Raw genomic sequence first — 57,671 nt, forward strand, 5'->3', positions numbered from 1 at the left:
CTTAAAGAGCCTGGTGTACAGGTTGGCGTGCATACACTAGCTGACTCTTCAGTTAACTTTGTCGTGCGTCCTTGGGTTAAAACTGCCGACTACTGGAATGTCTACTTCGATTTGATGCAAGCGATCAAAGAAGGCTTAGATAAAGAAGGTATCGAGATTCCATTCCCACAAATGGATGTTCATATGAACAAAGTGGACGCATAATCTCTAAGCGTAGATTGAACAAAGCGAGGCAAACTGCCTCGCTTTTTACATTTCTAGCACTTTATTTTCTAGCGAGCTTAAGACGGTTTTTAGTTGGTTGGCTGGGATGCCAAAGGTCACCTCTGGTTTACCCGGTGTATATAAGATTTCATTGTGTTGATACAGTTTGCTATCGACAATAATTTCTACTTCAGTAGGCAGACCGAAAGGGCACACCGCTCCCGGTACGCAACCAATCTGCTCAATCATTTCCTCATTACTGACTATCGAAGGTCGCTTCCCGGTTAGGGCTTTAATCCCCTTAGTGTCTAAGCGGCTATCTTTGTCGGTGAGAAGCAACACATAGCCAGAGCCTTTTAGCTTGAGAAATAGGCTTTTACTATGAGTGCCCGTCCAACCTAATTGCTCTGCTACCTTCTCGTCGGTGGCAAAATCTAATATAGGTTCGTGTTGCCACTCTTGATAATCAACATTTAACTGCTCTAACAGCTGTTTGTTGAACTGATAAATAGCATCCAGCTTGTTCATACATCACCTACATTAACTGATTGAATAACTCTTTTGCCAATAAGGCGGCAATCACGTACATCATAATCGCAACCACAACATCAATACCTTGCTTAACTCGCGGTTGTGACAAAGTGGGACCGAGTTTGGCCGCACCAATTGAAAGAGAGAAGAACCACACTAGCGAAGCCATCATGGTGCCGATGGCAAACGCAATACGATCTTGGCCTTCAAATTGGCCGCCAATTGAACCGAGAATCACCACTGTATCCAGATAAAGGTGAGGGTTCAGTACCGTCACGGCTAAAGCGCCTAGAATGACAGCGCGCTTACCTCTTAGTGTCTGGTTGAGCTGAGTCTCTTCCGCTTGTGGTGTAAAAGCGCTTTTGAGTGATAGTGAGCCATACACCGCAAGAAAAGCAATACCACCGAGAGTGACCAACATGAGCAAGGTTTCATTTTGTGATAGCAGAGCACCGCCACCGAAGATTCCGAGCGAAATAAACACAATATCAAGCACACTGCAGATCGTCGCGGTTGTAAGGTGGTGATGGCGCTTAATGCCTTGATTAAGTACGTAAGCGTTTTGCGCACCAATAGGGATGATCATGCTTGCGCCTAGGCCGAAGCCTTGTAGTAGTAGCCAAAAGTTCACGGCTTTCTCTCCAACAAATTAACTGATATGGCGAGAAGATAAGTAAACTGTCAAAATAAGTATATTTAATAATTTTTATACTATATAAGAGTAACTAATATAATGGATCGTTGTGAGAGGAATAAAGATGCGTGGCTTGGACTATCGATGGATAGAGGCTCTAGAGGCGGTGATCAGTAGTGGTAATTTTGAGCGTGCCGCTGAAGCATTGTTTGTCTCTCAATCGGCAGTTTCGCAACGATTAAAACAGCTAGAAAAGTACCTAGCTCAACCTGTTTTGGTGCGCGAGCAACCGCCAAGACCTACCCCGATAGGGCAAAAGCTTCTCGCGCTCTACCAACAAGTCCAATTGCTAGAGTCCGAGTTGATTCCAGAGCTAGATAACGAAACGGCTGAGCGTCTACAAACCGCGGCCATTGCGACTAACGCAGACAGCTTAGCGACATGGCTGCTGCCTGCTTTAGCACCAATTATGAAGTCACGCCGGGTTCAGTTTGAACTTGAGGTTTATGGGGAAGCGAGAACGTTAGACAAATTAAAAAATGGCGAAGTCTTGGGCGCGTTAAGCATGGAGCCCAAAGCTATGGTCGGCTGTGAGGCGAAATACATTGGTCGGATGGATTATGTATGTGTGGCGAGCCCAGAGTTTGCGAAGGAGTATTTCCCAACTGGAGTGACGCGAGAGGCGTTAAAACAAGCACCGGCTGTCTCTTACGATCAACATGATGAACTGCATTGTGATTTTCTCAAGCAGCATTTTAATATTTCTCCCGATTCTGTGCCGCATCATCATGTCGCAAGTTCTGAGGCTTTCGTCAACTTGGCTTTGATGGGGTGTGCTTATTGCTTGATCCCTAAGCTACAAATAGAACAGGAACTTGCCTCTGGGAAGTTAGTGGATTTGATGCCGGGCTTTTTTATGAGCTTTCGTATTTACTGGCATCATTGGCAACTTGAAACGGGTTTACTTAAGCAGGTGACACAGGCCATTGTTGAATATACAGAGGATTTACTGCCGAAATAGCGAGTATGTAGCCGCGTAAGTGCTCAGTTAATTCTCTGTCAGAACTGATGGCTAGATCTTGGTGTCGATTTATTCCATGCCTATGATGTATTGAGTTAATGGCATATGGTAATTGAGTATGAAAGCTATCCCTACAGTTGTTGCAGCTTTGTCGCTGTCTTTAAGCAGTTTTGGCGTGTTGGCCAATAGTCCCGATTTTCCACATTTATCGACCACAGGTTATGGTGAAGTGATCGCCAAACCCGATATGGCTGAGTTCTCGGTTAAGGTTGTAGAGTCAACCATGACGGCAGAGCAAGCAAAGCTGTCGGTTGATAAAGTTGTCCGTACCTTCCTTGATGCTCTAAATAAAGAGGGCGTAGAGAAGCAGGACGTGACTAGCTCAAACCTCTACATTACCCCTCAATACCATTACCCTAAAGACGGTAAACCAGAGCTAGTAGGCTACCGAGCTTCACGCAGTGTTACGGTGACGGTCGAAGATTTGGCTGACTTAAACCAATACTTGGATCTGGCGCTAAACTCAGGCATCAATCAAGTTGATAACATTCAGCTAAAAGTCAAAGACCAAGCTAAGTATCAACAGCAGGCACGAATGGCGGCGATCAAAGATGCCAACAGCAAGGCCGAGTCGCTCGCAGAGGGCTTTGGTAAAGATCTCAACGGTGTTTGGCGTATTGATTATAAAATGTCTGGTCACCAACCTGTTTTGATGCGCTCAATGGCTATGGATGCGCGTTCAGAATCGAACAGTTACCAAGACTCTACCATCGTTATCCGCGATAGCGTTGATGTGATTTATAAGATCGATTGAGCAATTCAGTGATTTTATTGCTAGTAAAGTCGCCCCTATTCTACTTCTTCCGGTAGGGGCTTTAATCCTATTTCGATTAAATGATATACTGCTCGGCCTTATCGACACGAGCCTTCTTCACCTAATGCAGCGTAAATCCGTATTTTCATATCTCGCTATTACTACGCTGGTCTTTTTTTCTCTCGTTTCTTTTTACTATTTCAAGAAACATCAACAGCTTGAAAAAGACATCATTGTTCAAAATGCTGAGTTGGCGATTCACCAGCTTGCGTACAGTGAGCGTGAATACCAAAGCGTTCGTAGCCAGTTTATCTCGATTATTGAGTTGCTTTCTCATAGTCGCAACCTCTATGAGTATGTACTAGAGCCGACAAAGGCCAATAAAGGCGTTGTTGAAGAGGTTTGGTCGTCAGTTGCAAGCAATCAAAAGTGGTACACCCAGATCCGTTTTTTAGATACTAACGGAATGGAGAAAATTCGCCTCAATTACAGCGACGGAGTTGCGGAGGTTGAGAGCGACAACAACCTGCAAGATAAATCACCGCGAAATTATTACCTGTACGCTCAAACTCTGAATGAGAATGATATTGGCGTATGGGGAATCGATCTAGAGCATGAACACGGCAAGCTTGTCGAGCCTTATCAGCCCGCGCTGCGCTTAATTACACCTGTCTATGTCGCTGGAAACCGCGCAGGTTATTTGGTCCTCAATATTGATGTCCGGTATCTTTCATCTCGTTTAAACTATTCGCCCGATGAGCGATTTAGCCCCGAGCTTATTGGTGAGCAGGGTTTTTACTTGGCTGGTTCAAGCCTCAACGAGCTATATGGTCACTTAGTCAAAGAGCGAAATGAGCACAACTTTGCACGCTCTTTCCCTGTTACTTGGCAGATGATGCAACACAATAAGTCGGGTTACCTGATGGAGAATGAGGGATTGATTGTCTTTAATCAGATTTACCTTTCTCCACAACAGCCCCTCTATCTGGTGATAGAACTTGATGGCAAAGAGTTAGACGCGATTGCCAAGCATGAGAGCGAGGCTTTAGTGCAAGAAGCAACTTTAGTGTTTGTTTTGATGCTAGCGTTCGTTATCCCAGGTACTTTACTCGTTGTTCACTACCGAAAACGCAGTATCGAAAGCCAATTAGCCCGCGCAGCCTTGAGTGGTATGTCTGCTGTGATTATTTCCGATCGCAACCACCGAGCGATCATGGTGAATGATCAATTTTGTGCGCTAACTGGACTCGCCCATCGTGATATTCAATCGCGCAATATCATTAAGCGCTTGCTAGGCGAAGAGCAAATTGAACTGTCGCTAGAGATTTTTGAGCAAGTGGCCCATCAGCAGCTATGGGAAGGTGAAATTAGTATTCAAAGAGCCGGTGATGAACGAACCGTCACTGCGCTACTGCGGGTACAAAGTGTGTTGGCCAAATCAGGTTGGGTGAGCTATTACATTACCTCGATTGTCGATATTAGTGATCGCAAGGAACTGGAAGAGCGCCTGCGTATCTTAAGTGAAAGGGATGAGCTCACTCAGTTGTGGAATCGTCGTAAGTTTGAGTTAGAGCTGCGCCGTAATGCCCGTCTTATGGAGCGTTATCCTGCCACCTCGAATGCTTGCTTAGCTTTGCTCGATATCGACTTTTTTAAACGCGTTAATGATGAGCTTGGTCACGACGAAGGAGACCGCGTCATTACTAATGTGGCTCAGATGCTTGAGTCCATCTTGCGTGAGACAGATTTTGTGGCTCGAATCGGTGGTGAGGAGTTTGCGATCATTATGCCTCATACCTCAATATTAGAGGCTGAACTAGCCTTAGAGCGCTTACGTATAGCGATTGATTTGGAAGCGAGCATCCCTGTTACGGTCAGTATCGGTGTGACCGATTTTATTGCAGATAGCACGCGTTGTTACAAGTGCGCGGATATTGCACTCTACGAGTCGAAGTCTTCTGGTCGTAACCGAGTTTCGGTCTGTTTTAGTTCCGAAGAGGTGGCATAAAAAAATCGAGCCTTTTGGCTCGATTCTTATCTCATATCGCTATGCAGCGACGGCTTGCTCATCAATGATGGCTTGAATTTGCTGTCTGTTATGCTCTAGGTGACTATCTAGTGTCTTGGCGGCTTTTTCTCCGTCTTTGGCTAATACTAGCTTCATAATTTGTTCGTAGTCATCTAAGCAAGAACTGCTATACTCTAAACCGTTAACGATTGCGTAGTAGCGATAACGTTTGATCTGGGTGATGAGATCACTGAAGAAGCCAAGCATGTTTTTCGAACGTGCCCCTTCGAGGAGTGAAATGTGGAACTGATGTTGACGCTCTTCCCACTCTTGCCAGTCAAAGCCTTCCTTTGCGTGTTGTACGCGCGATAACTTATGAAATGACGTCAGTACTTCTAGCTCCCAACCTTCATCACCAGCTTCAATCGCTTGCTTGAGGAGAATGGAAGAGATAAAGCGTAAGCTTTCATAGAGATCGTTCAGTTCATCAATAGAGACAGGCGCAACCCAACAACCTTTTTGCGGTTGTAAGCTGACATACTTGCTCCAAGAAAGTTGTACTAGGGCTTCTCTGATAGGAGAGGCACCGACATCGTATCTCTGTTTAAGCTCAGCAACGACCAGCTTTTCGTCTGGTTGAAGTTGCCCATTCAAAATATCTTGCACAATCATTTTAGCGACTTTGTCTGTTAACGTCGGGCTAGACACGATGCATTCCTCACTACTTACACTGCTACTAAGACACCACTAATAATTATTAAACGGTATGTGGTACTGAATTTTGGTTGATAATACAGCGTACGGAATGGGTGGGCAAGAAAAATATATAAAAAAAGAGGGCCTAAGCCCTCTTTAATAGAATGTGCAATTGTATGCGTTTTATTATAGAACGTGTACAGATGCAGTGTTTGTTGTACCAGAAGCAACTAGTGCACCAGATACCATAACAACGATGTCGCCTTTGTTACCTAGGCCAGACTCTAGTGCAAGTTCTTTACCTGCTACGTAGAACGCGTCTGTGTTCTCGATAGAATCAACAACAACTGGAGTAACACCTTTAGTTAGAACTAGCTGTGCTGCTGTCTTAGTGTTAGTTGTAAGCGCTAGGATGTTAGCTGTTGGGAAGTACTTACGTACTGAACGTGCTGATTTACCACCTTCAGTTGCAACAACGATTAGAGGAGCTGCTAGTTTCTCAGCTGTATCAACTGCGCCTTTACATACTGCTTCAGTGATGCGTAGACGTGGGCTATCTAGGCGAGAACCAAGCTCAGCTTTTAGTGCTGAATCAGTGCGGTTCGCGATTTGAGCCATGATAGTTACCGCTTCAACAGGGTACTTACCTTTTGCAGTTTCGCCAGAAAGCATCACTGCGTCAGTACCGTCCATTACTGCGTTCGCAACGTCGCCTGCTTCCGCACGAGTAGGGCGTGGGTTGTTGATCATAGAATCAAGCATTTGAGTTGCAGTGATAACCATCTTACGTGCACGGTTACACTTCTCGATCATCATCTTCTGAGCGAAGATTACTTCTTCAGCTGGAATTTCAACACCTAGGTCACCACGAGCAACCATGATGCCGTCAGAAAGCTCTAGGATCTCGTCGAAGTTATCAACACCTTCTTGGTTTTCGATCTTAGAGATGATGTGGATGTTCTCGCCACCGTTTGCAGCAAGTACTTCACGGATTTCTTGAACATCAGAAGCTTTACGGATGAATGAAGCCGCAACGAAGTCAACGCCTTGCTCACAACCAAACTTAAGGTCGTTCTTATCTTTTTCAGATAGAGCTGGTAGGTTTACTGAAACGCCAGGTAGGTTAACACCTTTGTTTTCACCTAGTGCACCGTTGTTAAGAACTTTACACTTAACTTCAGTTTCAGAAGTCGCAAGTACTTCCATTTCGATTAGACCGTCGTCTACTAGGATAGTGTTACCAACGTTTAGGTCTGCTGCGAAACCAGCGTAAGTTACTGCTACTTTATCTTTGTTACCTACAACTGAGATATCAGTTGTGAAAGTGAACTCTTGACCAGCTACTAGATCAACGTCATCGCCGTTTTCTAGTTTGATAGTACGGATTTCTGGACCTTTAGTATCTAGAAGGATAGCAAGCTGCTTACCAGACTCTTCCATTACTTTGCGGAAGTTCGCGATACGAGTGCCGTGCTCTTCGTAGTCACCGTGAGAGAAGTTCAGGCGCATTACGTTCATGCCTGCGTTTACTAGTTCAGTTAGCTTCTCTACAGATTCAGTTTTAGGGCCAATCGTACATACGATTTTGGTCTTTTTCATGGAAGATACTCTCCGGTCGATAATAGTTACAATTTGAAAGTCGGTTATTGGTCTGAAACCAAGGCTGTCGAATAGGCATTTTGTGCCTGCCAACTCTTCATGACAGCATTACATCTAGTTGGCTCCAGAACTGAAAGTCTTTCACATAGTTTAGTCATTTTATGACCAACCTGATGCCGTTCAACGCCGTATTTTTGTGACAACACTAGGATATAGTGGCTAGGTTGCAAAAAAATAACGGTCAATTCTGTAATTTTTTTTCTTTTAGGGTGCGAATTCTACCACCTAATGATTTCAATATCACTGCTTAACAATTGTCTTAGGACAAGGTTTTTGCGCTAAATATTAATTTTTTGGATCGAAATAAATGGACATAAATGTTTCGACTTGACTATAATTTCTTTCAGTTCGAAATCTGAATGTATAAATTAAATGTCGAAACGAAACACTCAGCTAAGAAGACACGCTATTTCTAATCTAGTTAATGAGAAGGGAGAGGTCAGCGTTGAAGCACTTTCTGTTCAATTTGAAACCTCTGAAGTAACGATTAGAAAGGATCTCGCTTCGCTAGAAAAAAATGGTCAGCTTCTTCGTCGCTATGGTGGTGCGATTGCCCTACCGAAAGAAGTGGTAAGCGACGAAATGAATGAAAATGTTTCGATTCGAAAGAACGAATTGGCGGAGGCGGCGGTTAAGCTGATCCGTGAGCATAACCGTATCGTGATAGACAGTGGCAGTACAACTGGCGCTCTGATCAAAATGCTTGATGGTATGCGCGGTTTGGTGGTGATGACCAATTCTCTTAATGTCGCCAACGCGCTGAATGAGCTTGAGAGCGAGCCGACTCTATTGATGACCGGCGGAACTTGGGATGCTCACTCCGAGTCGTTTCAAGGTCAAGTTGCAGAATCTGTTCTACGCTCATATGACTTCGACCAGTTATTTATTGGCGCAGACGGTGTCGATCTTGAGCGCGGGACCACCACCTTCAATGAGCTCGTTGGCCTAAGTAAAGTGATGGCTGAGGTGTCACGCGAGGTCATCGTCATGGTCGAGTCGGAAAAGATCGGCAGAAAGATCCCTAACTTAGAGTTAGCTTGGGATGCCATCGATATCTTAATTACCAACAAAGACTTAGACCCAGAGTTAAAAACAAAAATTGAATCTCATGGCGTCAAAGTGCTTTGTGCATAACGTTAAACAAATTTTTTAATCTTACTTCTCCGAATCTGGCCTTTGCTTGCTGCCTATCGGAATCAACAAATTGGAGTTGAATATGTGTGGAATCGTCGGTGCTGTTGCACAACGAGATGTCGCTGAAATTTTAGTAGAAGGATTACGTCGCCTTGAATACCGTGGTTATGATTCTGCGGGTGTGGCGATTGTTGATGGTGAGTCAAACCTAACTCGCGTTCGTCGTCTGGGTAAAGTACAAGAGCTAGCAGACGCGGTAGAGTCGGCACAAGTTGTCGGCGGCACAGGTATTGCGCACACTCGCTGGGCAACTCATGGTGAACCTTCTGAAGCGAATGCCCACCCACATATGTCAGGCGACATTGCAGTGGTGCACAACGGTATTATTGAAAACCACGAAGAGCTACGTGAACTACTTAAGTCTCGCGGTTACGTATTTGAATCTCAAACAGATACTGAAGTGATCGCTCATATGGTTGAGTGGGAGTTGCGTAGTTCTGAAACACTGTTAGAAGCAGTACAAAAGACCGCGAAGCAACTTGAAGGTGCCTACGGCACAGTGGCCCTGGATCGTAAAGATCCTTCGCGTATTGTCGTTGCTCGTTCAGGCAGCCCAATCGTGATTGGTTTTGGTGTCGGTGAGAACTTCCTTGCTTCTGACCAACTTGCTCTGCTTAACGTGACTCGCCGCTTTATGTATCTAGAAGAAGGTGACGTTGCGGAAATCACTCGCCGTGAAGTAACGGTATTTGATGCTTCAGGTGAGCGTGTAGAACGTGAGATTACGGAATCTAACGCTGAGCATGATGCGGGTGACAAAGGCCAGTACCGTCACTTTATGCAAAAAGAGATTTATGAGCAGCCAACGGCACTGATCAACACCATGGAAGGCCGTATCACATCAGACTCTGTAGTAACCGAAGCCATTGGTGTTAATGCGGCAGAAATCCTAAGCAAAGTTGAGCATGTACAGATCGTTGCTTGTGGTACTTCTTACAATGCAGGTATGACCGCTCGTTACTGGTTCGAAGATCTCGCTGGCGTAAGCTGTGACGTAGAAATTGCTTCTGAGTTCCGTTACCGCAAATTTGTGACGCGTCCTAACAGCCTGTTAATCACGCTTTCTCAATCCGGTGAAACCGCTGATACTTTAGCAGCTCTGCGCCTAGCCAAAGAGAAAGGTTATATGGCTGCAATGACGATTTGTAACGTTGCTGGCTCTTCTCTAGTTCGTGAATCTGATTTCGCCTTTATGACACGTGCTGGTGTAGAAATTGGTGTAGCGTCAACCAAAGCCTTTACTACTCAGCTTTCTGCTTTGCTGATGTTAGTGACTGCGCTAGGTAAGCAACAAAATCGTATCAGCAAAGAAAAAGAGCAAGAGATTGTTGAAGCGCTGCATGCACTACCTAAGCAAATCAATGCTGCTCTATCTTTTGAGAAAGACATTGAAGAGTTAGCGACAGATTTTGCTGACAAGCACCATACACTGTTCTTAGGTCGTGGTGAGTTTTACCCGATTGCTATGGAAGCCTCTCTTAAACTAAAAGAGATCTCTTACATCCACGCTGAAGCATACGCAGCAGGCGAGCTAAAGCACGGGCCACTGGCTCTGATTGATGCCGACATGCCAGTTGTTGTGGTCGCGCCAAGTAACGAGTTGCTAGAGAAGCTAAAATCGAACGTTGAAGAAGTTCGTGCACGTGGCGGTTTATTATATGTATTCGCCGATGCAGATGCGGGCTTTGAAGCTGATGAGACAATGAAGATCATCACTATGCCGCACGTCAGCGAGATCACGGCACCGATTTACTACACCATCCCGATGCAGCTTCTGTCTTACTACGTTGCTTTGATTAAAGGAACGGATGTTGACCAACCACGTAACCTAGCGAAAGCGGTGACGGTTGAGTAACAGTCTAGCGAAGGCTAACAATTAGAAAATGGTGGCTGTTAGGCCACCATTTTTGTTTACATGCCTTGTTAGAAACTAGGTCAACCATTTGCAGGATAGAGGGTAATTGGGCCAAGAAACATAGACTGGTCGCTCGGAGCAAGAATCTGCGGTAAGCCATTCCCTTTCTCTAGGCTGCGAACATACGTGCAGTGTACTTCTAGTACTGGTACGTTAGCTGCACTAGGGTAGGCTGGTTTTTTGACAATTCTGTCTACCGTTAACTGCGCAGCAGGAGGCAATAAAAACTCGGCTTGGACTGCGATTGCCGATTCTTGGTCTTTGAATTCCATCAGTTTGGCGAGATTCTCATAGCCTTGCTTCATCTTATTTCTTCGGCGTCTTTCAAGGTAGAGCGTTTTGCTTTTCTCTATTACATCAGTGACGTATTTCTTTTCGTAATCAGGGATGCTTTTAATTGAATTGTCGTTTAGATTTAATAGTCTTACTGCTGTCTCATCTAATCGGTTAGCTAAGTTAGTACTGTTGTAACCGCTAAATGCACTGATATTGACCCCTTGGGCACGACGTATAACGAAGTTAAGGATACCTTCGGTGTTTTTGTAAACAGGGAAGCAGGCTCCCTCAATAAACCCTTTGTGGAAGCTGCATGATAAGTAGCGGCTACTTTTTATTGTCCCAACCGGACCTTTAGGATTGGCGCCATTGACTATTTCATTAGCGTACTTCCACCAAGCCGAGTTTTGCGGATTTGGCACGGTAATTTGGCGATAGACGGGTACATCAACGCGCGTAGTTGAGTTCTGTCCCCACTTTTTGTAAGCCCGCCAGACTTTAACTGCGTCATCTTTGAGCTGATTGCCTTTAGTGGTGTAGCCGGTCATCTCAGTATTGATGGTGTTAGAGTTGAAAGTATAAAAAGACAGAGCCGTCACCATCTCCATTTGTTCAATCAAAGCTTGTTGCTCGAGGTCAGTAATACGAGAGCTGATGCTGTCAGGCACAGACCAGCGATGTCTCATACTTTGTGCCACCTTGTATTGATTGACAAAGCCTCTCATCATGTCCATCCACTCAGTGGGACTATTGTTCTGGCAGTGTTGTCTATATGAGGTTTGTGTGAGATTTAGTGCCATCTGATGGAGTGCGTCTAAACACTCTTTTTCAGCCGCTTGATTGATTTTGAGGTATTTGAGCCTTTTTGTAAGGTTACCGACTCCCACAGATCTTAACTGCTCGTAACGATATTCATCGTAACCGCCTATTTCCATTTTATTTTCCTTATCCAACTGACTTTAGATTTGGAGCTCTAATTCTCATCTCAACTACGATTACTTTGCGTGAGGCGGAAATTGGCTCCATTTAAACTATCAACTTAGATGCAGTTGCATAGGCTGACAACGGAGCTTAGCCAAATTGATTTGGTGCTTTCGTTGTAATCCTACATGGGTCTAATAGTTGGAAGGATTTAACTTTCAATTTGTCATCAGGAATTGAGGTTAATTACTGATCTATCAGCATATTTAGATGCGGAATAACCTGTTCTAATGAAATTATAACAATAGCTTCTGTGTTTACTTCGTCTGATGGAGCAACGAGATCTGGCACCATGACCACAGGACACCCCGCTGCCAGTGCTGCTTTTACTCCGTTATTTGAGTCTTCTAAAACTAAGCATTCTTCAGCTTTAAAACCGAGACGAGTGTAAGCCATTTGGTAGCAGTCAGGGTAAGGTTTACCGCGCTCTACATCTTCTGCTGTGATGACTAAATCAAATTGAGGCAGGTAGTCGCTGGTGGTGAAATTGTATCTATTTAAGGCAAATCGCGTGGCAGAGTCTCCTCTGCCACAAAGTTGAGTTAGTTGGTATCTAGGTAAGCTTTAGAAGAGATATCAGTCCATGCACGTACTTTAGTTAAGTACTGTCTTTGTGACTCAATAATTTCTTTCGCTAATGCGTCGCTTCTAGCTTGCTGTTCAAGCAATTCGGTGGTTGCTGTTTGCATCGCTTTTAACACTTCTGGTGGGAAGTCCCTTACTTTTATATCTGGGTACTCAGCACTCATTGTCGCCCAACTATTTGCATTTGCATCGACTGCCTGAGTGTACATATCAAATGCTGCGACTCGGAATGCTGTTTCTAGTATGGTTTGTAGGTCTTTAGGTAGTGAATCCCACTTCTTTTTATTCACTAAAAACTGGGTTTCCGACCCCGGTTCATGCCACGCTGTGTAGTAATAAGGTGCGATTTTCTGAAAGCCCATTCTAAGATCAAATGCAGGGCCAACCCATTCTAGTGCGTCAATGGTTCCTCGTTCCAGTGAGGTATAGAGTTCACCCGGAGCGATGTTGGTTGGTTTTGCACCTACTTTTGCCATCACTTCACCAGCAAAGCCAGGAATGCGAATTTTAAGTCCTTTTAGATCTTCTACTGAGTTGATCTCCTTTTTAAACCAGCCGCCCATCTGAATGTCAGAGTTACCGCCGGGGAAAGAAAGAAGATTGTGTGGTGCATAGACTTTTTCCATTAACTCCATACCGCCACCGCGGTAAAACCAAGCATATTGCTCAGTAGAGATCATGCCAAATGGCATAGAGGAGAAGTATAACGTGTTGGGTACTTTGCCTTTCCAATAGTAGGAGCTTGAGTGGCCCAAGTCGTATTGACCTGACTTGACCATATCGAATATCCCTAATGGCGCTTTATGTTTATTGGCGGAATCAATACGAATTTTTAGGCGACCATTTGACATCTCTTCGGCAAGCTTGGCCATATTCTTGGTGGCATCACCTAAGATGGGAGTATTCGGTCCCCAAGTTTCGGCAAGTTTTAGGCGGTAGACTTTCTCTGCCGCAAGTGCAGAGAATGAACTAAGAGCAAGTGATAATGTTAGCGTTCCTGCTAACAGTGAGCGCAGTTTTAGCTTGGATGGCAACATAACTAAGCGACTTCCTTATTGTTGTGTTTTGTTATCTCACCTAGCTTTTATCTTGTTGTTTTTTTCGTCAATCTCATTTTTAACTGATCCTGAAAGTAATCTTGGTTTTAATCTCTATCACTATGTTTTGAACCAGTTTATTTCCCTGGATGTAAAGGTCTCTTCTATTGCAATCGAGCGATTAGCTAGGTGTTGTAAGCAGATAATCTGGATAACAAAAGTGCTGCCTTGGTCACGCAGCACTTAGGGGATAGGGAGGTGATGATTTTCTAGATCTCAATATGGTGGGATTTTAAGTAAGCCTCAGCCTGGTTAGCACCCATATATCTCGCTAAGGTTTTGAGTGGAACATCTCTAAGATCAACCATGATCAAGCCATCAAGTGCGTTATTAAAGGCAGGATCAACGTTAAAGGATACTAGCTTTCCATTTAGTCCAAGGTATTGCCTCAATAGAACAGGCACGCCTTTGCCATCATCGATTCTGGCAATGACTCGTGACAAGAGCTGCAGATCGGCAAGGGCTGTGAGCATGCTTGTATTCCAGCTCGGAGCGCAAGTTGATAATGGGTTAGAAGGGGTGACGTACTCGGCTTTTTCGGAGTCATAGTGATGAAGGGTCATGGTCTCTGCGAGTAATTGCCGTGTTTGTTCACTGTAATCATTGCTGATACTGACCGGACCAAACAGGTGAGTATATTCTGGGTTCCTATCTACATAGGCGGCAATGCCCTTCCAAAGCAGCAGTAGTGGCGCCATACTCTTCTGATACTTTTCATCGATTACAGAGCGCCCCATTTCTATTGATTGACTCATGGTATCGATAAAAGGCTGTTCAAAGTTAAACAAGGTTCTTGAGTAAAGCCCCTTAACTCCATGCTTACTAATGAGTTGATCTACCAGCCCTAGTCGATAAGCGCCGACGAGGCTTCGATGCTCTCTATCCCAAATAAAGAGATGTAAGTAATCACGATCAAACTCGTCGAGATCAAGGTCTAGACCTGTTCCTTCCCCAACTTGGCGAAAGTTGTGTTCTCTCAGGCGTCCGATCTCGTGCAGCATTGAAGGGATATGCTCGGCGGTTGTACAGTAGACGTCAAACTCCGCGCTCGAAAGCAACAAATGATCTTCGGGCATGGTGCTGAGATCCGCTTCGAGATCATCAATGGGGAGTTGAGTGGCGATAGGTAGAAATGAGCTAGATGATAAGTTTTGTTTTTGCTGCGTCAGTGTTTTGCTTTGTAATAAGTAGGTGTTTAAGCGCAGGTAGTTGACGATTTGAGTGTCTGTGAGTCCATTGACTTCCTTGTATTTGATCGCCGAGCCAATAGAGATTTGAATCTTCTGATGCGTTTTATTGAGCAACTCTCGGCCAAGCATCAAGGTGCGTAGTAGAGGATGTACTTTCCCCGCGAGATAAAAGCGCTGAGAGTTTTGGCCATCGATAAACACCGGAATGGTGGTTGCTCTTGATTTGCGAATCAAACTACTGACTGAGCGACTCCACTCTTTGTCTTCAAGGCGCTGCGCTTTTCTATCGACTAACTGTGAGACCTCTCCCGCAGGAAATAGCAGCAACAGACCACCTTGTTCTAAATGCTGGTGGGCTTTACGAAGTGCTTTTAGGTTGGACTTGTGAGCATTCTGTCCTTCGAATACATCCACGCCAATAAAGAGCTCATCAAGCTCAGGAACCGTTTTTAGGTATTGATTGGCGAGGATCTGAACATCACTTCTTATTTGAAGGAGTAGATCGGCAAGAATCACGCCTTCGACACAACCTAGAGGATGGTTGGCGACAATCACAGTAGAACCCGATTGAGGAATATGGCTGAGCGAACCTTTACACACCTGATAGTCAATACCGAGTACTTCAAGAGTGAAGCGAAGAAAGGCTTGAGTATCGCAGCCAGCAGGGCGCTGAGCATAAAATTTATCGAGCTTATTGAGACCAGTTGCCCACTCAGTAAAGCTCTCTCCTAAGCGAAATGGGGTCTTTTTCGGTAAACGAAACGGACTAGAAACTTCCATAGCATCCTCAAAATGGTAGTGGTTCGAAATGAGGATAGGTATGGGATGTTGCAGAAAGGCTTCAGCGAGATGAGAGTTAGATGATCACCTTATGACGTTTTGATGACCAAAGGCTATTTAGAGAAGGAATTTGCCAAAGCATGTAACAATGAATTATTTAGGTATTCTAAAAAAAATATTGCTCACAAAATGTACTAACGTCATGTTAAAGATCAACCTTTAGTGCTAGATTTTAATAGCGGGTGAGGTTATTCAAACTTTGGAGCGCGAAGACTCCATGCATAGTAACCAGTCAATTTGCCTTCGACTTGCTGAGCTGGAACTCTCTCTAATAAAGAGAGAAACGGGAACCTAAAGGTTCCCGTTGTTGTATACGCTGCTTATTGTCGCAAAAATTAGCTAGTGCGATGAACTGCCATGTGAGCAAGCGTGATGAGTGCTTGCTTATATTCAGACTCTTCTAATACCTTGAGCTCAGCAATGGCTTTATCTGCCTCTTGGTAAGCTTTTTGGCGTGTGTACTCTAAAGAACCGGTTTGTTCCATCGCTGCGAGAATATCGTTCAAGCGCTCCATGCCATTGGATTTTTCAATCGCTTCACGAATCATCTCCGTTTGTTCTGCACTACCGTTACGCATTGCATAAAGAAGAGGTAAGGTCGGTTTACCTTCAGCAAGGTCATCGCCAACATTCTTGCCCATCTCTTTACCATCAGAAGTGTAATCCATCACGTCATCAATTAGCTGGAATGCGGTTCCGAGGTATTTGCCGTAATTCTGTAAGGCAAGTTCTACCTCTTCAGGTGCTTCATTTAGGATGGCACCAATCTGGGTTGCCGCTTCAAACAAGCGAGCCGTCTTAGAGTAGATCACTTGCATGTAGCTTTCTTCGGTGGTGTCAGGGTCGTTACAGTTCATCAGTTGTTGAACTTCACCTTCTGCAATGACGTTTACCGCGTCACTCATTAGCTTCAGGATCTTTAATGATCCTAGCTCCGTCATCATTTGGAATGAGCGCGTGTATATAAAGTCGCCAACCAAAACGCTCGCGGCATTACCAAAGGCTGCATTAGCAGTGGCTTTACCACGTCGCATGTCTGATTCATCGACGACATCGTCATGCAGTAGAGTCGCGGTATGAATAAACTCAATAAAAGCGGCTGCGGTGGTATGAGCCTCTCCTTTATAGCCAAGTGCTTTAGCTGACAGAACAGCTAAAAGAGGACGTATACGCTTGCCACCACCGCTAACGATGTAGAAACCCAGTTGATTGATTAAAGAGACATCAGAGTTGAGTTGTGCGTGAATTGTTTCATTCACTTTTGCCATGTCATCGGCGGTGAGTGCTTGGATAGCTTTAAAATCCATTGTAATTCCGGCTGAAGTTAGAACTAGTAAGGTATTCTTATCTGTTTTAATTGCTGAATAATACACTAAAAAACGTTGATTAATACATGGTTAAAGGGCATCATCTGGGCACTTTTCATTGGCGATTAGCTTTTCGCCAATTTTTTCAAAATATGGCTTGTCATAGGTGCGACCTTTCTGTAGAATCTGCGCCCTATTGATGATTAGTTTAGCGCACACCCTTGATGCTCAAATAGCATACGGCTGTGCGGAAAAAGCGGAGTAAGATATGTACGCTGTTTTCCAATCTGGTGGTAAACAACACCGTGTAAGCGAAGGTCAAACTCTTCGTTTAGAGAAATTAGACGTTGAAACTGGTGCAACTGTTGAATTTGATAAAGTTCTTCTTGTTGCTAACGGTGAAGACATTAAAGTGGGTGCTCCTCTAGTAGAGGGCGGTAAAGTAGTTGCTGAAGTTGTACAACACGGTCGTGGCGATAAAGTTAAAATCGTTAAGTTCCGTCGTCGTAAGCACTCTCGTAAGCAACAAGGTCACCGTCAGTGGTTCACGGAAGTGAAAATCACTGGTATCAACGCTTAATCGATTAGGAGAGTTTAACAATGGCACACAAAAAAGCTGGTGGTTCTACTCGTAACGGCCGCGATTCAGAAAGCAAACGTCTAGGTGTTAAGCGTTTCGGTGGTGAGTCTGTTCTTGCAGGTAACATCATCGTTCGTCAACGTGGTACTAAGTTCCACGCTGGTACTAACGTTGGTATCGGTAAAGACCACACTCTATTCGCTCTTACTGAAGGTAAAGTGAAGTTCGAAGTGAAAGGTCCTAAAAACCGTAAATTCGTTAGCATCGAAGCTGAGTAATTTAAACCTAGTTTTAATTACTTATTAGCTTTCAAGCTGAATTCAAAAGCCCTGCCGATTCGGCGGGGTTTTTTATTTATGGTAGCTCAAGAGATGACTTCGAACCGTGGAATCTATACTAAGGCACTTTGAAAAAAGTCCCTCAATATGTATTCCTAGTTAGCAGAACGATCGAAGATCAAGGTGATCGATCTGAAAATGGAATCTGCTAGAATTTATATCATTCACTTCTCCCTAAGAGATTGGGTGTTTTGAGATGATATTTGCAACGCAGCTGCGATAAGTAGCACAAGGGCGGAGTAAGAGATGAAATTCGTTGATGAAGCGGTAGTAAAAGTTCAAGCCGGTGATGGCGGTAACGGTGTAGTGAGTTTCTGGCGTGAGAAATTCGTTGCGAAAGGTGGCCCTGATGGTGGCGACGGTGGTGACGGTGGTGATGTATACATCCAAGCTGATGAAAACCTTAACACGCTAATTGATTATCGCTTCCAGCGCTTCTATGAAGCTGAGCGTGGTGAAAATGGTCGTGGCGGTAACTGTACGGGTAAGCGTGGTAAAGACAAAGTGCTTCGCGTGCCTGTTGGTACTCGTGCTGTTGACATTCACACCAATGAAATCGTTGCTGAAGTTGCTGAACATGGCAAAAAAGTCATGGTGGCAAAAGGCGGTTGGCACGGTTTGGGTAACACCCGTTTTAAATCGTCAGTAAACCGAGCACCACGTCAAAAGACGTTAGGTACTAAAGGTGAAATTCGCGAAGTTCGTTTAGAGCTGTTGCTGCTTGCTGATGTGGGTATGCTTGGATTGCCGAATGCAGGTAAGTCGACATTTATTCGTTCAGTATCTGCAGCGAAGCCAAAAGTGGCGGACTACCCATTTACAACGCTTATCCCGAGTCTTGGTGTAGTGAGTGTTGTTCCAGAGAAGAGCTTTGTTGTTGCGGATATTCCAGGCTTGATTGAAGGTGCTGCTGATGGTGCTGGTCTTGGTATCCGTTTCTTGAAGCACTTAGAGCGTTGTCGCGTTCTGCTGCATATGATCGACATTATGCCGATCGATCAAAGCGATCCTGTGCAAAATGCCCTAACTATCATTGATGAACTAGAGCAATACAGCGAGAAGCTAGCAGACAAGCCGCGTTGGCTGATCTTCAACAAGGTTGATCTGATGCCTGAAGAAGAAGCGAACGAAGTAATTCAAAATATTATCGATGCTTTAGGCTGGGAAGAGGATTACTACAAGATCTCTGCAGTGAATAAACAGGGTACCAAAGAGCTTTGTTATAAACTGGCTGACTTTATGGAAAGCCTACCGCGCGAAGAGGAAGAAATCTCTGAAGAAGAGAAAGTCGACTTCATGTGGGATGATTACCATAAAGATGCAATCGCAGGTGACGATGTTATCACTGAAGATGATGACGACTGGGATGACTGGGACGATGAAGAAGATGACGGTCACGTTGTCTACGTCCGCGAATAACAGCGCATAAAATTCATAGCCGCAATATCTATTGCGGCTTTTTTGTGTCTAAATCAAATCACTACAGTAAATTTCTCTGCACAATAAAGAGATTCTAAAGGAGTAGGATAGAATCATGGCATCTAAACAACGAGCGGTGTCTCGTTTAATCGCCCAAGCTGGGCAAATGCTTTTGGCACATGGTGCTGAAAGTACCCTCGTTGGTGATCTTATGCGCCGCTTCGGTTTCGCCGCTGGCATGGATGAAGTCGAAGTTTCATTATCTGCAAGTTCATTGGTCGTCACTACGGTTTACCAAGAGCACTGTATTACCACCGCCCGTCGTTGCCCTGATCGCGGTATTAATATGCGAGCAATTACTCAGGTGCAACGAATCTGCATTATGCTCGAACGTGGGATTATTGATTACTCTTTAGCTCAGCAGCAGCTGGATAAGATTAGCCCTGAACGATATAACCGCTGGTTAGTTGTGTTTATGATCGGGTTGTCATGCGCTGCATTCAGTCATTTAGCAGGTGGTGACTGGGTTGTGTTTGCGATGACTTTTATTGCTTCATCGGTCGGCATGGTGGTAAGACAAGAAATTGGTCATCGCCATTTCAATCCATTGATGAACTTTACCGCGACGGCATTTGTCACCACTGTAGTTTCAGCGCAAGCGGTTATCTACGAGCTGGGTAACTCTCCCTCATTGGTCATGGCCTCTTCGGTTTTGATGCTCGTCCCCGGTTTCCCTCTAATTAACTCAGTCGCAGATATGCTCAAGGGCTATATCAACATGGGCATAGCGCGCTTTGTGATGGCGAGTTTACTGACTCTGGCAACAAGTCTCGGTATCGTTGCAGCGATGAGCTTAGTTGGTGTATGGGGGTGGGTAGCATGATTTCATTAGAGCTAACAATAGGCTTACTCAATGACATGTTGTTTGCTGCCATTCCTGCTGTCGGCTTTGCCTTGGTGTTTAATGTGCCGCAAAAGGCGTTAGTCTATTGTGCTTTAGGGGGAGCTATTGGTCATGGCTCGCGTTATTTGATGATGCATTTTGGTATCCCCATTGAATGGGCGACTTTCTTTGCGGCTATGATCGTCAGTATGGTTGGTATTCATTGGTCAGCGCGCTTTTTGGCTCACCCGAAAGTGTTTACTGTCGCAGCTCTGATTCCAATGGTGCCTGGTGTGTTTGCCTTTAAAGCCATGATTGCTTTGGTTGAGCTGAATCATCGAGGGTACAGTCCTGAGCTTGTGGCGATGTTGATGGAAAACTTCCTTAAAGCAATGTTCATTATCGCGGGATTAGCAGTTGGCTTAGCCATGCCTGGGTTGCTATTCTATCGCCGCAAACCTATCGTTTAGAATCCAAGGAGTTACTCAATGATCATCAGCATGATCGCCGCAATGGCCAATGATCGTATTATCGGCAAAGACAATCAGATGCCATGGTATTTACCGGCTGACTTCGCTTGGTTTAAGCGCTCAACAATGGGTAAACCGGTTGTGATGGGACGTAAAACCTATGACTCGATTGGTCGTCCGCTACCGGGTAGACAAAATATTGTGATTAGCCGTGATGCGTCTTTGGTGATTGAAGGCGTTGATACCGTAACTTCTATTGAAGAAGCACTGCAAGTGGCTGGAGATGTTGAGGAGGTGATGATCATTGGTGGTGGTACTATCTATGAGGCTTGTCTGCCTAAAGCCAATAAATTATATGTCACTCATATTGAAGCAGATATTCAAGGCGATACTCAGTTCCCATCATGGGGTGATGAGTTTAAAGAAACTTACTCCGAGTCTTATTCTGCCGATGAGAAGAACGCTCACGATATGCGTTTTGTCGTGCTTGAGAGAAATTGATAGGAACGGGCTACGCCCTGCGAGATGCGAGAACGCTTTGCTCCTAGATCGGGCTTCGCCCTTCGAGAGGGAGTTGTGGTAAGTGAGTCGAAAGTTTGCAGGTGGTGCAGGCCGTAACTTGATCTTAATTAGCTGAATTTATAAAAAGGTTGGTAACGTACGGTGTGCCAACCCTTCAAGGATTAATCGTTACTCGCTAACGATTTTTGGGAGAAAAACTGCTTATCTTCCCATCGTAGCATAGTCAGATGACCGCCCCAGACGCAGCCAGTATCTAAGCCAATCACCTCTTCTCCGGAATACCCATCAAGTGCTGCCCAGTGACCAAATAGTACAGGTTTTTCGAGCGGCACTCTGTCTTTCACCTTGAACCAAGGAATGAGATTGTCGTTGTTAATTTCGTTCGGCGGCAGTTTGCAGTCCATATCTAGTCGACTATCTGCTGAGCAAAAACGCATCCGGGTAAAGGCATTGATGATGTAGCGGTAGCGCTCGATACCTTGTAAAGAGTCTTGCCAAAGATCAGGTTGATTGGAGTACATATTTTCAATCAGCCAAGGCCATCTTGCGCTGCGCAATATGGTTTCCACTTCTTTTGCCGCTTGTCGTGCTTGCTCCAAAGACCACTGAGGGGAGATGCCAGCATGACACATAACGAACTCATCATGCTCGGCTAACAAAGGTTGCACTCTTAACCAATCAAGCAGTTGCTGTTTGTCATCGGCAGCAAGAATAGGAGCCGTTTTGTCTTTGTTTTTAACTTTGAACAACCCTAGCGAGACCGCAAGAAGATGCAAATCATGATTGCCCAATATGACTTTGGCAGATGAACCTAGAGAACGAACAAAGCGCAGTACCTCAAGAGACTTTGGCCCTCTGGCAACGAGATCGCCAGCAATCCACAGCGTGTCTCGCTTCGAGTCGAAGGCGACTTTATCTAACAGTAATAAAAGCTCATCAAGACAACCTTGTAGGTCACCGACAATGTATGTAGCCACGGATGTACCTTAGTTAAGAATATTGGGGATGGCGAGCCTAAATGGTTCAATCTCAGCGATGAACTCATTGCCATCTTGGTCATGCATAATGTATTGCCCTTGCATCACGCCAACAGGAGTCTCGATCACCGTACCACTGTTATAAGTGTACTCGTCACTAGCAGAGATGACGGGTTGCTGGCCAACCACGCCTTCCCCTTCAACGGTCATTTGCTTGCCGTTGGCATCAGTAATCAGCCAGCGTCGACTGATTAGTTGTACGGTTTGTTGGCTAAGATTTTTGATCGTAATGATGTAGGCAAAAACGTAGCGTTTTGCATCGGGTTGAGATTGGTCAGGAATGTATTTGGTATGGACTTGGACTTTAATACAAGGGGTAGCTTCCATGTAAACTCCTATGCAAAGCCAAAAAAGGGTGATAAATCTGCGATTTATCACCCTTAATATATAGCGCTTATTTGTGGTTGGCGTCTAGCCAGTTTGCCATATCGACAAATTGTTCTAGGGTGAGATTCTCTGGACGCATACTTGGGTTAACTCCGAGTTGCTCAAGAATCTCAGCACTGAGTAGTGCTTTATAACAGTTGCGAACTGTTTTACGGCGTTGGTTAAAGCCTTCACGACACACGCGATCAAGCCATTTTAAGCTTGTCACAGGGTGAGGGATCTCCTCGTAAGGAACAAGGCGTACCACAGCAGAATCCACTTTTGGTGGCGGAACGAATGCAGTAGGTGGAACTTCTAGTACAGGAACAACCTTACAGAAGTATTGAGCCATTACGGTTAAACGGCCGTAAGCTTTAGTTCCTGGGCCTGCTGCTAAACGGTTAACTACCTCTTTTTGCAGCATAAAGTGCATGTCTTGCACATCTTTATGAAACTCAAATAGGTGGAACATCAATGGCGTAGAGATGTTGTACGGTAGGTTACCAAAAATACGCAGCTTGTTGTTTGGCTTTACTAGCTGAGTGAAGTCGAAGCGCATTGCATCGCCTTCATGAATAGTCAGCTTATCACCTAATTCAGGGTGGTTGCGCAGACGCTCTGCCAGATCGCGGTCAAGCTCAATAACTGTAAACTTATCGACTTCTTTACCTACTGGTTCAGTAATCGCACCTAGACCAGGACCGATCTCAACCAAGTTTTGACCAGGTTTTGGGTTAATTGCAGAGACAATTCCATCAATGATGTAAGGATCATTTAGGAAGTTTTGACCAAAGCGTTTTCTTGCTTTGTGCCCTAAGTGGACATCGTTTCTCATAGTATTCTCAAGTTAATTCGATTTTTTATCGACTAGCTCAATCGCATGAGCCAAAGCCGTTCTAAAGCTTCCTGTATCCGCATTGCCAGTCCCTGCAAGGTCAAGTGCGGTGCCGTGATCAACGGAGGTCCTTATAAACGGCAAGCCTAAGGTGATGTTCACCGAGCGGCCAAAGCCTTTATATTTTAATACAGGAAGTACCTGATCGTGATACATCCCGAGCACTGCATCGGCATCTTGCAAATATTTTTCATTGAAGATGGTATCTGCAGGTAATGGGCCAATTAGGTTGATACCTTTCTCTTGGCGCAGTCTGTTTAGAGTTGGAGTGATAGTTTCAATCTCTTCCATGCCGAGCACACCATCTTCTCCTGCATGCGGGTTTAAGCCACATACGTAGATTTTAGGCGAAGATATCGCGAATTTTTCCACCAAATCCTTGTTTAGGATGTTGATGATCTTCTCTAGCCTTTCTTCTGTTACTGCCTGCGATACATAAGCGAGTGGGATGTGAGTGGTGACCAAGGCTACTCTAAGTCCTTCGGTCGCTAACATCATTACCACAAGTGGTGTGTTGGATTTCTCAGCGAAGAACTCTGTATGACCGCTAAATGCCACACCAGCACGGTTTATCACCCCCTTATGCACAGGGCCGGTGACAATAGCATCAAATTCATTATTCATACAGCCCAATGCGGCTCTTTCTAATGTTTTTAATACATATTGACCATTAGTTTCATCGAGCTGACCTGCAACGGCAGGATTAGTTAAAGGGATATGGTCAACCACTAGTGTTCCAGCTCTTTGAGCGACCACTTCACTATCGGCTTGATAGTCAATCAGTTCGACACAAATACCAAGCTGAGCAGCACGCTCAGCTAGCATCTGTTTGTCTGCGCAGACCACGATTTGATGGCTCCAATTCTCTTTAGAAAGAGCAAGAACCAAGTCAGGGCCAATGCCTGCAGGTTCACCTGCAGTCACAATTATGCGCTTAACGGTCATCTTGGTCCTCTTTCTCAACCACTTCGACGAAGGCACTGGCACGGATTTCTTGTAGCCAAGCACTCGCTTCTTCATTGAACTTTCGGTTAAACAGAATTCGGTAGGCTTTGTTCTTTAGTGCTGAGTCAGTGCGGTCAACTTCACGGCGATCGATAACTTCAACAATGTGCCAACCGTGAACCGTCTTAAATGGTTCACTAATCTGGCCGACAGGTAAAGTATCAACTTGGTGCTTAAACTCAGGGACGTAAAGATCAGAAGTTTGGTAACCTAGCTCACCATCTTGAGCTGCTGAACCAGGATCTTGGCTGTATTGCTGTGCCATTTCACCAAAGGTTGTTTCACCAGCTTTAATGCGACGAATGATCTCGTTGAGATCGTTTTGTACACCCTCATCACTAAGAATGACGGTTGGCTTAATAAGAATATGGCGCGCATTGACTTCGGTAACCGCGACAGTTTCTAGACCTTTAACGTCTTCGATCTTGATGATATGGAAACCAACGCCGCTGCGGAATGGGCCAATAATGCTACCTTTGTTTTGTAGATTAATTTGATCAGCAAAGATGGTTGGCATCTCTTCTTTACGCATCCAGCCCCAATCACCACCTTGTAGCGCTTTAGGACCTTTTGAGTAGGTGTAAGCCATAGTGCTGAAATCGGCGCCGTTTTTTAACTCTTTAACTAGTTGGTTGGCTTCTGCTTCAATCGCTGATTTATCATCGCCATCATCTACGCGTAGCTGAATATGGCCGATCTTGTATTGAACTGTTGCATTGGTTTCTTGAGCAAGAATATTGGCTAGATTGTCTACTTCCGCTGGTAAGATATTTATGCGACGTCGTACCAGTGCATTGCGTGCTTCACTAGCTGCAATTTCTTTGCGAATTTGTTCCCTGAATTCCGCGTAGCTTAAGCCCTCTTCTGCAATCGAAGCGCTTAGCTGTTCAACTGTTTGGTTGTTGTTCTTGGCTATCTCAGTGATCGCTTCATTGAGGCGGTTGTCATCGATGCGTACACCAATACGTTCCGCTTCCTGTTGTTGAATCGTATCTACGATAAGCTTCTCGGTAACTTGCTCGATCAACACATCTTCATCAGGTAGCTGTTGGCCGTTCTTCTTTGCATTGGCTTTAAGCGTTTTAATTGAGACATCGATATCACTTTGCAGTACCACGCCTTCATTAACGATCACTGCCACTTTATCTAGAGGCACTGGCTCGGCTTGAACTGGGCTGATTGCACTCGCCGTTAGCAAGGTAAGTAAAGCGTGTTTCCAAAATTTCATTGAAAATCCTATAAAAATAAATAGCTCGCTACGATTAGACAGCGAGCTAAGCAATTAGTTACTTAAAGAGAATGGGCGACCATAACCTAAAGAGTTACCAGCATCATCAAGACCAGCTAAACCTGAACCTGCGCCAATTCTGGTGCCAAAACCAATAATACCAAAGTTTAAGCTAAAGTTGTTTTCATATAGTGGCTCAGGAGGATTTGATAACAGTCCACTTTGAAGCTTATTGCTATAGGTAAAACCGATATACCAGCAGTCTGAGGTATAGTTAATTTGCCCAAGCCATTCAAGGGAGTTCTGAGTGGTTAGATCGTAAAAATACTGAGCGCTAGCATTCCACTTGCGAGTAATCTGATAACCAGCTAAAAGCCCTGCCTGTGAAATCCCTTCTTTGGTAATACTATCGAGGTTGCCAATGCTATCCCCTAGCGTCGCTTCGATGTAATCTCGTGTTACGTAGCGGTAGTTACCTTGGATATAACCGCCACTAAAGCGATATTCTAAGGTGCTGTTACCAAGCTGAAGTTCACTAGATTCAATATCATATTGAACACCACCATGGTAGAAAAGGTAGTCGTCATAGTTAAAGTCCATTTCTACTGCCCAAGCAGAGAAGTTAGATTTTGAACCAGGGGCTTTGTTGTCTCGGTCTAAATAGAAAATTTGGCCAAAGGAGATATTTAATCGCTCTTTATACGCATCATCAAAGAAGCGCGTTGAGGCACCGTAACTAAATTGATTGGCATCTTTGATTTCATCAACACCACTGTACTTACGACTACGGAACAAACCGTAGTAATCGGTTTGTAACAAGGTCGTATCGTATTTACCAATGCTGGTTTGATCCTTCTCAGGCACATACAAGTATTGCACTTGTGGTTCAAGCGTCTGAGTATAGTTATCAAAAATAACCGTATCTCTTTCTAGCACGACCCCTGCATGAGTTCGAAACTCAGGAATTACGCGCGAAGCAGTTTCCTCAAGTCCGTAATAGGGATTTGTTGTTTTGTTGCCAGAAGTGGTGTCCACCCCGTCTAAATCTTGCTGGTAGTATGTTCCTAACAGGCGAGCCTCTGTCGTCCACGTGCCCCAGGTTGTTCCGACAGGAATGGTAAAGCCTGGTTCAACATGCACGCGAGTTGCAGAAGGTTGACCCTTAGCATCAGTATCAAAGCGTGAAATATGACTGATCATATCGAAGTCTAAATAACGCATCAGCTCTGGAGCATAGTAATTGAAGCTCAGCTGAGGTAACAAGCGATAAGGCGTAGCACCCGGTGTTAGCGCTTGAAAGTCTCGTGCCAATAGCGATGCATCCCAGTTTTCCGAACGGTAAGATGCACGCCCTTCTTGGATCAGTTGACCATCTTCTTGCTTACCAATACTGGAGTCCATGTCAGCAAAATAGCTGATATCACTAACTTTTGAGTAGTCAACTTCAAACTTCCAGTTTTGCTGGAAAATGCCTGAGTGTTGCCATTGGAAACCCCAACGGTCGCCTAATTCTGGTTTTTTCTTATCATCAACCAGGTATTCAGACTTAATCGTGCTGTAGCCCAAATCTGACAAATAGCGGAACTCACTATCTAACTGGTTACCGCGATTTTGCATATGCTTGAAGGTGGTTTTCAAATCGTAGTTAGGTGCTAGGTTCCAGTAGACAGGCACCTCCATCTCAAAGCCGTCTTTTGAACCGTAGGAGACTTTCGGGTACAAGAAGCCCGTTTTACGCGTATCACCAATTGGTACGGTTAAGAAGGGCAGATAGAACACTGGAACATTGACGATTTCAAATCTCGGATTGTAGAAAATCGCTTGCTCTTCGTTTTGGTCGATATCGATGCTTGTTGCACGCATGCGCCATGAACTATCCCCCTCAGGACAAGAGGTGATAGTGCCGTCTTCGATTTCGTATACTGCCTTGCCTGTTTTGGCAACGTATACAGCTTCACCACGCCCCGGTTCACACAGGAACTTATAGTTGGTATTTTCTAGCGTGACCTCTTCGGTATTGAGATTATTGGTGGCTTTGTCTGAAATGGTTTTTAGTTCACCATCACTAAAGGTTACGTTCCCTTCTGCAACAACAATGTTTTCTTGTTGATGCATAGTGACATTATCAGCCAACATACGTTTTTTGCCTTGAACGACAACCACATTACCACGATAGGTCGCTTTGTCGCCGTTAATGGCTTCTAAGCTGTCTGCTTCAACATTAACAGGCAGTTGATTTGGATTTTCTGCTTCAGGTTCATTGATCAGACATTGATCTATAGTGGGCAATTCCTGCACACTATCGTCTGACATAGTTTCTGCTTGAGTCTGAGGCACTACGAAAGCAGCACTGATTGAAGCGGCTAGCAAGGTGCGGGGAAAACGTAACATCGAGTTTTACTATCCTGTTGAACTTGATATATCCGGTGAATAGGGACCGAACGTAAAATAAATCGGTCCTTATAATAAAGTAATTTACAGCTTACGGCACTATCAGACCGCGACGCGAAGAAAAAATTCAGAGATTGAGAGCACATAATGCATATTTTTGGCAAAATTCTCGGCACATTCTTTGGTTTCCTATTTGGAGGCCCATTTGGTGCTGTATTCGGTTTATTTATAGGCCACCAATTCGATAAAGCGCGCCGTCTACGTCAAGCGGGTTTTAATTCCAGCTTTGGCAGTGGGCCAAGTCAGGCTGAGCGACAGGAAGAGTTTTTTAAAGCTGCATTTGCAGTGATGGGGCATGTTGCAAAAGCTAAGGGCCAAGTGACGCGAGAGGAAATTGAGCTTGCGACTACCATGATGGAGCGTATGAACCTTCATGGTCGACAGCGAAAAGCTGCGCAAGATGCTTTCAGAGAAGGTAAAGAGAGCGACTTCCCACTTGAAACTGTATTAGAAAGAGTGCGAATTTCATCTGCTGGTCGATTTGACCTGATGCAATTCTTCTTAGAGCTACAAATTTCTGCAGCCTTTGCCGATGGCGACATTCACCCTAGTGAACGTAACGTACTGCATAAAATTGCTCGCGGGCTTGGTTTCTCATCTGATCAGCTTGAGCAACGTTTACGTATGCAAGAAGCCGCATTTCGATTCCAACAAGGTGGATTTGGTGGTCAATCGGGTGGTGGACACTCTCATCAGTCAGGGGGAAGCTGGCAACAAGCGTCTACTGCGGATCAACTCAGTGATGCTTATAAGCTGTTAGGCGTCGACGGCAGCGCAGATTCGAAAACAGTCAAACGAGCCTATCGCAAGCTAATGAATGAACATCACCCAGATAAGCTGATGGCCAAAGGTTTACCGCCTGAAATGATGAATGTTGCTAAAGAGAAAGCACAAGAGATTCAGAACGCTTATGACTTGATCAAGAAAGCGAAAGGATTTTAATCTCATCGGCTAGTAAATGTAGTAGAAAAATCTGCTACATATTTGCTACACAGCAGCTAGAAAAGCAAAAGGCCTGAGAAGCGGAATCGCTCTCAGGCCTTTCTGTATATGGTGGCCCCTCGCAGACTTGAACTGCGGACCAATCGATTAAAAGTTTAAAAAGCGGTTTGTTAACCGAAGAGAAGCAGTTACCAAACCTATCAGGTTCTGAAGAAAGAATTATCACGAATCCGATAGAGCAGATCATGGTGCGTATTCTCAAGGATAAAGGAAAGAACTTGTCGTCAGATCAAGTATGGAGATGTTTGAGGGTTGATATTAAAAACGAGGATGAGCGGATTTACGACACCGACTTTGTTATCGAGTGCATGGACCAAAATGAGATTGTGCGGCGCTCCTTAGATGGAGAGAGTACTGTTACAACTGGACGCCGTCGTTTTAGAAACCTACTTGTAGAAGTTAAGAAAAACATTAAGTTACACAATTCTTGAAAACTTTGCAGAGAGCTTACTTAAGAACATTATTGCCACATGATAATTCGAGTCGTTATTTTGGTTAGAGTTCATTGCTCTTTTTTTGTACTAGGTAAAGGTATGTTTCAATCAATTCTTAAAATAGGCGTAGTTACTTTTCTTGCGGTAGTTCTTAATGCTTGCGCGTCTGGGTCAGCCATAGTAACTGGTTCCGCAAAAGCTCCGATAGATGCCAATCAAGTACGTGTATATATAGAAGCTCCGGAGCACTATGAAGTAATCGGTTTGGTTAAAGCATCTAGTGATGCAGGGATAACGCAACAAAGCAGTCAAGATTACGCTTTAGAAGAGCTGAAGAAACAAGCTGCAAAAATTGGTGCTAATGGAGTAATTTTAGTAGGGGCAGGGGAGCAGACTACTTCAGTTTTATCGACCAATGCAGATGGCAGCTTTTACTCTATCCCTGTATCTGCACAAACACTATCTGGCAAAGCAGTATTCGTCCGAGAGTAAACCCTAATACAACCACAGCCTAGATTTGCGTATCTCGTCAAATTTGGGCTTGGCTCCAACCTCCACTTAGAAACATGGACCTTAGACCTTTAAGGTGCACATTATTAAACTTTAATGAACCCCGATGATTAATTAGGTATTAATTAAGGGATTTACATGCCCATCCCATTTGTAATGTTCTCTGAATTTTGCACGTCTGCAAAATGGTCCTCCTTTTTTATTCAAACAATACGGTTGATCTAAGTTGTACAACTCAGTAGCTAAATAATAGGAAGCTATTGATATGAGTGAACATTTACTGTCGACATCAAAGTCGCTCGCGGTTTGTGTAACTGCAAGCGCTCTATGTTTATCAAGCGAAGGAAATGCCTCTGAACCTAAACCCATTAGCCTGACAGGTGACTATTATGTATTTGGCTTGGCATCTAATGAGACATTCTCAAATAAAGATAATAGTGCAGCTTCTGGAATTGCTAGAGTGACTGTTGATTGGTTAGCCTATCAAAACGAGTCTGACTCTGACACTGGATCTCTTCGGTTGAGAGTCGATCACAAACATTCTTATACGGATGATTCTCCATCTAAATTTATGATGGCAAATGTAGGTGGTTTTGGCTTAATACAGCCCGCCTTTAGTGATATAGGCTTAAGGCTTACCAACTTATATTGGAAGCAGGAATTTAATACGCAAGATACTGAAATGATGGTCGGATTTTTAGATAGCACTGACTACATTGATACTTACGCTCTTGGTAACCCCTATTCTGGCTTTTCTAATATTCAGTTCAGTACGGGATCAGGCTCCATTGCTATTCCAGATGAATCGACTTTGGGTGTCTCTTTGCGTCATATGATGTCTAAGAATTATTATGCCTATTTAAGCTTCTCTGACGCAAAAGCTGACTCGACCGAACCGTTTGATGGTTTAGAAAACTTCTTTAGAGATAACCAGTATTTTAAGTCGTTAGAAATAGGTTGGGTTCCTTCTAAAGAATCATTCTATATGCAGAACTCCCATTTGACAGTGTGGCATAGCGACGGGGCTAAAGCTCAACCTAGCGAGAATTACGGTGCTAACTGGTCAACGATTTATAACACGGGGAGTTGGGTACCTTTCTTTAGAGCTGGTGTAGCAAAAGGGCCGGAAGCTCTATATAAATCATCCGTTGTAGCTGGTACAGGATATCTGGGGTTAGGTTCTGGAACACTTGGTTTTGCGTTGGGGTGGGCTAAACCAAACGCTCCATTTGATGATACGTACAACTCTGAGCTTTACTATCGAATGAAATTTGGTCCAATCTCAGTGACACCTAACATTCAGTATCTCAACTCTCTTCCTTTTAAAACACAGTCAGATAGCGCTTGGGTGTTTGGTATCCGAGGAAACATAAAAATGAGTATTTAGGCGCTAGTTTTTAGCTTTCAAGTAACTCAAAGAAAATAATGTCACGCTGAGGGTCACGCTCAGCGTCACGTGACGTTTTTAATGTTCTAAGGTGTCTTTCGTAGTCAAACGGAGGACACATTATGACAACTATCAACTTAGATAAGCGTGTATTAAACGAAGAAGAAACTTCGGAATATATTGGCATGAGCCGTTCCTATCTGCGCCAAGCAAGAATGGAAGGTATTAGGAAAAATCGTAAGATTGCCCCACCATTTATAAAGATAGGACGAGCAGTCCGATATCTGCGTGAAGACCTTGACCAATGGTTAAGTGAGCAGGTTAAGTTGCAGCACCTCCCATGCAATGGAGGTGACTATGCTTAGTCCTAAACAGCAAGCCATCTTGATTTGGCTTCAAAAGGGAAACTATTTTGAAGTCTGTAGTGAGCATTGCAGTCATTGGGGAAAACTTTATTGTTCTTCTCCACCGCCTCATCGAATCTTTGAAAAGACACGATGCAAACTCATCAAGGAAGGTTTTGCAGAATACACCACTCAAAGAAAGCACGGCATAAGGTGGGATAGGTTTTCTCTGACAGAAAGGGGGAGAACATGGAACAAGTAGCAAACCTATTAGCTCAAGTAGATTGGGATGATCAAGGGTTTGTTCGAGACATGATCAATCCATTTCCCCAAGAATTGAGACGCTTGTTACTCAAAGAGTATCTTTCGATATCTAATAAGGTTGAACGTAATTGTCATTTGCGAGAAACCGTTCGAGCTATTGAAGATAAGCTGGCCCTGCCTTTGAAAGAACTGTCACTGGATTGGTCAGAAGAAGAGCTGCGAAAAGAAGCAAAAAGGTGTGTGGATACATGCCTTTCTCTTCGACGTTTATACTCTGACGGTAGTGACTTGTTACTTCAGGGAATCAAGGCCCTTCTTCGCAAAAAGGGAATTCCTGCGAAAAAGTTGGAAAGCTTTTCCCATAGAGGTCAGATAGGAAGGCTATCTGATGAGCAATGGTGGTTAAGACAGATTCGACGAACTCAGAGAAGGCACGTTGAAACGGTTTTCCATCACATGAACCAAATTAGTCGGATTAAAGGGCTATATTGCTCGCGGCATACACTTCGTGCTCGAATTAGACAAAAGGAGTTCCAAAAAGAATTTTTAGGGGCCTCTTATGTTACTAACCAGTTCGGGCAAACTTTCTCCTTGCTCGAACTATCTCAAAAGAATGTCTCCAATCCTAGATTACGTAAAGCAGAGCTTATGGTAAGAGCGCGAGGCTTTGAAGAATTAGCTAAAGAGCTCGGACACATGGCGACGTTTTTAACTATTACATGCCCGTCCAAGTACCATCGGTGTTATTCAGCAAGTGGTGATATGAACCCTTCATGGGACGGTATGTCTCCACTAGATGGGCAAAATTACCTAAATACGCTTTGGCAGCAAATACGTGCGAAGTTAGATCGGCTTAAAGTTCGATTTTATGGCTTTCGTGTCGCCGAACCACAACATGACGGTACGCCTCACTGGCATTTGTTACTTTTCGTTGAGCAAGAAAACTATCAAAAGCTAGTGAGAGTTATCCGGCATTACTCATTGCGCGAAGACCGCGAAGAATTAGGTGCTAATGAGCATCGATTCAAGGAAGTGAAAATAGATCCAGACAAGGGCTCGGCTACAGGTTATATCGCTAAATATATCTCGAAGAATATTGATGGTGAAGGGTTAGATTTTGGAGTGTATGGAGAGGATCCAACCGATGCTGCGGCTAGAGTTGACGCTTGGGCTTCGTGTTGGGGAATAAGGCAGTTCCAGCAACTAGGTGGTTGTTCAGTGACTGTCTGGCGAGAGCTACGAAGACTCAGAGAATTGATGCAGTTACCAGATCTAGCTCGTACGGTGGTTGAGGCCGCTGATAAAGGTAACTGGTGCGAATATACCAAAGGCATGGGCGGAGTATTTTGCCTTCGAAAACAGCAGCTCATCCAACCCTACTATGAGTTTGTGAATGATGCACGTACTGGGCTAATTAGAGTTTCTCGCTACTGCTCTCAAGAGTTAATAAGGTCATTGAAAGGTGTCATTCTTGATGGCCAAGAGTTTAGTACCCGAGTTTTTGAGTGGAGGCCATTTAGCTCCTCTAAAGCCATTTAAAAACACTGAATTAGGCTCATTATTTATTAGCTCCATACTCCTTTTTAAAACATTGCTTTACACCATTGGTTTTGAATTTATGACTAAATAATGATTATTTATCAATGATTTGTGTCTGAACCTGAAGTTGTGTGAGCTCTTAAAATATATTATCCGCATTGCCCAGATAGCTTCTTGCTGGGGAATGGGGGATATATTATGAGATTTAGAAACTTCGTAAGTGTTGATTCACGTTATACCGTGTTACTCCTTCTTGGAGCAGTTAGTGGATGCGGTGGGGATGAAAGCCCGCATACAATTTCAGTCGAGGCATATCAACGAGAAGTTCCAGTTGGAGCTTATACAGAATTAAGAGCTTTCAGCTTAGATACTGTAAGTAATACCCACACTGAGGTATCAGACAGAGTAACGTTTGTTGTGAATGATCCTTATATGGCTTCAATTGAAGAAGGCCGCATGTTAAGGGGAGAGTCTGTTGGAACGGTTGAAGTAGTTGCGCAACTCAGTGGAGTAGAAAGCCCACCGCTAGAAATTGTTGTTAAAGCACCATTAGAACCATGCTTTGATAAAAGTCCAAACAAGGCTTGCCTTAAGGTTATTGAAGGCACATCGGGAGACATCGCCGGTAAGGTTGTCACGTCTAGCCCAAGTATAAGCTTCTTAGAGGAACTGGGGTATGTGGAAGATAACTCTTCGCAAAACCAAGGGAGGAGTTATGCAGCTGTTTATAATACGCAGATGCAGATTGTACCAACAGTGAGCTCTACACAGTGGTCTCCAGATGGCACTTATGGGCTATTTCGCCAAGATGGACTTAATTGGGATAGCGATCAAACAAGTGCTAGTTATGGTTTAAATGGGCAGGTGGCAAGGTACTGTAAGGATTTAGCTAGCATCGGGTTTTATGACAGACACGATTGGAGGCGCATTACGCAAGCAGAGATTAGAGCGCTTTATACTGAATACCCCAACGGAGCTCTTTTTAAAAATCATAGTTGGCCTATAAGCTGGGTTTACTGGACATCTACGAAAGGCAATTCTCCAGAGACTTTTATCCGGGCAGGGTTTGTTGATGGAACCATGGTCTCAACAAAGGCTGAAATTGCTATTTTTGCTGCGTGTGTTTCAGAAGAGTAGATCTCTTTGTTTGCGTCTAGATCTTGCAACGAAGTAGTCAAGGTAGGCCAGTTCCAAGATCGGTATAAGTAAGATAAATAATATTTACTTATTAGTTTTATATGCACCGTGGCTCATAAATGGTTTGGTCAAAGGTTTAGTATTTCATCGTTTATGTAATGTAGGAACGGTGAAAAGTTATGACTGTAGCAAAGAGAGCCTCAGTGCGGGTCGCTTTTAGTGCGCAATACCTACCACTTGCTTGGTTTGTTCTTCTCGTTGTCTTCCACTAACTAGGATTGGTAAGGCGCTAGTTGTAAATATAAACGCCCCCTCATCTGAGATGAGGGGGCGTTTTACTTGGAGTTCTGTGAATAAGTGTACGTAGTATAATTTTGTCAGGTTTCGCTTTACCGTTTTACTAGCTTTTGAGAATCTCGGTCGTAGCGATATAAATGTATTGTCAGGTCTTGTATAAGCGTAACTGCATCATCAATAGCTTGAATTGGAACGTTAAACCACTCTTTGGCTTTGTATACTTTTCCATCATTACCAACAACATCAATATCCAAACGGACTCGCCCAAATAGTGCGTGTAATGCGCTTTCTACAGAGTTGAGGTTTAGCCCCTTTAGGGGGATAACTTTGACCTGTTCTGCACTATACATCAAAAATGCTGGATCTTTTGCAGCCTCTTTAAATCGGGTGCTAACATCTCGTTTAGTTAAACCTATTTTGTACAAGTGTTTGTATTTTTCTCTTAAATCAGGCTTGTTAGTTTTTGCAATGTATATGTAACCAGTAGATTTCGACTGAGAGTATATCTGCATTCGAGGATCTGACTCTTCCGCAGATTTTACTCGTTTTGCGTTAAACACCGAGCCATCAGTATTTAAGATACGTTTTGCGCCTTCATCTTCTCGTATCCTTTTGGTTAAGGATCTGAGAAGCATTGTAGATTGAGTGCCATTCTCAAAAATAATGAGCAATCGTCTATCGTCTCGATCAGTACCACGAAATATTTCACTCATATGATCAATGAATAACAACATTCCTTTTAGCAGATAGAAGTTTCCTTCTTGGAACTCAAATACAGACAATTCTGATTCTGCGATAGTTCCTAAGCCTTTCGTCTCAGACGTTAGCCCTTTGTGAACATCCTTGAAAAGCGGATCGAAAACGTCAAAGTTTGGACAAGGCATTGTTTGCCCAACCTGTTCCGCCTTTTTGCGCTCTCGAATACGTTCAGGGTCCGTCACATTTTTAATCTCAAAAATGCTTGCTGAAACAGAACTAGATGGAGAAAGTTGCTCTAGTAGTTTTGAGTTCAATATATCTTCGAAAGTATCAAACTCCTCTACTTCCTGAACTAGCACTTGCTCAGAGCTATCACTTTCACCTAACAAGTGGAACTCATCGTATTCTTTTAAGGATTCGTGGCTAGCGAGATCGCCTCTGATTTTTTCGAGTTTTATGCTTAGTTTAAACTCGATCGTATCCCCTGATTCGTTCGGCTCTCTTTGGTTTTCACGATAAAACTCGATGATTTCTAGAAAACTATCCAACTCGGTAGATTTAACTGCTTTTGTTTTCTCTTTAGGCTTAGATATCCAGCCATACTTGTCTGCATTTAACACAGCATCGAGAAATGATAAATCATCCATCTCTTATCTCCCGTGTTGCTGGCGCATTTGTTCAACAAAAACAATTGCTTCTGCAAGCCTTCTTTCCAGAGGATCATTTGACTCTAAAGAAGGTTTGCGTTGATGGGTAGCCATAAACTTTTCAATTTTGTGTTCTTTGAAGAGGATAAGAACTTCTTCTTTAGTAATGGTTATTTTCTGTGAGTCGATTTCGTTTTTGATTGCTTTAAGAACAGGAGCATCAACAGATTTTGACAACACATCAAAAGCGTTCTCGTAGATGTTACAAGAATCAATGAGGTCAACACTTAAATTATCTAAGTCGAATTGCTTATTCGCCATTTCAATAAATCGAGAAGTTGTACCGTCACCATTTTGTTTTTCTTTGATACGAGAGGGTTTTATAAGTGCCTCAGCAACGAAGTGCTGACGGATCTCTTCGACCTCTTGATCAGACAAACCCATACCTTTGAACTTCTCTTCAATTATTCGAGGAAGATGAACTCGGTTCGCAACTTCAGCGTCAATACTACCAGCCATTGCTTTCTGCATTACATTATCTTGCAATACAGCAGCTTGAAGCTCAGTCATATCTTCTTGAATGATCTGCTTAACTTTTTCTGTAGATGGTTCTGCAAATCCTTTAATTTCAACTGTCCCTGATTTTTTCTGCTCATTTAATTTCTTGAGTGCTTCTTGCTCTTTTTTATAGTCGTTATCGAACTTGTCTTTGTTTATGCTATCGTCAGAGTTTTCTTTAGACTGTGGAGAGCGGAAATTAAGCCTTGGCTCTAAGATTTGCTCCATAAGCAAAGAGCAAGTGATTGCCTTTAGCATATTGTTTACGGAATCTTTGATCAGAGTGTCACTAACATCGGGATTTATAATGAGGTTGGTAAACTGAGCGTGAGTCTTGTTTTCTGAGTCACGGGTACATCGCCCGATAATCTGAATAATTTCAGTCAGCGAGCCTCTGTATCCGATAGTTAGCGAGTGTTCACAATACGCCCAGTCAAAACCTTCTTTAGCAGTACCAAGCGCAATGATGAGATCCATATCATCGACACTTGATATATCACGGAGAAAACCTTGGATTTTTTCACGTTCTTTAGGGTTGTCATTAACCAAGTCAGCTACACGAATAATTTTCCCGTCAGTTTTTCGCTCAACAAAAATCACACCTGCGTCATAAGCTATTGGATCAATGCTTCGGTCATCAACAATCTCACCAATTGAGTCAATGATATGATCGACTTCTTGATACTTATTGCCTGTAGATTCCATCGAGTTAACGTTAGGAATATGAAGGATGGTTTTTTTATCAGTATCAAGAACTTGTTCGATTTCCGAGAGGTAAGAACCTTGATAGAAATGGTAGCCAATGCCTAATGATTTTAGATGCTTATAGCCGTTTAACTGCTCGTAGTAGTTGTAAGTCACCTTATCAAAACGATTCTCATACTCTGGAAGTAAAACAGGCTCAGCATCACCTCGGAAGTAAGAACCTGTCATTGCCACAATATGGGCGTTAGAGGAGTTCATTAAAGCTTGCAGAACACCACCTAGAATGTTGTCGTCATTTGCAGACAGGTGATGGAACTCATCAATAGCAATTAAACAGCCATTGAAGTCCGAGGGTTCAAGAGATTTAAACGAATTACGTAACGTGGAGTGTGTACAAACTAGAACGTTGTCATCTGACTGCATAAACCTTTTGAATGAGCCTGATGTATCGCTAGCGTCTATACATAGATTGTTGGTTTCTTTTACTGTCCAGTCAGCGAAAAAGCCGTAAGTTGATAGGTCGGTATCTGAGAACGATCCACCAATGGACTTTTCAGGAACGGCAATGATCGTCTTCTTGATGTTTTGGTTCTGCATTTTATCAAGAGCGATAAACATCAACGCACGAGACTTACCAGATGCTGGCGGTGATTTCAGCAATAGGTATTGTGATTGACGAGCTTCATAAGCTCGTGCTTGCATCTCCCTCATACCCATAGTGTTTGTATTTACGCTATCGGAGCTTGTTTGATATGTAACTTCAACAAAGTTTGTAGTCATTACTGTTGCTCCTTCATTTCAGCGTACATTTTGAATAGCACTTCGAGACGTTCAGCATCAGTAGCGATGGGTTTAGAGCGGTTTACCGCTTTTTGATATAAGGAATCAACAAATACATCAAGTTCTTGGTGAGCAGCTAGTAGACTTTCTGGCATTTTTTTAGGGTCATAAAGCTCCGCTAAAGATCCGCCATTCATAATTCTTGCTCGAATTATTTTATTTGTATAACTCTCAAGGCTCTCTTTTTCGTGACTGGAGAGTGTTGGAACAGGGAATGTGTTATAGCATAGTGTATTGGAATAGCTTAAACGAGTTTCTAGCCTCCCACATACCATTCGAACCCAATCAATATGTGCTTTGGATGTTAATAGCGCAAAGAAATATTTAGGACAATCATAAATCACATAAGCCTTATTACTAGGCACTGTGTTTTCATCGAAATAGTCCATCGGTATGTATAAGCGATTTTCTGATGAGACTTCGGGAATTAACAAACAAGGTTTGCGTTGATAGCTAGAGAACTCAAACTTATGAGGGTACTCAGAAAGCTTTTGAGTTGCTATTTTTGAGCTAGCCAATCTTGAGTTTGTTACACTCTCAAGTCTTTTTGAGATTGGTTTTATAGACTTAGCTAACTCAAGGTTCTCTTCTGTGATCCATAAACACCATCTTAACTTGTTTTTGATGATCTCATCAGAACCAATATATTTTTTTATAAATACATCAGATTCAGGGTGATTTACGAGCAATTCATCTTTTTCTTCAGTAGACAAGATAAGATGCCCTCCATCAGTAGGCTTGTTGCCATACTCGATATCTGGTAAACCATTTATTGGACTCCAAGAACCAGTCACGACAATATCAGAAGCATCAACAAGGTAAGGGTTGATATTGTTTACTTGTGATTTGAAGTCGAGGTTGTAGATGTATTTAACGTCTTTTGAGGTATTTCTTAAACCAACAATGATGCACGTAACACCTGCGCTATTCTTAGCATTGTTTGACCACTTAAAAGATGTTACTGCGAAATCAATTTCGATTGCATCAAGTATATGTGGCCAGAAAGTAGCCACTTGGCTACCTTGACAAATTGAGTTTGTGGCTACAAAAGCACTTTTTGCAAGAGAGTTTTTGATATATCTGCTAGCTAATAAAAACCAGCAAGTTACATAGTCTAGTTTCTTATACTTTTTGAAGTCAGAAAAAACAGCTTTCATATCCTCTTTCTGTTCCTTGGTTTGCCAAGTTGAACCTAAGAAAGGTGGATTACCGACAACATACACTTCTCCATCATTAGGCATCACAGCATTCCAATCGATACGCAGAGCATTTCCGTGAATGATGTTATTGAACGACTTTAGAGGTAGGGTCGCTTCACTAGCTCCAAATTCTTCGTTGAACTGTTGGTTCATTTGATGCTCAACAAGCCAAAGAGAGAGTATTGCAATACTACAAGCGAAATCATCATACTCGATGCCATAGAACTGACCGAGGGATATTCCACACTGTGGAGCACCGAACATTAGGTTCATTTGGTCGTCAGCACCTTCAAGGTGGCGAATCGCTTTTAGGATTTTCATCTCTAGCTGACGTATCTCTTTATATGCAATGATCAGGAAGTTACCTGAACCACAAGCCATATCTCCGACTTTTATTTTCGAGAGCCTTGTACAAAGAGCTTTTAGGTTTTTGACCTTGGTTTCATCTTTAACCTCAGTATCTAGGATTTTTAGATACTCTTCGGTTAGCTTGTCCAAAAAGAGAGGGCTTAACACCTTCATAATATTTTGAACAGATGTGTAGTGCATCCCCATCTCTGAACGTTTTTTTACGTCCATTACGGCTTGGATCATTGAACCAAAAATATCTGGGTTGATTGCAGACCAGTCTAACGAGCCACACTCGATAAGTGCCCTACGAGATCTAGTATTAAAGTGAGGAATCGAAATCGCCTCAGCAAACAATCCACCATTTACATAAGGGAAAGATTTGAAGTTATTTGAGCAGTTTTCACGGTTGGTAGTGTCAAGAACGCTAAACAGCTCTTCCATCACTGTATGGACATTGGAACCATCATCGTGCGAAAGCGAGCCTAATGTTTTAGTAAACTGATCTTTGGTGAATATCCCAGTATCCTCTGCAAAGAAGCAGAACAATACACGAGATAGAAATACGTTCATTGCGTGGATCTGTTCTTCTGTTTCTATTGCATTTTCAACTTTCAACAAGTCAAAAAGCTTTGCCATTTTTTCGGCTGCTTTAGCATCCGCAACCGACTCTGTAGCTAGGCTAGCACGCTCCATTCCTGCTAGGGGTAAGAAGAACTCGAACTCATCGTGTAATTCTTCAATCTTGAGCTGAATCGTGTCGTCAGCTTTGACATCATGAGCAAAAACGGTTTTAAAATCAGTAACAAAAACAAAACGGATCTTGTTCTTCTTTAGTGACTTTTGTTGTGACAGCGCATCAAGCTCTTGCTCTAGGTTACTGCTGGCTTTCTTAAAGTGTATTTGCCCGTTAGAGATTACTTCATCGCTATAAGCAAACTTCTTCTTTAAGCGGGTGATCGATGCTTTTGCTGTGCCAAAACAGTTTAGGAAATCATATACGTATGATTCAGGCGTGATGCTTGTTGATAACTGACGCAGGTTATCGTGAACTTCAGTGTATGTAATTTTCATTTTCACTCGTGATAAGCTATCTAATAACGAGTGATATTCTACATTAAGAAGCAGATATAGGTGTGAGGATTAATATGAATACTTGCCTGAAATCAAGAAAGTAGCTCCTTTCCAATTTCGGCAGCAAAACTAAGAAGGGTGTGTTGGGCTACTCTAAACACGCTTTTCTACCTGAGCTGAAAAATCTGCTACATATTTGCTACACAGCGGCTGAAAAAGCAAAAGGCCTGAGAAGCGGAATCGCTCTCAGGCCTTTCTGTATATGGTGGCCCCTCGCAGACTTGAACTGCGGACCAATCGATTATGAGTCGACTGCTCTAACCACTGAGCTAAGGGGCCGTGTAGGGCAATGATTATAGGGGATGCAGATCTAGCTGTCTAGACGCTATCTAGGGTAAATGCGCTTAGATTTTATTCACTTAAATCGCTAAGTAACAAAAAAGGTGAGCTAGTGCTCACCTTTTCATCAATCTTAGCAAAGCTGAAGAGTTTACTCGTCTAGGAAGCTACGCAGAGTTTCTGAACGGCTAGGGTGACGAAGTTTACGCAGAGCTTTGGCTTCGATCTGACGAATACGCTCACGTGTTACGTCAAATTGCTTACCCACCTCTTCTAGAGTGTGGTCAGTGTTCATATCGATACCGAAACGCATGCGTAGTACTTTCGCTTCACGCGGTGTAAGACCCGCAAGAACGTCTTTGGTTGCTACTTTTAGACTGCCTGCTGTTGCAGAGTCTAGTGGTAGCTCAAGCGTCGTATCTTCAATGAAATCACCTAGATGCGAATCTTCGTCATCACCGATTGGTGTTTCCATTGAGATCGGCTCTTTGGCGATCTTCAATACTTTACGGATTTTGTCTTCCGGCATTTGCATGCGTTCAGCCAACTCTTCCGGTAGCGGCTCACGACCCATCTCTTGCAGCATTTGACGAGAGATGCGGTTAAGCTTGTTGATCGTTTCGATCATGTGTACTGGGATACGAATCGTACGAGCTTGGTCTGCGATTGAGCGAGTGATTGCCTGACGAATCCACCATGTCGCGTAAGTCGAGAACTTGTAACCACGACGGTATTCGAACTTATCTACCGCTTTCATCAGACCGATGTTACCTTCTTGGATTAGATCCAAGAACTGTAAACCACGGTTGGTGTATTTCTTCGCGATAGAGATTACTAGACGTAAGTTCGCCTCAACCATCTCTTTCTTCGCTCGGCGAGCTTTCGCTTCACCGATAGACATACGACGGCTGATGTCTTTGATGTTCTGAACCGTTAGTGATGTCTCTTCTTCGATCACTTTCAGTTTCGCGATAGAGCGACGGATGTCGTCTTCGCTGCGACGAATCTTTTCAGCGTATGGCTTATCAGAAGATAGGATTTCGTCTAGCCATGCTTCGCTTGACTCATTGCCAGTGAATAGAGTGATGAACGATTTCTTCGGCATCTTGCCGTACTCAACAGACGCTTTCATGATTAAGCGTTCTTGAGTACGCACACGTTCCATAGAAGTGCGTAGCTCTTCAACTAGGTAGTCGAACTGTTTAGGCGTTAGACGGAACTCTTTGAATACGTCGATAACCATCTCATGAGCCAGTGTCGCTTTCGGGCTTTCGTTGCCGTACTCGTTACAAGCAAGCTGGTAGTTCTGGAATGTGTTACGTAAAGCCGTGAACTTCTCTAGAGCAAGCTCAGGATCGATGCCTGTATCTTCCTCTTCTTCTTCATTGTCCTCAGACTCTTCCGCGTCTTCTTCTTCAGCATCTTCATCTTCAAGATCTGATTCAGCAAGCTCAGAACCGATGTGAGTTGCTGTTGGAGCAGCTGTCTCATCAGCGTCTGGGTCTACAAAGCCTGTGATTAGGTCAGTTAGACGTAGCTCTTCAGCTTGAACTTTGTCAAATTGCTCAAGAATGTATGGGATAGTACCTGGATACTCCGCCACTGAGTTTTGAACTTGGTTGATACCATCTTCAATACGTTTTGCAATATCGATCTCGCCTTCACGAGTCAATAGCTCAACGGTACCCATTTCACGCATGTACATACGTACTGGGTCAGTAGTGCGGCCGATTTCGTTCTCTACGCTTGAAAGCGCAGCAGCAGCAGCTTCAGCTGCATCTTCATCGGTAATTGTATCGTCATCGTTCAGCGCTAGATCATCAGCATCTGGAGCAGTTTCTACTACTCGAATGCCCATGTCGTTAATCATCTGAATGATATCTTCGACCTGCTCTGAATCGACGATTTCTGCTGGCAGGTGGTCGTTTACTTCTGCGTAGGTCAGATAGCCTTGTTCCTTGCCTTTAATGACAAGTTGTTTTAGCTGTGACTGCGGATTTTGATCCATAGACGGTATCCAACTTAGTATCTGGTGAAGGAATTAGTATGCGAGTTGCAAACCACACATCTTAACAAATTTATTTATTGCTGACTATTCGAACAGGGTTACGCTTTTAAATCTAGCATCAAAGCTAGCAGCTCCCTTCTTTCTTCGGTTGATAAACCGACACTTCTTTCTCTGGCCTGCAGGTTTTCAATTTGCTTTTCGACGCATTGGGCAAGAATCTTGTCCAATGAATCTAAAAATATATCTTGTTGATTATCTTCGTCGAGGGGGATTTCCCACCCAGCGAGACGAGATAAAAGTGCCTCATGGCTACTATTTCGCCAGCGTTCTAATAACTGACCCATAGTGATATTGGGATGCTGATGACAATAATCAAGCACCTCAACAAATAAACTTAGTCCCGGTACTGTTAACTCTCTCACAGTAGAGAGGTCTGGCACCATTTCAGCATAGCTCGGATTTTGAATAAGCAAAGCGATCACTTCGCGCATAGGCGTACGTTTGATCTCTTTATGCGGTTGAGGTCGAGTTTCGCTGGTTTTCTTACGTGTCTGGCGTAGACGATTGTCAAAGCCGGTACGCTCATCCAATAGTTTTTCGAGCAGTTCTTGGAAGTAAGGATCTGGAATTTTATCAATCAATGCACTGGCATGAGCTCGAAGTGCGGATTTACCTTCATTGCTTCCAAGATTTAGATTGTGAATTTCAATCAAGTTGTCGAACAAGTAGCTCGAAAGCGGCGTTGCTTGTTCTATTTGTTGTTCAAATGCTTCTTTGCCGTACTTACGGACATAGCTGTCTGGGTCTTCACCATCGGGTAAGAACAAGAATTTAAGCGTATTGCCGGTTTTTAGGTATTGCAGTGCGTTCTCTAACGCTCGCCATGCGGCTTCTTTACCTGCTCGGTCACCATCGTAGCAACAAACCACGGTATTGGTCTGACGGAACAGCAGCTGAATATGATCACCTGTAGTTGAAGTACCCAGTGAGGCAACTGAATAATCGACGCCATACTGCGCTAGAGCAACCACATCCATGTAGCCTTCCACAACTAGGATTTGCGTAGGCTCGCGGTAGGCTTGCATAACTTCATACAAGCCGTACAACTCTTTACCTTTGTGGAAAATAGGCGTTTCAGGTGAGTTAAGGTATTTCGGCGTACCGTCACCAATCACTCGACCACCAAAGCCAATCACTCGTCCACGGCGATCGCGAATCGGGAACATAACACGACCACGGAAACGGTCGTAGCGGTTACCTTTGTCATTCTCAATCAGCATACCGCCAGAGACTAGCATCTCTTGCGTTTGCGGTGTTTGACCAAAGTTCTTGCGTACAAGATCCCATTCATCGGCTACATAGCCAATACCAAACTTCTGTACGATTTGACCAGACAAGCCACGCTCTTTGAGATAATCAATCGCGACTTTGCTTTTAGGCTGCTTAAGTTGGTCACGGTAGAACTGACCAATGCTGCCCATCAAGTCATACAGATTTCGTTTCTGCTCAGAGTTAGCTTTGGGTTGGTTGGATTGAAAGTTGCCGCCTTGGCGTTGCTCTCGCGGAACTTCCAAGCCTAAGTAAGAAGCCAATTCTTCAATCGCTTCAACAAAATCGAGGCGTTCATACTCCATCATAAAGTCGATGGCGTTACCGTGTACGCCACAGCCAAAACAGTGATAGAACTGCTTTTCTTGAGAAACGCTAAATGATGGGGTCTTTTCGTTATGGAATGGGCAACAAGCGCCGTAGTTTTTGCCTTTTTTCTTAAGTTTTACGCGAGCGTCAATAATGTCGACGATATCAAGTCGAGCAAGGAGATCATCAATGAAACTTCGAGGGATGTGTCCTGCCATAAAACCTTAGAAAAATGCACTAACAATAAGAAAGGGTAGATACAAACAAGCCGCGCATTCCGAAGGATAGCACGGCTTGTTGCAATTGGGTTGGGTTATTAAGCCAGTTTAGCGCGAACTAAACCGCTAACTTTACCCATATCTGCGCGCCCTTGAATTTGAGGCTTAAGAACGCCCATCACTTTACCCATGTCTTGCATGCCCGCAGCACCAGATTCAGCAATTGCACAATCAATTAGCGCAGTGACTTCTTCGTCAGTAAGCGGTTGAGGCATAAAGTCCTCAAGTACAGTGATTTCAGCCTTCTCAGCATCTGCAAGATCTTGACGACCTGCTGATTCAAATTGAGCCACAGAGTCGCGACGTTGTTTAACCATTTTGGTCAACACAGCAAGAATGTCGTCTTCGCCCAGAGTGATCCGTTCGTCGACTTCACGTTGCTTAATTGCTGACAGAGCTAAACGAATAGTGCCAAGGCGCATTTTGTCCTTGGCTTTCATCGCTAATTTTTGCTCTTCTTTGAGTTTGTCAATCAGAGCCATAACTATAATCCTTTTGGACTTAGTTATTAGTACAGGCGAACGCGACGAGCGTTTTCGCGAGCTAGCTTCTTAGCGTGACGCTTTTGAGCTGCTGCTTTAGCGCGTTTGCGAACTGTAGTTGGTTTTTCGTAGTGCTCACGACGACGCACTTCAGAAAGGATACCTGCTTTTTCGCAAGAGCGTTTGAAACGACGTAGAGCAACGTCGAACGGTTCGTTTTCACGTACTTTAACTACTGGCATATGCCTTTCACCTCAGGGGTTAATTCGTTAATGCTGACTTCACAGTACTTAGCTTAGCAGCTAGGTCTACAATCAGCTTGATCAAAAATGGTGCGGAATTTTAATCTGATCACACTGGCTTTGTAAAGTATTTTGTTGGGTAGAGTTTGCACAAAATTTGTTTGAGAAGCGAAGGCGCGGTAAGATTGCGCCAATTTTGAATACTAGACAGAGACATCCAAGGTAAACCATGCGCATTATTGGTATCGAAACCTCTTGTGATGAAACAGGAATTGCTATTTACGATGATGAGAAAGGACTGCTTTCGCATCAATTATATAGTCAGGTAAAACTGCACGCTGATTATGGTGGTGTGGTGCCTGAGCTGGCTTCACGCGATCACGTTAAAAAGACGATTCCGTTAATTAAAGCGGCAATGGCTGAAGCGAGTCTGACGCCGAAAGATATTGATGGCGTCGCTTATACCGCGGGCCCGGGTCTGGTGGGAGCACTGCTGGTTGGTGCCACTATAGGTCGTAGTATTGCTTATGCTTGGGGTGTACCTGCTGTACCTGTTCACCATATGGAAGGGCATTTATTAGCCCCAATGCTTGAAGACAATCCGCCACCTTTCCCATTTGTTGCGGTCTTGGTTTCTGGTGGTCACTCGATGATGGTTGAAGTAAAAGGTATTGGCGAATACAAGATCCTTGGTGAGTCTATTGATGACGCGGCTGGTGAAGCATTCGATAAAACCGCTAAGTTAATGGGCTTAGATTACCCGGGAGGCCCTTTACTGTCTAAACTAGCGGAAAAAGGTACGCCTGGTCGCTTTAAGTTCCCACGTCCTATGACGGATCGCCCTGGACTCGATATGAGTTTCTCGGGTCTAAAGACGTTTACTGCCAATACCATTGCTGCCAATGGTGATGATGAGCAGACCCGCGCGGATATCGCGTTGGCGTTTGAAGAAGCTGTGTGTGCGACTCTAACGATCAAATGTAAGCGAGCGCTTGAGCAAACAGGTTTTAAGCGTATCGTGATTGCTGGGGGAGTAAGCGCCAACCGTCGTCTGCGCGCTGATCTTGAGCAGCTCGCAAAGAAAATCGGTGGCGAAGTTTACTACCCACGCACTGAGTTCTGTACAGATAATGGTGCAATGATCGCGTATGCAGGTATGCAGCGACTGAAAAATGGTGAAGTGGCCGATCTTTCGGTTCAAGCGACACCACGTTGGCCTATCGATCAACTAGAGCCAATTGCGGAATAAGAGCAGAGTCGCCTAGCAAGGCGACTTTTTTGTATCTAAGCTCCGAGCTGTTAACGATGTAAAAAGTGTTACGCTTCGGACTTTATAAAACAAATGGACAAATAGAGATGAATAAGTTTGCGATCGACGGACGTGAAATGGCGTACCAAGATATTGGTCAAGGTCCAGTGATTGTTCTTGGCCATAGCTATCTTTGGGATAGCGAGATGTGGGCGCCACAAGTCGCTGCATTGAGCCAAGATTACCGCTGTATCGTTCCAGAGCTATGGGCGCATGGCCAATCAGACTTTGCACCAGAGTCGACGCGTTCTTTAACGGATTACGCTAAGCAGATTGTGGCATTGATGGATCATCTTGATATCGAAACCTTCTCAATTGTTGGTCTGTCGGTGGGCGGTATGTGGGGCACTGAAGTGGTTAGTCTAGTACCACAACGCGTTCAGTCGCTAGTCTTAATGGATACTTTTGTTGGTCTAGAGCCTGAAGTTACCCATGCGAAATACTTCGGTATGCTCGATACCATCAGCCAGCTACAAGCGGTGCCAGAACCATTGGTTGAAGCGGTGACGCCACTGTTTTTTGCCAATAACGCACAGCAAGATAATCCAGAGTTGGTCGAGAGATTCACTGAGTCTTTGCGCAGCTTAAAAGGTGATAGAGCGGTTGAAGTCGCTCGTGTAGGGCGCATGGTATTTGGTCGTCGCGACCAAATTGAAGAGATCGAAAAATTCGCTCTACCGGTTTTGATTGCGGTAGGCCAAGAAGATAAACCTCGTCCGGTTCTAGAGTCATACTTGATGCACGATACTATTTCTGGCTCAGAGCTTATTCAGATTCCGAAAGCGGGTCATATCTCTAATCTAGAGCAAGCGGATTTTGTGACTGAGATGCTTAAGAGCTTCTTAGAGCGCGTATACTCTTAATTAGACTAGAAAACCTCTATAAAGCCTCATAACTATGAGGCTTTATTCAATCCATTCTTCTTTTCACCTACTTTAGGTTCCGTTCCTTCAAATAGGCGCTTAATGTTTTGGTGATGACGGAAAATGATCAAGCAGCACAGCATGGCTACTGGCAGTGTGTATTGCGGCTTAACCATCCACGTATAAAACGGCGCAAGTAATACAGTGACAATCGCGGCCAGAGACGAGTAGCGGAACAAAAACGCGACGCTTAGCCAAGTAGCGATGATCATGCCTGTCAGATCTAATCCAATCGGAGCAATGGCGCCCAAGGCTGTCGCTACTCCTTTGCCGCCCTTAAAGTGAAAGAACAGCGGGTACATATGACCTAAGCAGGCGGCAATCGCGATAACGCCAAGAATGATAGGATCAATATCAAGGAAGTAACCGCCCCAGACAGGAATGGTGCCTTTCAGCATGTCACACAGAAGAACAGCAACCGCTGCTTTCTTGCCGCCAATTCTGAGTACGTTAGTCGCGCCAGGGTTGTTTGAGCCAACACCACGAGGATCCGGTAAACGCAGCACTCGACAAATAAGCACAGCACTCGATATCGAGCCTAGCAAATAGGCAAAGATGATCATGATCAGTGCTAGTGGGGTCATAGTAGAGTAACTCGTCCGAAACAGGTGTTAGCCAAGCAAGTAACTGATATCATATCGCGCCTGACGCTCTCAAACTACAAAATCAGTCTAGTTTGAGCTGCAAATAGTACGACTTTTTACTTAAATTGGGTATCCGACCTCTACAGGAAGCAACAGATGGACAAAGTATTTATTGAGCAACTCGAAGTGATTACTACGATTGGAGTGTACGATTGGGAGCAAGAGATTAAGCAAAAATTGGTGCTTGATATCGAGATGGCTCACGATAACCGCCCAGCAGGTAAAAGCGATGATGTGGTCGATGCGCTTGATTACGCTCAGGTTAGCCAAGCGGTGTTGTCTCATATCGAAGGTGGTCGATTCCTGTTAGTCGAACGTGTTGCTGAAGAAGTCGCTGAACTGATTATGTCTCGCTTCAATGTACCTTGGATCAAGATTCGTTTAACTAAGCCGGGAGCAGTCCCTCAGGCAGCAGGTGTGGGTGTGGTGATCGAAAGAGGCACTGCATGATCACTACCTATATAGGTATTGGCTCAAACATTGAAAGGCGCAAACATATCCAAGCCGCAATTGCTGAGTTGGGTGCGCTTGGTTGCGATATTCGTCTATCGACGATTTATGAGTGCGAGTCAATTGGCTTTGAGAGCAACGCCTTTTACAACCTTGTCGTAGAAATGAAAACATCGTTAACTTTAACGGAATTTTCACGACAGCTGCGTAAAATTGAGCTCAAATGGGGGCGAGCTGAGAACGCTGGCAAGTTTGAGCCTCGTACTGTCGATCTCGATATTATCTTGTTTGGTGATCAAACTTGTTCATCTAAGCCTGAGATACCGCGTGGTGATATTTTTAAATATGCCTTTGTTCTCAAGCCACTGTTTGAGCTTTGTCCGCAATTAGTTGTCCCTCAAGATGGGCGGACGATTGAACAAATTTGGCAACAAGCCTCGTTTGATACTGATTTAGAAGCCATTCCCTTATGGTTTAACTAAGGTCACAAGACCTGAAGACGTTATGAGATTTTAATGAGTTATTTTGAAGCTTTTGTTCTTGCTTTGATTCAAGGACTAACCGAATTTTTGCCTATTTCTAGTTCTGCGCATCTGATTCTGCCATCGGCCGTTCTGGGCTGGGAAGACCAAGGGCTAGCATTTGATGTTGCAGTGCACGTTGGTACTTTAGCTGCGGTGGTGATCTATTTCCGCAAGGAAGTGATCAGCTTACTCTCAGCATTCTTAGGTTCGATTTTCAAAGGCGAGCGCAGCAAAGAAGCTAAGTTAGCATGGATGATTATTTTGGCGACCATTCCAGCCTGTGTGTTTGGCTTGCTGATGAAAGACATTATCGAGCTGTATTTACGTAGTGCTTGGGTAATTGCGACGACAACAATCGTATTTGGCTTACTGCTTTGGTATGTCGATAAAAACTCCAAGTTAGCCGATGATGAGTATCAAGCAGATTGGAAGAAAGCGTTGTTTATTGGTATCGCTCAAGCAATGGCGATGATCCCAGGCACGTCTCGTTCTGGTGCAACTATCACTGCGGCTCTGTATCTTGGTTTTACCCGTGAAGCGGCGGCTCGTTTTTCGTTTCTAATGTCGATTCCAATCATCTTGTTAGCGGGCGGTTATCTAGGCCTTAAGCTAGTCACGAGTGGTGAACCTATCCACTTAGGCTTTTTGCTAACAGGGATTGTGACTTCTTTTATTAGTGCCTACATCTGTATCCACTTCTTCTTGAAGCTTATTTCGCGCATGGGTATGACACCATTTGTTATCTACCGTTTGATTTTAGGTGTTGGCTTGTTTGCGTTTTTAATGATGAACTAAGTCTTTCAAACAGATACACAATCTTTACTAAGACCACATAGTCCAATCTCGCTTGAACCGCGACATTGTGATATATATGTGGTCTTTCTTTATCTCTCTTCTTTGATTGACGGTATGCGGATTTTTGCACTGACCCTAACCTTAGTTTTAGGCTGGCTACAATTTGAACTGTGGTTCGGCAAAAATGGTATTTCCGATTTTCAGGCCGTGAATGCTGAAACCCAAGTTCAGCACCAAGTGAATGGCAACTTAAAAACTCGCAATGATGAAATGTTTGCGGAGATCGATGATTTACGCCAAGGGCTTGATGCGATTGAAGAACGTGCTCGCCATGAGCTTGGTATGATCAAAGAAGGGGAAACTTTCTATCGTATCGTTGGAGAGGACAATTAAATGTCTTCGACCCGTCAAATGTCTGTGGTAGCTGTTGTCCCTGCCGCTGGTGTAGGGAGTCGCATGAAAGCGGACCGCCCTAAGCAGTACCTTCAGATCCAAGGTCATACAGTATTAGAGCATACTGTTGAAAAACTTTTGCTCCATCCTATGGTCAATAAAGTTGTCGTCGCAATTACAGACGGTGACCCATACTATCCAGAACTTTCATTAGCAGAGAATCCGAATGTTATTCGAGTGCCGGGTGGTAAAGAACGGGCAGATTCCGTGTTATCCGCTTTGCAGTACATCGAGCAAAATCAACTCGCCGAATGGGCGCTAGTACATGATGCGGCGCGGCCATGTTTCGCGCTGGAAGATGTCGATCGTTTGATGACAGAAGCCGATAACAATCAGTTAGGCGGTATTCTTGCGGCGCCAGTACGAGACACGATGAAACGAGCGGATAGTGAGCAAAATATTGATCATACTGTCGAAAGAGAAGCACTGTGGCACGCACTTACTCCACAACTGTTTAAAACTCAGCCGCTAACAGAAGCATTGACGAAGGCGCTCGCAAGTGGTGTTGCTATCACTGATGAAGCGTCAGCAATGGAATGGTTAGGAGAAAAGCCCGCCTTAGTTCAAGGTCGCGCTGACAATATAAAAATAACCCAACCAGAAGATTTAGCGTTAGCTGAGTTTTATCTAAATAGAAACAAAGGATAACTCATGATTCGAATTGGCCATGGCTTTGATGTGCATAAATTTGGTGGCGAAGGCCCGGTTATAATTGGTGGTGTTGACGTTCCATATGAGCAAGGGCTGATTGCCCACTCGGACGGTGACGTCGCTCTGCACGCATTGTGTGACGCATTGCTAGGTGCAATCGCTGCTGGTGATATTGGTCGTCATTTCCCTGATACTGATGACAAGTGGAAAGGAGCCAATAGCCGAGATTTATTACGCGATGTTTACCGTCGAGTGCGAGAACAAGGCTATATTCTTGGTAATGCTGACGTTACGATCATGGCGCAGGCACCTAAAATGGCGCCGCATATTGAGTCTATGTGTCAGGTGATTGCCCAAGATCTGGAAACAGATATCGGTAATGTGAACGTGAAAGCAACGACGACTGAGCGTTTGGGTTTCACTGGGCGCAAAGAAGGTATTGCAACTGCAGCGGTTGTGGTGCTGATTAAAGAATAACTAGATTACTGGTTGGCTTGAATTGTTTTGGCTGCCAAGTAACGGAAAAAACTATGTCTGATATTTTATCTCCATTGGCTTACTTAAATGGTAAGCCAGTAGCAAAGGGCAAGCTAAAAGTTGAGCCTGAGCATTTTCAAGTCAACGAAAATTTAGGTTTTGACTTCACTGGTAGCGGCGAACACCTTATGGTGCGTATCCGTAAAACGGGTGAAAATACTAGCTTTGTCGCTAACGAATTAGCCAAAGCATGCGGTGTCAAATCTAAAGATGTGAGCTGGGCTGGCCTTAAAGACCGCCATGCCGTCACAGAGCAGTGGCTGAGTGTCCATTTGCCAAAAGGAGACATGCCAGACTTTAGTGCTTTCCTCGCCCAATATCCGAGTATTGAAATACTAGCAACAGACAGACATAACAAGAAGTTGCGCCCGGGTGACTTGGTTGGAAATGAATTTACGCTGACCATCACTGAAGTGAGCGATGTGCAAGATGTAGTGTCACGTTTAGAGTCTGTGGCGAAAACAGGGGTGCCAAACTATTTTGGTAGCCAACGCTTTGGTAATCAAGGTAATAACCTTAACGAAGCTCGTCGTTGGGGGCGAGAGAACGTCCGCACTCGCAACCAGAACAAACGTAGCCTTTATTTGTCTGCTGCACGATCTTGGATCTTCAACTCGATTCTATCAGAGCGTATTGAGAAAGACCTTTTCGCTCAGCCAGTGATGGGAGACATCGTTTTGCAAGGTAATGAGCGAGTGACTATCACTCAGGACAATCTAGCCAGTGTGACGGAGCAATTGAGTTTAGGCCAAGCGAAAATTACTGCCGCAATGGCGGGCGACAATGCTTTACCGACTTTAGAACAAGCTCTTGAGCTTGAGCAGCCGCATTTGGATGCAGAGCCTGATCTTATGGCTTTGATTCGTGGTAATCGCATGCGTCATGAGCGACGTGAGATTTCATTAATGCCTCAAGACCTCACTTGGGAAGTTAATGGTGACCAAGTGACTTTGAAGTTCTCTTTAGATGCAGGCTGTTTTGCGACTGCCATTGTTCGAGAGCTAATTGAAGAGGTCGAAGTGGAGCGTCACTATCAATGAATGATAAGCCACTAAAAATCTTAATTAGTAACGATGATGGTGTTCATGCAGAAGGGATTCATGCCTTAGCCGATTCATTAAGAGATATGGCAGAGGTGACTATCGTTGCGCCTGACCGTAACCGCTCTGGTGCTTCTAACTCATTAACGTTAGAACAGCCCTTACGTGTGACTGAAATTTCACCAAAGATTTTTTCAGTTCAAGGGACACCAACGGACTGTGTCCACTTTGCGCTCAATGAGTTGATGAAAGATGACTTGCCTGATCTGGTACTGGCCGGAATTAACCACGGTGCTAACTTAGGTGATGATGTGCTTTATTCGGGGACTGTCGCAGCAGCAATGGAAGGCCATTTTCTGGGCGTACAAGCGATAGCATTTTCGCTGGTGGGCAAGCATCACTTTGCAACTGCAGCAGCCATTGCGCGCGAGTTAGTCTCTCAGCATGCCGCCAAACCTATTCCAACCAACAGGCTTCTCAACGTTAATATTCCAGATGTTGAGCTTTCTCAGCTCAAAGGAACTCAGGTGACTCGACTGGGTGCGCGCCATCACGCTGAAGCAATGATTAAGCAGAAAGATCCTCGTGGTCATGATATTTATTGGTTAGGTCCTCCTGGTAAAGAGCAAGATGCTGGAGAGGGGACGGATTTCTTTGCGATTGAGCAAGGCCACGTATCAGTAACACCGCTGCAAGTTGACCTGACGGCGCATGAATCTCTGACAAGTATGGATAACTGGTTAAAGGAACAATAAGAATGGTAAACCCACATGCTGACAGATTAATCGACTTTCTTGTCGCGAGTGGCATTCAAGATCAGAAAGTGCTCGATGCTATTTATCGTTTACCGAGAGAGCAATTTGTCTCTCAAGCGATGATGCATCAAGCATACGACAACAATGCATTGCCGATTGGGCAAGGGCAAACCATCTCTCAGCCTTATATCGTCGCCAAGATGACTGAGATATTGGGTCTAACGAGGCAGAGTAAAGTCCTTGAAGTGGGCACAGGCTCTGGCTATCAAACCGCTGTATTAGCCCAACTAGTCGATCATGTATTTTCGATTGAGCGTATTAAAGCGCTGCAATGGGAAGCCAAACGTCGACTGAAACAGCTTGATATCTACAATGTTTCGACCAAGCATGGTGACGGATGGCAAGGATGGGCAGCAAAAGCCCCATTCGATGCGATTATTGTTACCGCAGCAGCAGAATCAGTACCCGCGGCATTACTTGCTCAGTTAGCTGAGGGCGGCGTTATGGTGATTCCTGTCGGGAACGAAGAACAGCAATTGTTGAAGATTACCCGTAACGGTGACGATTATCTCTCCGAAGTGATAGAGATGGTGCGGTTTGTTCCTTTGGTTGCAGGTGATCTGGCATAAAGATGAAGCAGCAGTCTTACTTTCTTCTGGTATTAGCCTTGTGCAGCGTATTGATTGGATGCGCGGCGCATACTCCTGCGCCAGTGACCGGATTGAAAAAAGACTACAGCTCAGTATCAAGAGGTAGCTATCGAGGTAGTTACTACCAAGTTGAAAAAGGCGATACGCTGTATTTTATAGCCTATGTCACAGACAAGGATGTAAAAGAAATCATTAGTTACAATGGTTTGAAAGCCCCTTATACCATCTATCCAGGACAAAAGTTAAAGCTATGGCAGCCCGCTTATACCGCACCAGCGTACGGTGGTACTGGGGCGGGCGCTGTTTTCGCTGCGGCAAGCACGCCATCTACCCCAAGCAATAAGTCAAGTTCGAGCAAAAACTCGAATCAAAAGGTTAACTCAACTCAAGCTCAGAAAGATCACAAAACGGCGAAAAAAGATCCTCCAAAGAAGGTTGATCAATCGAAATCAAAGGAGTATGTTGGTTCTACAGGTAAACAAAATGTTAACAAAACTGTTAGCAAACCAGCTACCAACAACAATAAAATTTCCAAGTGGTTATGGCCAACAAAAGGGAGAGTAATCAAAAACTTTTCTGCTGGAGATCAAGGGAATAAAGGTATTGATATCGCAGGACAGCGGGGTCAATCCATCGTATCAACAGCAGGTGGCACCGTCGTTTATTCAGGCAATGCGCTACGTGGTTACGGTAATCTCGTGATTATAAAACATAACGACAATTACCTCAGTGCATATGCACATAATGATCGGTTGCTAGTACACGAAGGACAAAGTGTAAAAGCAGGCCAAAAGATTGCAACAATGGGCAGCTCAGGAACAAGCAGCGTTCGTTTGCACTTTGAAATTCGCTATCAAGGTAAGTCAGTAAATCCAAAACGCTACTTACCGTAAATTTACTGTTAGGTAAAATAGCGACATTAGACGTAGTAATGTCTTGCTAGCTCGCCAGGGGGAGGCGCTATGAGTATCAGCAATACAGCAACGAAAGTCGAAGAATTCGAAATCGGTCAAGAAACAACGGAAACGTTTCAAGCCGTAGAATCCGCAAAACCCGCACAAGAAACCAAAGAAGAGTTTGATGCATCGACCAAAAGTCTTGATGCCACCCAGCTTTACTTAGGTGAAATTGGCTTTTCTCCACTACTTACCGCTGAAGAAGAAGTTCTGTATGCGCGCCGTGCCCTGCGAGGTGACGAAGCTGCGCGTAAACGAATGATCGAAAGTAACCTTCGCTTAGTAGTGAAAATCTCACGTCGATACAGCAACCGTGGCCTAGCGCTTCTTGATCTTATTGAAGAAGGGAATCTAGGATTGATCCGTGCGGTTGAAAAGTTCGACCCAGAGCGTGGTTTCAGATTCTCTACCTACGCAACATGGTGGATTCGCCAAACCATTGAACGTGCATTAATGAATCAAACTCGCACGATTCGATTACCTATTCACGTCGTCAAAGAGCTTAATATTTACCTGCGTACCGCTCGTGAGCTTTCACAAAAACTTGACCATGAGCCTACTGCAGAAGAGATTGCGACTCAGCTAGATAAGCCAGTTGATGATGTGAGTAAAATGCTCCGCCTTAATGAACGCATCAGTTCTGTTGATACACCCATTGGTGGTGATGGTGAAAAGGCTCTGCTGGATATCATTCCAGATATTAATAACTCAGACCCTGAAGTCTCAACTCAAGATGACGACATCAAAAACTCTCTAATCCATTGGTTAGATGAGCTTAATCCAAAGCAAAAAGAAGTCTTAGCGCGTCGCTTTGGCCTACTTGGCTACGAGCCATCAACTCTTGAAGAGGTCGGTCGCGAGATTAATCTTACTCGTGAACGTGTTCGTCAGATACAGGTAGAAGGTTTACGTCGCCTACGAGAGATATTGATCAAGCAGGGACTAAATATGGAAAACCTATTTAGTGTCACTGAAGATTAATCTTCAAACTGATAGCAAAAAGCCTTGGAATTCCAAGGCTTTTTTGATCTTCTAGCTTTTGTACTTGCTACTGAGTTTTGAGAACAGGAAATACTTTGACTAGCTTGATGCGGTTCTCTTCAAGCTCAACGATCTCCATTGGATGACCAGAGACTTGCACACTGAGGTGGCTTTCCGGGATATCTTCCAAGTGTTCGAGAATCAATCCGTTCAGCGTTCTTGGCCCATCAGTAGGTAACGTCCACTTGAGTCCTTTGTTGATGTCTCGAATATTGGCGCTGCCCTCGATAAGGAAGCTACCATCACCTTGTGGGGTAATTTCATCAGATAAACTTGGTGCAATAGAAGTGGTAAACTCACCTACGATCTCTTCCAAGATATCTTCTAAAGTAATCAGGCCGATAATATCGCCGTACTCATCAACGATTAAACCAATGCGCTCTTTGTTGCGCTGAAACTTAAGTAGTTGCACGTTGAGTGGGGTGCTTTCCGGAATGAAGTAAACTTCATCGGCAGCACGAAGCAAGGTTTCCTTAGTAAACTCATTTTTCTCTAGCATTAAACGGTATGACTCGCGCAAACGCAGCATACCAACCACTTCATCAATTTGATCGCGGTATAAGACAACGCGGCCATGCGGAGAGTGAGTTAACTGACGTACGATAGATTTCCAGTCGTCATTGATATCAATACCTGTAATCTCATTACGTGGCACCATGATGTCATTTACCGTTACATGCTCTAAGTCGAGAATCGAGATCAACATATCTTGGTGGCGACGTGGAATCAGACTTCCTGCTTCATTGACGACAGTACGCAATTCTTCAGAGCTTAAGTGGTCGTCACCACCATGATCGGCTTTGATGCCGAGAAGGCGGATGAAACC

At 44.1% G+C, this 57,671-nt stretch carries 54 protein-coding genes, 1 tRNA gene and 1 pseudogene (2 of these 56 cut by a window edge); 31 read left to right on the plus strand and 25 right to left on the minus strand.

The genetic code is table 11. The features are described 5' to 3' along the window. Nucleotides 1-204: the 3' end of a small-conductance mechanosensitive channel MscS gene (gene mscS, locus AC5O63_RS15125; protein ID WP_272786227.1), read on the plus strand. The gene continues 663 nt to the left of window position 1, outside the view; only the last 204 of its 867 coding nucleotides appear in the window; the start codon falls outside the window, past its left edge; the stop codon is at nucleotides 202-204. A gap of 45 nt (nucleotides 205-249) precedes the next feature. Here the strand turns inward: mscS and AC5O63_RS15130 are convergent, their stop codons facing one another. Together AC5O63_RS15130 and AC5O63_RS15135 are read right to left on the minus strand one after the other, a co-directional pair. Next, a complete protein-coding gene (locus AC5O63_RS15130) occupies nucleotides 250-732 on the minus strand; it encodes a YbaK/EbsC family protein (RefSeq protein WP_494505487.1) in 483 nt (160 codons plus the stop codon). A 7-nt stretch (nucleotides 733-739) separates the two neighbouring features. Beyond that, on the minus strand, nucleotides 740-1,366 hold the full coding sequence (locus AC5O63_RS15135; RefSeq protein WP_494505488.1) for a LysE/ArgO family amino acid transporter: 627 nt from the start codon (nucleotides 1,364-1,366) through the stop codon (nucleotides 740-742). A 127-nt stretch (nucleotides 1,367-1,493) separates the two neighbouring features. Here AC5O63_RS15135 and AC5O63_RS15140 point away from each other — a divergent pair, with 127 nt between their 5' ends. From AC5O63_RS15140 to AC5O63_RS15150, 3 genes are all read left to right on the plus strand, one after another. Next, nucleotides 1,494-2,390, plus strand: coding sequence for a LysR family transcriptional regulator ArgP (locus AC5O63_RS15140; RefSeq protein ID WP_494505489.1), 897 nt, complete (start codon nucleotides 1,494-1,496; stop codon nucleotides 2,388-2,390). A 118-nt stretch (nucleotides 2,391-2,508) separates the two neighbouring features. Beyond that, nucleotides 2,509-3,204, plus strand: a complete 696-nt coding sequence (locus tag AC5O63_RS15145) for an oxidative stress defense protein (RefSeq protein ID WP_494505490.1) — start codon at nucleotides 2,509-2,511, stop codon at nucleotides 3,202-3,204. 124 nt (nucleotides 3,205-3,328) lie between these two features. Beyond that, nucleotides 3,329-5,212 carry a GGDEF domain-containing protein gene (locus AC5O63_RS15150; protein WP_494505491.1) on the plus strand — a complete coding sequence of 628 codons (1,884 nt, stop codon included), beginning with the start codon at nucleotides 3,329-3,331 and terminating at the stop codon, nucleotides 5,210-5,212. Between the two features lie 39 nt (nucleotides 5,213-5,251). Here AC5O63_RS15150 and AC5O63_RS15155 read toward each other — a convergent pair whose 3' ends face one another. Continuing rightward, nucleotides 5,252-5,920 carry a GntR family transcriptional regulator gene (locus AC5O63_RS15155; protein WP_494505492.1) on the minus strand — a complete coding sequence of 223 codons (669 nt, stop codon included), beginning with the start codon at nucleotides 5,918-5,920 and terminating at the stop codon, nucleotides 5,252-5,254. Nucleotides 5,921-6,094: 174 nt separating this feature from the next. Continuing rightward, nucleotides 6,095-7,507 carry a pyruvate kinase PykF gene (pykF, locus tag AC5O63_RS15160; protein WP_004742539.1) on the minus strand — a complete coding sequence of 471 codons (1,413 nt, stop codon included), beginning with the start codon at nucleotides 7,505-7,507 and terminating at the stop codon, nucleotides 6,095-6,097. A gap of 432 nt (nucleotides 7,508-7,939) precedes the next feature. Between pykF and AC5O63_RS15165 the strand changes: the two genes are divergently transcribed. Both AC5O63_RS15165 and glmS read left to right on the plus strand, forming a co-directional pair. Beyond that, nucleotides 7,940-8,701, plus strand: a complete 762-nt coding sequence (locus tag AC5O63_RS15165; protein ID WP_004742540.1) for a DeoR/GlpR family DNA-binding transcription regulator — start codon at nucleotides 7,940-7,942, stop codon at nucleotides 8,699-8,701. An 82-nt stretch (nucleotides 8,702-8,783) separates the two neighbouring features. Further along, entirely contained in the window at nucleotides 8,784-10,616 is a 1,833-nt protein-coding gene (gene glmS / locus AC5O63_RS15170; RefSeq protein ID WP_494505493.1) for a glutamine--fructose-6-phosphate transaminase (isomerizing), read from the plus strand. 80 nt (nucleotides 10,617-10,696) lie between these two features. On the opposite strand, the gene AC5O63_RS15175 is transcribed toward glmS, so the two are convergent. From AC5O63_RS15175 to ispB, 5 genes and pseudogenes are all read right to left on the minus strand, one after another. Beyond that, nucleotides 10,697-11,887 (minus strand): hypothetical protein, encoded by a 1,191-nt coding sequence (locus AC5O63_RS15175; RefSeq protein WP_171324767.1) that lies wholly within the window; start codon nucleotides 11,885-11,887, stop codon nucleotides 10,697-10,699. A gap of 232 nt (nucleotides 11,888-12,119) precedes the next feature. Further along, nucleotides 12,120-12,428 (minus strand): annotated as a pseudogene (locus AC5O63_RS15180) (HAD family hydrolase); the annotation flags it as partial. 47 nt (nucleotides 12,429-12,475) lie between these two features. Then, complete coding sequence (locus AC5O63_RS15185; protein ID WP_494505494.1) at nucleotides 12,476-13,555, minus strand: TRAP transporter substrate-binding protein; 1,080 nt, start codon at nucleotides 13,553-13,555, stop codon at nucleotides 12,476-12,478. Nucleotides 13,556-13,824: 269 nt separating this feature from the next. Continuing rightward, nucleotides 13,825-15,585 (minus strand): bifunctional lysophospholipid acyltransferase family protein/GNAT family N-acetyltransferase, encoded by a 1,761-nt coding sequence (locus AC5O63_RS15190; RefSeq protein WP_494505495.1) that lies wholly within the window; start codon nucleotides 15,583-15,585, stop codon nucleotides 13,825-13,827. Between the two features lie 395 nt (nucleotides 15,586-15,980). Beyond that, nucleotides 15,981-16,952, minus strand: a complete 972-nt coding sequence (gene ispB, locus AC5O63_RS15195; protein ID WP_494505496.1) for an octaprenyl diphosphate synthase — start codon at nucleotides 16,950-16,952, stop codon at nucleotides 15,981-15,983. Between the two features lie 268 nt (nucleotides 16,953-17,220). Here ispB and rplU point away from each other — a divergent pair, with 268 nt between their 5' ends. The 6 genes from rplU to folA all read left to right on the plus strand — a co-directional run bounded on the left by rplU (nucleotide 17,221) and on the right by folA (nucleotide 21,143). Then, nucleotides 17,221-17,532: a 50S ribosomal protein L21 gene (gene rplU, locus AC5O63_RS15200; RefSeq protein WP_000271393.1), complete on the plus strand. Its 312-nt coding sequence runs from the start codon at nucleotides 17,221-17,223 to the stop codon at nucleotides 17,530-17,532. A gap of 20 nt (nucleotides 17,533-17,552) precedes the next feature. After that, nucleotides 17,553-17,810 carry a 50S ribosomal protein L27 gene (rpmA, locus tag AC5O63_RS15205; RefSeq protein WP_004409945.1) on the plus strand — a complete coding sequence of 86 codons (258 nt, stop codon included), beginning with the start codon at nucleotides 17,553-17,555 and terminating at the stop codon, nucleotides 17,808-17,810. A gap of 306 nt (nucleotides 17,811-18,116) precedes the next feature. Next, nucleotides 18,117-19,289 (plus strand): Obg family GTPase CgtA, encoded by a 1,173-nt coding sequence (gene cgtA, locus AC5O63_RS15210; RefSeq protein ID WP_171324753.1) that lies wholly within the window; start codon nucleotides 18,117-18,119, stop codon nucleotides 19,287-19,289. 115 nt (nucleotides 19,290-19,404) lie between these two features. After that, nucleotides 19,405-20,172 carry a threonine/serine exporter family protein gene (locus AC5O63_RS15215; RefSeq protein WP_239826785.1) on the plus strand — a complete coding sequence of 256 codons (768 nt, stop codon included), beginning with the start codon at nucleotides 19,405-19,407 and terminating at the stop codon, nucleotides 20,170-20,172. Next, complete coding sequence (locus AC5O63_RS15220; protein WP_486786801.1) at nucleotides 20,154-20,642, plus strand: threonine/serine exporter family protein; 489 nt, start codon at nucleotides 20,154-20,156, stop codon at nucleotides 20,640-20,642. Before AC5O63_RS15215 ends, AC5O63_RS15220 begins: the two co-directional genes overlap by 19 nt. Before the next feature lie 18 nt (nucleotides 20,643-20,660). After that, on the plus strand, nucleotides 20,661-21,143 hold the full coding sequence (gene folA / locus AC5O63_RS15225; RefSeq protein WP_494505497.1) for a type 3 dihydrofolate reductase: 483 nt from the start codon (nucleotides 20,661-20,663) through the stop codon (nucleotides 21,141-21,143). Between the two features lie 182 nt (nucleotides 21,144-21,325). Here the strand turns inward: folA and apaH are convergent, their stop codons facing one another. The 6 genes from apaH to lptD form a co-directional block, all read right to left on the minus strand. Next, nucleotides 21,326-22,141, minus strand: coding sequence for a bis(5'-nucleosyl)-tetraphosphatase (symmetrical) ApaH (gene apaH, locus AC5O63_RS15230; protein WP_494505498.1), 816 nt, complete (start codon nucleotides 22,139-22,141; stop codon nucleotides 21,326-21,328). Nucleotides 22,142-22,150: 9 nt separating this feature from the next. After that, nucleotides 22,151-22,528, minus strand: coding sequence for a Co2+/Mg2+ efflux facilitator ApaG/CorD (gene apaG, locus AC5O63_RS15235; RefSeq protein ID WP_239850798.1), 378 nt, complete (start codon nucleotides 22,526-22,528; stop codon nucleotides 22,151-22,153). Between the two features lie 67 nt (nucleotides 22,529-22,595). Beyond that, on the minus strand, nucleotides 22,596-23,402 hold the full coding sequence (gene rsmA / locus AC5O63_RS15240) for a 16S rRNA (adenine(1518)-N(6)/adenine(1519)-N(6))-dimethyltransferase RsmA (RefSeq protein WP_239826780.1): 807 nt from the start codon (nucleotides 23,400-23,402) through the stop codon (nucleotides 22,596-22,598). Between the two features lie 12 nt (nucleotides 23,403-23,414). After that, nucleotides 23,415-24,407, minus strand: coding sequence for a 4-hydroxythreonine-4-phosphate dehydrogenase PdxA (gene pdxA / locus AC5O63_RS15245; protein WP_494505499.1), 993 nt, complete (start codon nucleotides 24,405-24,407; stop codon nucleotides 23,415-23,417). Further along, on the minus strand, nucleotides 24,397-25,695 hold the full coding sequence (gene surA, locus AC5O63_RS15250; RefSeq protein ID WP_494505500.1) for a peptidylprolyl isomerase SurA: 1,299 nt from the start codon (nucleotides 25,693-25,695) through the stop codon (nucleotides 24,397-24,399). Before surA ends, pdxA begins: the two co-directional genes overlap by 11 nt. A 54-nt stretch (nucleotides 25,696-25,749) precedes the next feature. After that, entirely contained in the window at nucleotides 25,750-28,086 is a 2,337-nt protein-coding gene (lptD, locus tag AC5O63_RS15255; protein WP_494505501.1) for an LPS assembly protein LptD, read from the minus strand. Nucleotides 28,087-28,233: 147 nt separating this feature from the next. Here lptD and djlA point away from each other — a divergent pair, with 147 nt between their 5' ends. The 6 genes from djlA to AC5O63_RS15285 all read left to right on the plus strand — a co-directional run bounded on the left by djlA (nucleotide 28,234) and on the right by AC5O63_RS15285 (nucleotide 34,763). After that, on the plus strand, nucleotides 28,234-29,088 hold the full coding sequence (gene djlA, locus AC5O63_RS15260) for a co-chaperone DjlA (RefSeq protein ID WP_494505502.1): 855 nt from the start codon (nucleotides 28,234-28,236) through the stop codon (nucleotides 29,086-29,088). Between the two features lie 593 nt (nucleotides 29,089-29,681). Continuing rightward, entirely contained in the window at nucleotides 29,682-30,074 is a 393-nt protein-coding gene (locus AC5O63_RS15265) for a hypothetical protein (RefSeq protein ID WP_272274927.1), read from the plus strand. A 283-nt stretch (nucleotides 30,075-30,357) separates the two neighbouring features. Continuing rightward, the gene (locus AC5O63_RS15270) at nucleotides 30,358-31,479 is read left to right on the plus strand and encodes a carbohydrate porin (protein WP_494505503.1); all 1,122 of its coding nucleotides are present in this window, start codon (nucleotides 30,358-30,360) and stop codon (nucleotides 31,477-31,479) included. A 122-nt stretch (nucleotides 31,480-31,601) separates the two neighbouring features. Beyond that, entirely contained in the window at nucleotides 31,602-31,844 is a 243-nt protein-coding gene (locus AC5O63_RS15275; RefSeq protein ID WP_195877344.1) for a helix-turn-helix transcriptional regulator, read from the plus strand. A 228-nt stretch (nucleotides 31,845-32,072) separates the two neighbouring features. Continuing rightward, nucleotides 32,073-33,626 (plus strand): replication endonuclease, encoded by a 1,554-nt coding sequence (locus tag AC5O63_RS15280; protein ID WP_195877345.1) that lies wholly within the window; start codon nucleotides 32,073-32,075, stop codon nucleotides 33,624-33,626. Nucleotides 33,627-33,824: 198 nt separating this feature from the next. Next, a complete protein-coding gene (locus AC5O63_RS15285; RefSeq protein WP_494505504.1) occupies nucleotides 33,825-34,763 on the plus strand; it encodes an Lcl C-terminal domain-containing protein in 939 nt (312 codons plus the stop codon). 389 nt (nucleotides 34,764-35,152) lie between these two features. Here AC5O63_RS15285 and AC5O63_RS15290 read toward each other — a convergent pair whose 3' ends face one another. The 8 genes from AC5O63_RS15290 to rpsU all read right to left on the minus strand — a co-directional run bounded on the left by AC5O63_RS15290 (nucleotide 35,153) and on the right by rpsU (nucleotide 46,117). After that, nucleotides 35,153-36,406 carry a GIY-YIG nuclease family protein gene (locus tag AC5O63_RS15290; protein ID WP_494505505.1) on the minus strand — a complete coding sequence of 418 codons (1,254 nt, stop codon included), beginning with the start codon at nucleotides 36,404-36,406 and terminating at the stop codon, nucleotides 35,153-35,155. Between the two features lie 3 nt (nucleotides 36,407-36,409). Beyond that, nucleotides 36,410-38,449, minus strand: coding sequence for a DEAD/DEAH box helicase (locus AC5O63_RS15295; protein ID WP_494505506.1), 2,040 nt, complete (start codon nucleotides 38,447-38,449; stop codon nucleotides 36,410-36,412). Next, entirely contained in the window at nucleotides 38,449-41,130 is a 2,682-nt protein-coding gene (locus AC5O63_RS15300) for a class I SAM-dependent DNA methyltransferase (protein WP_494505507.1), read from the minus strand. Before AC5O63_RS15300 ends, AC5O63_RS15295 begins: the two co-directional genes overlap by 1 nt. A 263-nt stretch (nucleotides 41,131-41,393) precedes the next feature. Continuing rightward, nucleotides 41,394-41,469 (minus strand) — tRNA-Ile (locus AC5O63_RS15305). A gap of 151 nt (nucleotides 41,470-41,620) precedes the next feature. After that, a complete protein-coding gene (gene rpoD / locus AC5O63_RS15310) occupies nucleotides 41,621-43,477 on the minus strand; it encodes an RNA polymerase sigma factor RpoD (RefSeq protein ID WP_494505508.1) in 1,857 nt (618 codons plus the stop codon). A 98-nt stretch (nucleotides 43,478-43,575) separates the two neighbouring features. Further along, entirely contained in the window at nucleotides 43,576-45,333 is a 1,758-nt protein-coding gene (gene dnaG / locus AC5O63_RS15315) for a DNA primase (protein WP_494505509.1), read from the minus strand. Nucleotides 45,334-45,431: 98 nt separating this feature from the next. Beyond that, nucleotides 45,432-45,875 carry a GatB/YqeY domain-containing protein gene (locus tag AC5O63_RS15320; protein WP_494505510.1) on the minus strand — a complete coding sequence of 148 codons (444 nt, stop codon included), beginning with the start codon at nucleotides 45,873-45,875 and terminating at the stop codon, nucleotides 45,432-45,434. Between the two features lie 26 nt (nucleotides 45,876-45,901). Next, nucleotides 45,902-46,117, minus strand: a complete 216-nt coding sequence (gene rpsU, locus AC5O63_RS15325) for a 30S ribosomal protein S21 (protein ID WP_001145625.1) — start codon at nucleotides 46,115-46,117, stop codon at nucleotides 45,902-45,904. Nucleotides 46,118-46,346: 229 nt separating this feature from the next. On the opposite strand from rpsU, the gene tsaD reads away from it, so the two are divergent. Continuing rightward, entirely contained in the window at nucleotides 46,347-47,366 is a 1,020-nt protein-coding gene (gene tsaD / locus AC5O63_RS15330) for a tRNA (adenosine(37)-N6)-threonylcarbamoyltransferase complex transferase subunit TsaD (RefSeq protein WP_494505511.1), read from the plus strand. A 107-nt stretch (nucleotides 47,367-47,473) separates the two neighbouring features. Further along, nucleotides 47,474-48,289 (plus strand): alpha/beta fold hydrolase, encoded by an 816-nt coding sequence (locus AC5O63_RS15335; protein WP_494505512.1) that lies wholly within the window; start codon nucleotides 47,474-47,476, stop codon nucleotides 48,287-48,289. A gap of 32 nt (nucleotides 48,290-48,321) precedes the next feature. On the opposite strand, the gene plsY is transcribed toward AC5O63_RS15335, so the two are convergent. Next, the gene (plsY, locus tag AC5O63_RS15340) at nucleotides 48,322-48,933 is read right to left on the minus strand and encodes a glycerol-3-phosphate 1-O-acyltransferase PlsY (RefSeq protein WP_171324721.1); all 612 of its coding nucleotides are present in this window, start codon (nucleotides 48,931-48,933) and stop codon (nucleotides 48,322-48,324) included. 156 nt (nucleotides 48,934-49,089) lie between these two features. On the opposite strand from plsY, the gene folB reads away from it, so the two are divergent. The 11 genes from folB to rpoS all read left to right on the plus strand — a co-directional run bounded on the left by folB (nucleotide 49,090) and on the right by rpoS (nucleotide 56,785). Then, nucleotides 49,090-49,443 carry a bifunctional dihydroneopterin aldolase/7,8-dihydroneopterin epimerase gene (gene folB / locus AC5O63_RS15345; RefSeq protein WP_004742579.1) on the plus strand — a complete coding sequence of 118 codons (354 nt, stop codon included), beginning with the start codon at nucleotides 49,090-49,092 and terminating at the stop codon, nucleotides 49,441-49,443. Next, nucleotides 49,440-49,925 carry a 2-amino-4-hydroxy-6-hydroxymethyldihydropteridine diphosphokinase gene (folK, locus tag AC5O63_RS15350; RefSeq protein ID WP_494505513.1) on the plus strand — a complete coding sequence of 162 codons (486 nt, stop codon included), beginning with the start codon at nucleotides 49,440-49,442 and terminating at the stop codon, nucleotides 49,923-49,925. Before folB ends, folK begins: the two co-directional genes overlap by 4 nt. 33 nt (nucleotides 49,926-49,958) lie before the next feature. Beyond that, entirely contained in the window at nucleotides 49,959-50,762 is an 804-nt protein-coding gene (locus tag AC5O63_RS15355; RefSeq protein WP_171324717.1) for an undecaprenyl-diphosphate phosphatase, read from the plus strand. Between the two features lie 114 nt (nucleotides 50,763-50,876). Continuing rightward, entirely contained in the window at nucleotides 50,877-51,155 is a 279-nt protein-coding gene (ftsB, locus tag AC5O63_RS15360; protein WP_004742582.1) for a cell division protein FtsB, read from the plus strand. Then, on the plus strand, nucleotides 51,156-51,863 hold the full coding sequence (gene ispD, locus AC5O63_RS15365; protein ID WP_054963194.1) for a 2-C-methyl-D-erythritol 4-phosphate cytidylyltransferase: 708 nt from the start codon (nucleotides 51,156-51,158) through the stop codon (nucleotides 51,861-51,863). It begins immediately after the preceding gene. A gap of 3 nt (nucleotides 51,864-51,866) precedes the next feature. Then, nucleotides 51,867-52,343 (plus strand): 2-C-methyl-D-erythritol 2,4-cyclodiphosphate synthase, encoded by a 477-nt coding sequence (ispF, locus tag AC5O63_RS15370; RefSeq protein ID WP_004742584.1) that lies wholly within the window; start codon nucleotides 51,867-51,869, stop codon nucleotides 52,341-52,343. A 53-nt stretch (nucleotides 52,344-52,396) separates the two neighbouring features. Continuing rightward, nucleotides 52,397-53,443, plus strand: a complete 1,047-nt coding sequence (gene truD, locus AC5O63_RS15375; RefSeq protein ID WP_494505514.1) for a tRNA pseudouridine(13) synthase TruD — start codon at nucleotides 52,397-52,399, stop codon at nucleotides 53,441-53,443. After that, nucleotides 53,440-54,198: a 5'/3'-nucleotidase SurE gene (gene surE, locus AC5O63_RS15380; RefSeq protein ID WP_494505515.1), complete on the plus strand. Its 759-nt coding sequence runs from the start codon at nucleotides 53,440-53,442 to the stop codon at nucleotides 54,196-54,198. The genes truD and surE overlap by 4 nt, the downstream gene beginning before the upstream one ends. A gap of 2 nt (nucleotides 54,199-54,200) precedes the next feature. Further along, nucleotides 54,201-54,827 carry a protein-L-isoaspartate(D-aspartate) O-methyltransferase gene (locus tag AC5O63_RS15385; protein ID WP_239826767.1) on the plus strand — a complete coding sequence of 209 codons (627 nt, stop codon included), beginning with the start codon at nucleotides 54,201-54,203 and terminating at the stop codon, nucleotides 54,825-54,827. Between the two features lie 2 nt (nucleotides 54,828-54,829). Further along, entirely contained in the window at nucleotides 54,830-55,741 is a 912-nt protein-coding gene (gene nlpD, locus AC5O63_RS15390; RefSeq protein ID WP_494505516.1) for a murein hydrolase activator NlpD, read from the plus strand. A gap of 69 nt (nucleotides 55,742-55,810) precedes the next feature. Then, nucleotides 55,811-56,785, plus strand: a complete 975-nt coding sequence (rpoS, locus tag AC5O63_RS15395) for an RNA polymerase sigma factor RpoS (RefSeq protein ID WP_004742589.1) — start codon at nucleotides 55,811-55,813, stop codon at nucleotides 56,783-56,785. A gap of 67 nt (nucleotides 56,786-56,852) precedes the next feature. Here rpoS and AC5O63_RS15400 read toward each other — a convergent pair whose 3' ends face one another. Then, nucleotides 56,853-57,671: the 3' portion of an HlyC/CorC family transporter gene (locus AC5O63_RS15400; RefSeq protein WP_239850746.1), read on the minus strand. It continues 453 nt past the right edge of the window; 819 of the gene's 1,272 nt are visible here — the last part of the coding sequence; its start codon lies off the right edge, out of view; its stop codon occupies nucleotides 56,853-56,855.

It is taken from the genome of Vibrio sp. SCP2 (genome assembly GCF_059295395.1).

Coding starts and splice junctions, on each gene's coding strand:
- AC5O63_RS15130 (WP_494505487.1), bottom strand. CDS start 732: ATGAACAAGCTGGATGCTATTTATCAGTTCAACAAACAGCTGTTAGAG.
- AC5O63_RS15140 (WP_494505489.1), top strand. CDS start 1,494: ATGCGTGGCTTGGACTATCGATGGATAGAGGCTCTAGAGGCGGTGATC.
- AC5O63_RS15145 (WP_494505490.1), top strand. CDS start 2,509: ATGAAAGCTATCCCTACAGTTGTTGCAGCTTTGTCGCTGTCTTTAAGC.
- AC5O63_RS15150 (WP_494505491.1), top strand. CDS start 3,329: ATGCAGCGTAAATCCGTATTTTCATATCTCGCTATTACTACGCTGGTC.
- pykF (WP_004742539.1), bottom strand. CDS start 7,507: ATGAAAAAGACCAAAATCGTATGTACGATTGGCCCTAAAACTGAATCT.
- AC5O63_RS15165 (WP_004742540.1), top strand. CDS start 7,940: ATGTCGAAACGAAACACTCAGCTAAGAAGACACGCTATTTCTAATCTA.
- glmS (WP_494505493.1), top strand. CDS start 8,784: ATGTGTGGAATCGTCGGTGCTGTTGCACAACGAGATGTCGCTGAAATT.
- AC5O63_RS15175 (WP_171324767.1), bottom strand. CDS start 11,887: ATGGAAATAGGCGGTTACGATGAATATCGTTACGAGCAGTTAAGATCT.
- AC5O63_RS15185 (WP_494505494.1), bottom strand. CDS start 13,555: ATGTTGCCATCCAAGCTAAAACTGCGCTCACTGTTAGCAGGAACGCTA.
- AC5O63_RS15190 (WP_494505495.1), bottom strand. CDS start 15,585: ATGGAAGTTTCTAGTCCGTTTCGTTTACCGAAAAAGACCCCATTTCGC.
- ispB (WP_494505496.1), bottom strand. CDS start 16,952: ATGGATTTTAAAGCTATCCAAGCACTCACCGCCGATGACATGGCAAAA.
- rplU (WP_000271393.1), top strand. CDS start 17,221: ATGTACGCTGTTTTCCAATCTGGTGGTAAACAACACCGTGTAAGCGAA.
- rpmA (WP_004409945.1), top strand. CDS start 17,553: ATGGCACACAAAAAAGCTGGTGGTTCTACTCGTAACGGCCGCGATTCA.
- cgtA (WP_171324753.1), top strand. CDS start 18,117: ATGAAATTCGTTGATGAAGCGGTAGTAAAAGTTCAAGCCGGTGATGGC.
- AC5O63_RS15215 (WP_239826785.1), top strand. CDS start 19,405: ATGGCATCTAAACAACGAGCGGTGTCTCGTTTAATCGCCCAAGCTGGG.
- AC5O63_RS15220 (WP_486786801.1), top strand. CDS start 20,154: ATGGGGGTGGGTAGCATGATTTCATTAGAGCTAACAATAGGCTTACTC.
- folA (WP_494505497.1), top strand. CDS start 20,661: ATGATCATCAGCATGATCGCCGCAATGGCCAATGATCGTATTATCGGC.
- apaG (WP_239850798.1), bottom strand. CDS start 22,528: ATGGAAGCTACCCCTTGTATTAAAGTCCAAGTCCATACCAAATACATT.
- rsmA (WP_239826780.1), bottom strand. CDS start 23,402: ATGAGAAACGATGTCCACTTAGGGCACAAAGCAAGAAAACGCTTTGGT.
- pdxA (WP_494505499.1), bottom strand. CDS start 24,407: ATGACCGTTAAGCGCATAATTGTGACTGCAGGTGAACCTGCAGGCATT.
- surA (WP_494505500.1), bottom strand. CDS start 25,695: ATGAAATTTTGGAAACACGCTTTACTTACCTTGCTAACGGCGAGTGCA.
- lptD (WP_494505501.1), bottom strand. CDS start 28,086: ATGTTACGTTTTCCCCGCACCTTGCTAGCCGCTTCAATCAGTGCTGCT.
- djlA (WP_494505502.1), top strand. CDS start 28,234: ATGCATATTTTTGGCAAAATTCTCGGCACATTCTTTGGTTTCCTATTT.
- AC5O63_RS15265 (WP_272274927.1), top strand. CDS start 29,682: ATGTTTCAATCAATTCTTAAAATAGGCGTAGTTACTTTTCTTGCGGTA.
- AC5O63_RS15270 (WP_494505503.1), top strand. CDS start 30,358: ATGAGTGAACATTTACTGTCGACATCAAAGTCGCTCGCGGTTTGTGTA.
- AC5O63_RS15275 (WP_195877344.1), top strand. CDS start 31,602: ATGACAACTATCAACTTAGATAAGCGTGTATTAAACGAAGAAGAAACT.
- AC5O63_RS15280 (WP_195877345.1), top strand. CDS start 32,073: ATGGAACAAGTAGCAAACCTATTAGCTCAAGTAGATTGGGATGATCAA.
- AC5O63_RS15285 (WP_494505504.1), top strand. CDS start 33,825: ATGAGATTTAGAAACTTCGTAAGTGTTGATTCACGTTATACCGTGTTA.
- AC5O63_RS15290 (WP_494505505.1), bottom strand. CDS start 36,406: ATGGATGATTTATCATTTCTCGATGCTGTGTTAAATGCAGACAAGTAT.
- AC5O63_RS15295 (WP_494505506.1), bottom strand. CDS start 38,449: ATGACTACAAACTTTGTTGAAGTTACATATCAAACAAGCTCCGATAGC.
- AC5O63_RS15300 (WP_494505507.1), bottom strand. CDS start 41,130: ATGAAAATTACATACACTGAAGTTCACGATAACCTGCGTCAGTTATCA.
- rpoD (WP_494505508.1), bottom strand. CDS start 43,477: ATGGATCAAAATCCGCAGTCACAGCTAAAACAACTTGTCATTAAAGGC.
- dnaG (WP_494505509.1), bottom strand. CDS start 45,333: ATGGCAGGACACATCCCTCGAAGTTTCATTGATGATCTCCTTGCTCGA.
- AC5O63_RS15320 (WP_494505510.1), bottom strand. CDS start 45,875: ATGGCTCTGATTGACAAACTCAAAGAAGAGCAAAAATTAGCGATGAAA.
- rpsU (WP_001145625.1), bottom strand. CDS start 46,117: ATGCCAGTAGTTAAAGTACGTGAAAACGAACCGTTCGACGTTGCTCTA.
- tsaD (WP_494505511.1), top strand. CDS start 46,347: ATGCGCATTATTGGTATCGAAACCTCTTGTGATGAAACAGGAATTGCT.
- AC5O63_RS15335 (WP_494505512.1), top strand. CDS start 47,474: ATGAATAAGTTTGCGATCGACGGACGTGAAATGGCGTACCAAGATATT.
- plsY (WP_171324721.1), bottom strand. CDS start 48,933: ATGACCCCACTAGCACTGATCATGATCATCTTTGCCTATTTGCTAGGC.
- folB (WP_004742579.1), top strand. CDS start 49,090: ATGGACAAAGTATTTATTGAGCAACTCGAAGTGATTACTACGATTGGA.
- folK (WP_494505513.1), top strand. CDS start 49,440: ATGATCACTACCTATATAGGTATTGGCTCAAACATTGAAAGGCGCAAA.
- AC5O63_RS15355 (WP_171324717.1), top strand. CDS start 49,959: ATGAGTTATTTTGAAGCTTTTGTTCTTGCTTTGATTCAAGGACTAACC.
- ftsB (WP_004742582.1), top strand. CDS start 50,877: ATGCGGATTTTTGCACTGACCCTAACCTTAGTTTTAGGCTGGCTACAA.
- ispD (WP_054963194.1), top strand. CDS start 51,156: ATGTCTTCGACCCGTCAAATGTCTGTGGTAGCTGTTGTCCCTGCCGCT.
- ispF (WP_004742584.1), top strand. CDS start 51,867: ATGATTCGAATTGGCCATGGCTTTGATGTGCATAAATTTGGTGGCGAA.
- truD (WP_494505514.1), top strand. CDS start 52,397: ATGTCTGATATTTTATCTCCATTGGCTTACTTAAATGGTAAGCCAGTA.
- surE (WP_494505515.1), top strand. CDS start 53,440: ATGAATGATAAGCCACTAAAAATCTTAATTAGTAACGATGATGGTGTT.
- AC5O63_RS15385 (WP_239826767.1), top strand. CDS start 54,201: ATGGTAAACCCACATGCTGACAGATTAATCGACTTTCTTGTCGCGAGT.
- nlpD (WP_494505516.1), top strand. CDS start 54,830: ATGAAGCAGCAGTCTTACTTTCTTCTGGTATTAGCCTTGTGCAGCGTA.
- rpoS (WP_004742589.1), top strand. CDS start 55,811: ATGAGTATCAGCAATACAGCAACGAAAGTCGAAGAATTCGAAATCGGT.